Genomic DNA, 57,671 nt, shown 5'->3' on the forward strand with positions numbered 1-57,671 from the left:
CCGGCGAAAATAAGGCGTTGGTTGTGTCGGTTGTGATTCGACCGTCTGGAAACTCGGTTGCAATTGTATTGTAGGTGTGGTCAATCACTGCCACGATATATCCGTTGCTCGCGAGATGTTCAGCTTGCGTCGTGTGGAGGAACCTCGAAGAGCCAAAACCGGGACTTGCAATGATCAATGGGTATGTTTTCTGTTTCGAAGAGACTTTGGCCTCCAAATAAGCATGATTGGATACATACTGAAGGTGCTGAAACGTAAACCCGGGAAGGCCATAATTCCCAGCCATATAACGTAAAATCTCAGTATCAGGAATAAAGGGAGCGTAATGGCCAGTGCCAGCCTGAGCCGGATACCATACCTGAACCATCAATTCCCTTTTACCTTTCGCGGTTTTCCCAAACATCTCCTCGCGGCTTGAATCAATAAAATGGAAAGCTTGCGTGCCAACTTTCAACTCACCGGTTGGCACCGGAAGGTTGAAGACGGGAAACACGTAGAGGAGGCACCCTGTTGCAAATAGCCCTATCCCGATAAAAAGCCTCCCGAGTACCCTTCGCATTCGTGAGACATTCCGAACGACTTTCGGCTTGATGAACATGCCAATAAGCGAAATGATAAACATTAGGATTATGAATCCGTATAGAAATAAAAGCTGAATTCTGTATCCTTCGACAAGCAAATGGACCACTACAAAAATGAAACTCGCTCCGCTTGTCACGAGCAGGATTGATTTTCGAATACGTTGATTATTGACGAACAGGAGCACCAACAAGCAAACACTACAAAAGAAAAGCAGCATTTCTAAAAGCCTCACGCCAACTCCCCCTTAAAAATAATCCTATATGTGGATTAGTCTAAAGGAGCAGCTATGTGACTGCCATTGATTTAAATGACAATTGCCTTACACACTTGTAAGAATCTTCAACTTTATCAGTTATAAGTGCATGGTATTTCTTTTCAGCGTGATCCATTTTACTTACCTTCTTTCAAGAACTGCTCGATCCGAGCTTTAATTGAATCGCGGACCTCAGCGAATGTATCTGTGATTTCTTCCTCTGTACCTGTCGCCTTGGCTGGATCATCGAAGCCCCAGTGCCATCTTTCAGCTTTATCATTACGTACAACTGGACAATTATCTTTGGCATGACCACAAAGCGTGATGATGTAGTCTGCTTGTTTTAAAATCTCAGGATCAATCACATCTGATGTATGACTTGAAATATCGATTCCAGCTTCTTTCATTGTTTGAACAGCACGAGGATTTAAGCCATGGGCTTCTAATCCTGCACTTCTCACCTCATATTTATCACTACCAAGTGCCTTCAAAAATCCATCAGCGATTTGGCTTCTGCAAGAGTTTCCTGTACACAAAAAGTAAACAAGTGGTTTGTTGTTCATGATTATTGATCTCCTTTATCTTTGGCTTGGCTTACTTGTACTTTCGCTTCGCCCATTTTTGAGTTAATTAACGTTTTTATGATCATAGCGATAACAACCAATGCTACTGTGATTACGGCAATCATTAACCAAACATTTATGTTTGTTGAATGAATCAAGTGTAGCCACAAATACAGTCCAGTTAACGTGATAAAGAGCGTTGGGATGGTGAGCACAATCCCGATTTTGAAATAACTTCCCCACGTGATTCTTACATCCTTACGGGACAGTACATTTAGCCACAAAAGTGTGGCGAGCGATCCGATCGGTGTAATTTTTGGACCCAGGTCACTACCGATAATATTGGCATAAATCAGCGATTCCCGGATGACACCTTGCGTACTCGTTCCATCAATAGCAAGCGCATCAATCATCACTGTGGGCATATTGTTCATTACCGAAGATAATATTGCAGCCAGAAAGCCCATACCCAGTGTGGAGATGTAGAGCCCCTGGTGAGCAATAGCTTGAATGACCTTACCAAGTTCATCCGTCAATCCCACATTTCGCAGTCCATAAACGACGACGTACATACCAATGGAGAAAATCACAACTGCCCATGGAGCCCCTTTAATGAGCTTCCACGTTTGAATAGCGTGACTCCGCCTTGCAGCTAATATAAACAAGATGGCAATAACCCCAGCGATAACAGACACCGGAACTTGAATGAACTCGCTCATCAAGTATGCCACCAGTAGCACGGCTAAGATCACCCAAGATATGTTGAACAGTTTCTTGTCCTTGATCGCTTCAGCTGGCTTTTTGAGCTGACTGACTTCGTAGTTCCCTGGAATGCTCTTTCTAAAGAACAAGAACAGGACCAGAATACTCGCTAATATTGAAAAGAAATTCGGAACAATCATACGACTTGCGTACTCCACAAAGCCAATGCCAAAGTAATCAGCAGAAACGATATTGACGAGGTTACTAACGACGAGCGGAAGTGAAGTTGTATCTGCAATAAAACCACTTGCGATGATAAAAGGTAAAATCATCTTTTGATCAAATTTGAGCGCTCGGACCATAGCAAGTACAATGGGCGTTAAGATCAGTGCGGCACCGTCATTTGCAAAGAACGCTGCCACACCTGCTCCAAGCAGCACAACATAAACGAACATCAGCTTGCCATTACCTCTTGCGAGCCTTGCCATGTGCAGTGCAGCCCATTCAAAAAATCCGACTTCATCTAAAATCAGAGAAATTAAGATAATGGCTACGAAAGCAAGCGTGGCGTTCCATATGATTCCTGTGACCGTACCTACATCGGATAGACTGACGACCCCAAAAAGGAGAACAAGGACAGCTCCAGCTGACGCTGACCATCCAATATTAAGCCCCTTAGGCTGCCAAATCACAAAAGTCAATGTAAGCAAAAAGATTAAAATCGCGATAATGGTCATGCTTCCTCCTGAGGACCGCAGCAGTTTTTCAATCCTGCTATTTTATCTTTCATGGATGGCAGATAGGGATACACACACTGAACATATGCTTCTGCATCTGGATTAAGAGAGTAGTACACCCACTGCCCTTTTTTCTTTTCATTAAGGAGACCGGCTGCCTTTAGTTTTCGAAGATGCTGACTGGCGTTTGGTTGTGACATGCCAATAATGTCTGTGATATCACATACACAAAGTTCTTGTTCCTGAAGTAGGGCAATAATTGTCAAACGTGTCTTATCAGCTAATAACTTATACGCCTCAGCCATCTCCTGAATGTTTTGTTCCATATGTACACCCCCTGTAATTATTCTCGTCGGTTTCTTTAATGATAAAAGCATATAATAAGTCACTTATATAAGCAATGACGAATATAAAGAGATCTAGTACTCCAAAAAAAGTCGGCAATATAAATGACCGACCTTGCTCTCGAACTAAAAATTCACATTTTGACTTTATAAAATAATGACCGTCTTTCATCTTAATTATATCTTTCGTTTGATATTCAATGACTCCACCTTGATCTAATAAGTCATTATGCTCATATACCTCTACGTGTCATTGTTTTAAGATTGCATTATTAAGTTGTGCTGCATACGAATTACTCAAGCATAATACATTTAACAACCTGCCCGTTAGTTGAATAAAGCCAGCCGATCAAAATAATCGGCTGGCTTTATGTTCATTATTGAACGATCTTCTCCTTTGCGTAACATCTCTTATAAAATTTTATATTTCCGTACCGCCCGATCCGAGTCATTCACTAGATTACCAGTTTTTTACTCAACTTGGTCACCCCCGCCGAACACCTCCTCGACGAGCCTCTGCGTCGCCTTCTGGAACGGCCCTGCCAGGGACATTGCGGCGTCGTCCACATAGTTGATGGAGGCCGTCAGGGTCTTGCTGCCGTCCGGCGTGCTGTACATTAGTGCCGCGTAGCCCGATATACCACCGTTGTGGGTGATGATGGTGCCACCGCTGTTCGATCCGGCGTCCTGTACGAACACCCCCAAGCCATAGCCGATTTTGGGGTAAGGCTTGCACATCTCGGCCAGCAGAGGGGCCGGAAGGAGCTTGCCACCCATCAGCGCCGAGATAAACGTGTGGAGATCCTTGGTGGTCGAGATCATGTCACCTCCAGTGGAAATCCAGGAGGGGTTCTGGTTGGTGATGTCGACTGTCTTTTGCTCGCCGGCGTTCTCGTACCGGTAGTAGGCGTGCGCGTGCGGTTCAGGGATCTCCGGCTGGGTGCCAGGTACGACCGTACCAGACAGCCCGAGCGGCCCCAGAATCAGTCGCTGCATCTCCTCGGCGAGCGAGCTGCCGGTGACCTTCTCGATCAGCAGCCTGGCAAGCACGTAATTGGTGTTGGAATAGCTCCATCCCGTTCCTGGCTCAAATCGCATCGGCTTGGTCAATGCCAGCTGTACCAGCTCCTCTGGCCGATAGGTCTTGAACCGATTATCTACCCACTCCTGCCCCTGCCAAGGGATGCCCGGCGCGACCGTCCCGTCTTCGTAGTACTCGCCGGTGAAGTTGAACACCCCGCTGGTATGCTGCAGCAGCATCCGCACCGTGATCATCCGGTCAAGCCCGAACTCAGGCAGGTAGTCTACCACTGGGTCCTCCAGCCCGATCCTACCCTCGGCAACCAATTGCAGCACCACGGTCGCGGTGAAGGTCTTGGTATTGCTGCCGATCCGGAAGTGCCCATTGGTAGGTGGCTTCGCGGCGTCGCCCAGCTTGCTCACCCCCGCACTACCGACCCACTCACCCTGCTCATCGTGCACGCGCAGCTGCACCCCTAGGAAACCGGAATCGACTATCTCCTGGATGGCCTTCTGTAGCTCCGGACGATCCTGCCCCGCAGCGAATCTTTTTTCCTTCATATTTTCTGACGAATTAAACTGATTCATCATATTCACATCTCCTTATAATAAGTTTAGTTTCTAACACACATTTGAGCCTTGATCATATATACATACCGACTGATGGTATGTATAGTTTAAAAATAAGCTGCCTTTCGGCAGTTTAGTTTTCTTTGCTGACTTCTCGAGCTGACAAACGGTACAATTCCTCGTAACGCTGAATCATTTGCTCATCGAACAGGTCAAGCCCCAGACCCTTCAATATTTCATCGAAAAGCCTTACCTTACGCAACATCATCTCGGGAGTAGTTTGAATGACCGCGGGGTTTAGCCAAAAGTTGGTAAGAATCATCAGCGCTTCGCTTAGCTCCCTTGGATAGTCGGTTCGGATCGAACCGTCTCGCATACCCTGTTCGATGATGGGCTGGATATAGAGGGGTACGCCTTTTATGAATATGTTCTCGAATTGTGCCGCCAGCAGCTTTGGATTGTGCAGGAGGCTCGGCGCCGCCGATGCCATTTCGTTCTGGGCTGGATTGTCTAGAGATACACGGGAGATCTTCCGGAGCTTCTCCAGGCCGTTCAGCTCCTTGTCATCCCTGATGCCGGACAGCATCTCGTCAGCGCCTTTGAACATATGGTCGGTGACAGCCTGGAAGATTTCTTCCTTTGACTTGTAGTGATGATAAATTGCCCCTTTTGTCAGCCCACCCAGCTCATTAATGATATCCTGAATGGAGGTTTGCTCGTATCCTTTTTGTATGAACAGGTTAAGAGCAACGGTTAGAATCTGGTTGATTGTTTCTTCGGGATATTTATTCCTTGCCACTCGCTTTCTCCTTTCATACATTCAGTTGGTATGTAAAAAATATATTCGATCATCCTTATAATGTCAATACCATAAAATCAAAATCATTTGATTTGGGTGTTCAGGCGCGAGGCACTGTTAGATGGAGGTTGAGATATTTTTATAAAATGCGATTTACAAATCCTCCACATGCGTATTAAAATTGTTTACATCATGTAAAGGTTGACACAATGTAAACAAAGGAGCTCGTTTTATGTTACCAAAGTCGGTTCGCTTCCCACTCTTCATTTTAATGTTAAATCTATTTATAGCTTTATTGGGTCAAGGAATGCTTATTCCAATATTGCCTGATTATTTGAAGCTATTCCATGCAGGCGGAACTGTCGCTGGTTTTCTGGTCGCTGCATTTGGTGCAGCTCAATTCTTATTTTCACCTCTGGGAGGACAATTATCTGATCGATTTGGACGCAAAAAGTTAATCATGGCCGGCATGTTTCTTTCTGTCGTTGCTGATGTCATATTTGCGCTTTCGACTTCATTGCCTCTGCTTTACGTTGCTCGCTTTATTGGTGGAATCAGCTTAGGTTTAATGATCCCATCGAACTTGGCCTATGTGGCCGATATTACAACCCACGAAACGCGAGCTAAGGGTATGGGGTATTTTGGAGCAGCCATGAATTTGGGAATGGTCCTTGGACCCGGTCTTGGTGGTCTCATTGCCGAAATGGGCATTCGTATGCCTTATTTCTGTGCAGCTGGTCTTGGCTTAATCGCTACGCTGCTAACACTCCTATTGCCCGAGACACTTGCGCCTGAAAAAAGAACGCGCTCTTTACGCAATCCGGATGGAAATCACTTTGGAAAAAAAGTTTTGAGTTCCTTTAAAGTTCCCTATTTCAAGTACTTACTTCTGCTTCTCGTTATGACCTTCGGTCTCATGAGTTATGAGACGGTATTTGCCCTTTTCGTAGAGAAAAAATACGGGTTTGATGCTGCTACAATCTCTATCATTATTACCCTAGGGGCCATAATCGGTATAGTTATTCAAGTTTGGTTGCTTGATTGGTTTGTGAAAAGGATGGGTGAGATCAAGTTAATTCGGCTTTCTTTGATTATTGCGCCTATTGCTTTAATGTTAATGCTGATTAAAGTTAACCTTGCTTTTCTTTTGTTTGCTTCTGCGTTATTCTTTGCATTTAATTCTTTTTTGCGGCCTTCGGTCAGCACGCTAATATCCAAAAACGCAGGAGATCGACAAGGGTATGCATCTGGTCTGAATACCACATATTCCAGTCTTGGAACCATATTTGGCCCGCTTATTGCAGGTTCTTTATTTGATACAAACATTAACCTTCCTTATATTTTTGGGGCAGTCATGCTTCTGGCTTCTCTGCCGCTTACCGTGAATGTATTCCGCTCCAAGAAAGGAAAGTTATCTACAAGTGAATGAAAATTGGCATCAGCAATTAAAAAATAAACATCGTGATGATCTGATTTCAGCTGGTAAAGAGCTTTTTTTGAATTATGGACTATTTCAAATGAAGATCAAAGATGTTTGTACCAAAGCCAAACTTAGCAGAGTAACCTTCTACAAACACTTCCAGTCTATGGATGATCTTCTTCTGTCTATTCATATGGAGTTAATAGAGCATTTAACGAATCATGTTAGTCGTGCTGCAGCTGAAATGGAATTCATGAATGGCTATGAACAACTTGCTGCCATGTTGAACGCTTGGATTACTTTTGCCCGGAATTATCCGGACCATATTCGATTTATTCAATTATTTGACATTAACTATGAGTCATATGAATTTAATCAGGAGCTGAAAGAGCGGTATCAACTGTTCACCCAAAACGGAAAAGAACGACATTTTCTTCTTGGCGCATTATCAAGGGGAACTGTTGATGGAAGCATAAGGAGTACTCTACCCCCTCTTCATCTAGCCCAGTTTATCTTTACAGCGATGATGGGTATGCTTCAGAAAAGTGTTTCCAGCTGTTCAAACATCCTCCATGCCTCGGATACGCAGATGCCGGAACAGTTTGTCAGTATGCTTCTCCAATATGTCTATGGTGAGAGAACATCGGAGGAAAGCTGACGAAGTAAACTGACAAAAAAAGAAAGACCGAATGTTGGCTTGAACATTCCGTCTTTCTTTTTTCGCATGGATTGAAGCTTTTTGGGCTTTCGTAGCAGCTGGCTTACACTGCCATTGTCTTCGTTTGTGTTCCTGAGAACGGTACAGGGATGTAGGCCACCCGGGTAACCTGCGTCAGCTTCACTTTGTGTTCACCCTCGGAAAGCCCTCCCTCTTGCTCTACAAAAATGATGCCCTCCTGGCCATATTCCCATTTGTAAGAAGTAACGGTCGCCATTTCGTCCAGGGTAAAATACTGTTCGCCATCGAGTGAAAACCGGATTTGCTCACGCGGAACAGGGTTGTCGTTCACTTCAACTTGGATATCGTGAACCATGGACAACGGAATTCCCCGATAATAGGTAATTCTTGTGCGTATCTCATAACCTACCGTTTTTCCGTCTTTCTTTACATTTTTAAGACTGTTGTCGGTCAATACATAGTTATCAAACATGTTTTTACCCTCCTGCTCACTAAATATATTTACGAAGCATTTCCTGATGCTTTCTGACCTGTGTTACCGCATCAATCTCTGCCCCAGGTAGAGCAAAGCGGCCGCCCTCATATTCACTGGCAATATAACCGTCATATTCCTTTTCTTTCAGATAATCAATGAGTTCCTTATAAGGAATGGAGTATTCCACGCCTTCTTCCGTCATTTCATAGAATTTCCCGTGGAAATGCTTAATGAATGGAAGGTAAGGGTCAAGTACGGAGAAGTCATGGTTCTCATAACCTCCGGCAAACAGAACATATTCCCGATCGACCCAAGAACGGATTTGGCTTTCCAGTTCATCAGGAAGCACACGCTGATGACTGATCGCTTCCACATCTTTTCCCTTTGCAAATTCATTGTCAATGTACTCGGCTACAGCAGGGTTAAGTCCCTGATTCAGGAAAAATGCCGTGGAAACGCGCGGATGTTTGCGGCAGAAGATTCCTGTATCTACGACCAGACCCACATAAGGAGAATTCAGTTTGAACATCAGGTCGGTAAATTTTTTGGTCTCCGGATTGTCGAATGCCATGCCACCATGAACCTCAAGAGCCATGACTACATTCAATTCATCAGCCAACGGGAGAGCGTCTTCAATGATGTCGGTAGGGGTCAAGGATACAAGACGAACAAGCGGAATACCGAGCTTATGAGCAAGGTGCAGCTCTTTCTTGAGCAGAGCCAGATTCTCTTTTTGCGTCAAGCGGCGGTTCTTGTATAGCACGGTGTTGATGTAAATATCGTTGCAAATGGGAGTAATGCCGTTCTCGCGAATGATCCGGTGCCAATTTGCAATGTCCTCCTCCGAAACATCGGGCGCATTCCAGAGCATCTGGTCGCTGATAATTTCGACTCCTTCTACACCGATCGAAGCAAGTTCTTTGATGCAATCTTCAAGCGTCATTTTTCCCCGAGCATATTCATCCTGATAACTATATAAACTTACGGACCGTTTAATACTGGACATGTTTCATCCCTCTTCTCTTCATTAATAGCTTAAATTTGTATCCACTCTCAGTTCCAATTCAATCAGACTCCCTTCACAGGGACGCAATGCATTGTTGATTTCGATCCATCCTTCTCTTACCTCCACATGCTCGACAGAGATACAAGGAACACAGGTCTGCTTCAAGAACAGAATCTCGTCTGGCCTTATATCATTGACAGATCCGAATTTCGTCCATTCTTTGAGGATGCTTCCACGTTCATTACTCAAGATCGTCCGCTTAAGACGATAAATTCCATCTCTGAGCCCTTCCACTCGAAACTTGCGTGCATGGGTATTGGAGAATCTACCTTCAACGGACTCGGTTTTAGACATATCTACTCTCTCAGCTTCGTGAACTCCCTGCGCGAAATGCCGGTAATGATAGCAAAGCAGTTGATAGCGGTCTCCACTTCGTTTTGTCAAAAGAAAGTCATGGCCTCTACCGACCATTTGCCTTCCCATGCGGTTCAAAAATTCAAATGCATAGTAGGCGGGCTTTTTTATTCCGTCCTTGGAAATAAGCCCTGCTCCCCCATATAGCAGCCGCTTGGAGTCGGTGAATTCACTAAAGATATCGGAATAAATCCAGTAACCCATCATGCAATTCTCGGTTATAACCTCCGACATATTTTTGAGGATATAGGAGGCCTTGAAGAGACTGTCGTTCAAGGAATCCCGGTTGGAGACACTGAAACTCCATTCAGATACATGAAGTGGCAGATGCCCTAGGTTACGTTCTGCCAAGGCCGTCCGAATGGATTGAAGGGTGTGCAGCATCCATTGTTCATCGGAGGCATGCACAAATGCTGGAGCTTCTCCCTCGTCACCCGGAGTGAATTCGTATGGATATAAGTACACAGACAGGAAGTCAGGCTGGACCTCTCTTCTCCCCCAGCGGTCCAACAGCATCGGCAGGTAGCGCCCTTCCATATCCATACTAAGGCCGCAGCCCCCCAGCCTGGCAGCTGGAAGCAATTCCTTTATTCCCTTCCAGGTCATTTCGAAACGAACAAAGTATTCGTCAAACCATTGCTCCATCTCTTCAGGACGGTAAACATAGTTGACCATCTGGTCAGTCTCGTCCGTGAGAAAAGCATGTTTGCTGGCATGCCATAACTCAAAGTACCAACTTTCCACCTCTTCACTGCCATATCGATTGATACAGTGAATAAGGAAAGCACGGATCAGACGTTTCCACTCCTCAGCTCCTCTTGAATGTAAAAGGGCAGGAGCTGTGACCATTTTCTGGTTCAGATCCTTTTGAATTAGCTTCGGCTTGTCGCCAAGGTCAATATAGGGTTTAAGATGGTTGCGTATTAAGGCATCTATGACTTTATCCACATTGTTAAAGTTGTAGCTGGCGTCCGGATCGGATGGATCTCGAATCATCATATCTTCACTGAAGATCCCCCAGATGCGTGCATAGGAAAAGCCAAGCTCTCCATGGATAAGCGGAAGCTGCTCCTGCAGATCAGAGTTTAATAAATCCCTTGCATATCCTATATTGATAAGCTCTTTCCAGCTCCGCTTCTGTGGTTCACTTTCCGGTACAGCCCGGATGACAGTAACATCCGAGCTGTCCTGCAGCCGGCTGTCCAGCAAAGTCTCAAGCTCGTATGAAACTTCCAATGATCCAAGATTCTCAGTACCTTTCTGAACAGGACCCTGCTGGGACACCTGCTCATTTTTGCGGTACTGGGAAGGACTCACGAGGTACGTTTCCCTGAACACCCGGTTAAACGCGGCCAAACTGGGAAATCCGCTGTCCATTGCAATTCGTGTGATCGGCTGATCCGTATACAGCAAGTAAGCAAGCGCATGATCCAGACGGGTTTTATTCAAATACTCGGAAAACGTCATGCCCATCATCTTTTTAAAAGATTTGGAGAGATACGGTACGGATAAATAATGCAGCTCGGCGACTTCATTTAAAGTCAGCGGCTGTTTATAATTCGCATGTACATAAGAGCATATCTCCAGGAGGCGTTGATTCGGCTTGCTTGGACTATGCAGCAACTCCAGCTTGTGATCCTCGACCAAATACTCGCTTAACAAGAAGTACAGTAGCTCAAAAGTGGATTGGATTAGCTTAACGGATTTGAATTTGACCGGTTTGACTTGATCATTCAGCATCTCAGTTAAGATCTTTCTTAACCCCTCGTCCGCCTCTCGTTTGTTTCTAGCGGAACAACAGGCAAACCGGGAATCATCAGAGATGCTGAACAGCTTCAACAATTCTTGCGGCACCTGAAATCGGGCAGCCAGAATTTTCCCCGAAGATTCCAAACGGTACTCCTCGCCCGGATGAAATAGTATAAAATCATCCTCTTCGAGCTTCATCCGTTCGTCCTGACAATGGACCGTCAGTTTCCCCTGCAAAAGAAACACAATATGAATGCCCTGGCTAGCAATGGAGTCCGAATCCCTCTCTGAAATCATCGAGATTTGTAACGAAAGCTCAGGTAACACTCGCGATAAAAGGTGATGACCGTTCTCCATTGCTTAGCCTCCTCTCATGGCGAAACGGTTAGACCCACCACATCTCTGCTGCTGATTCACGTATCAAAAGGGGCTTTAGCGTATCCACCGCTTTTGAGAATCCTTCGTTAACCGACATCAGTCCGTCTTCATGTTCAATGCTTACGACATAGTCATACCCAACCAGTCGAAGCGTACTAATGAGATCCGCCCAAGTCTTGGTGTCATGTCCAAAACCTACAGAACGGAAGTTCCATGCCCGGTCCATCAGAGCCGTATACGGCTGCATGTCAGTAACTCCATAGCGGTTCACATTGACGGAATCAATGGCTGTGTCTTTGGCATGGAAATAATGGAGAGCTCCTTCACTTCCCAACATTTTCACTGCCTGGATCGGGTCAATCCCCTGCCACCACATATGGCTTGGATCCAGGTTGGCTCCGATCACTTCCCCAGCGGCTTCACGAAGCCTCAATAATGTGGCCGGCGTATGGACGGAAAATCCTCCATGCATTTCTAAAGCGATTTTTAATCCTTTATCTTGAGCGATCCGCCCTGTTTCCTTCCAATAAGGAATGACTTTGTTCTCCCACTGCCAAGTCAGCAGCTCACCATACTCATTGGGCCAGGGTGCTACCGGCCAGTTAGGGTATTTGGCATCATCAGAGTCTCCAGGACACCCAGAGAAACCAACCACAACGGGAACTTCCAGCCGTTCAGCCAGATCGAGTGTCTTCAAGAATGACTCGTGGTACTCCCGGGCCACCTCTTTCTGGGGATGCAGTGGGTTGCCATGGCAACTTAGCGCACTGATCATCAAACCTCTGGATTCAAACGCTCGCTTGTACGCTTTTAGCTTACCGGCATCCTCCAGCAACTCATCGGGGTTACAGTGATGATTACCGGGAAAGCCGCCAGTACCCAGCTCAACAGCATCCAGTCCTTTGGAAGCGATAATGTCCAGCGCCTCTTCCAGAGGCAGCTGCTGCAGAAGGACGGAAAAAACTCCGAGTTTCATAGCCGCTACACCTCCTTTACTTTTGGATTAAAAGAATACCGGTTCTCCTGTTTCTGCGGACTTGTAGATCGCTTCGAGAATCTGGGTAACAACCAGTGCCTGCTCCGGTTTCACCAGCGGCTCTTTGTCATTTAGAAGAGCATCGACCCACATGCGTGCTTCTACATCGTTGGCTTTCCGGCTTTCTCCGCTAAAGTAAGCTACGCCGCCGCCATCGGAAGGAGCTGTCTCGACCAACTGTCCGTGCTGAGCGGTATTAAACACTACATAACCTTCATCCAAAAATGCCTTACCGCGCATTTCCGCGCCGGCTTTAGTTCCGCAGAGCGTAACTTGAGCTTCCTTACCATCCAGCACATTGAGGGCCCAAGCCGCTTCGAGGTAAATCGTTGCGCCGTTTTCCATTTTGATAAAACCGAATGCGGAGTCCTCTACTTCAAATGTTTCCGGATCCCAAGGCCCGAACATGTTGCCCATCGGATTGTCTTTGAGCTTTTGATAAGAGGAGCCGACCACCATCTTCGGTTTGTAATTGTTCATGTTCCACAGAGTCAGATCCAGCGCATGTGTACCGATATCAATCAACGGGCCGCCGCCCTGCTTCGATTTGTCCGGGAATACGCCCCATGTTGGAACCGCTTTGCGGCGCACGGCGTGTGCTTTGGCAAAGTAGATTTCACCCAGCTCATCGTTTTCACACGCTTCATGCAGCGCCAGGGAATCGACACGGCAGCGGTTTTGGTAACCGATCGTCAGCTTCTTACCGGTACGTTTGGCTGCATCCAGCATTTTTTGCGCTTCTTCCGTATTGATGGCCATTGGTTTCTCACACAGAACGTGTTTTCCAGCTTCCAGCGCATCAACGGTAATATAAGAATGGGAAACGTTCGGAGTCAGTACATGAACGACATCCAGCGATTCGTCTTTAAGAAGCTCTTTGTAATCAGTGTATACGCTTGCATTTTCGACCCCGTATTGCTTCGCCGCTTTTGCTGCGCGCTCTTCAACGATGTCACAGAACGCTACCAGTTCAACTTCGTCGCTCAGAGCTGACAATGCCGGAAAATGTTTTTGATTGGCAATTCCACCGCAACCGATAAATCCGAATCTTAATTTTTTCTTGTTCAATGTAATTTCCTCCTACGAATAAAGATCATATTCATTTACCACTGTTAATCCATTACTATTACTTAATCATTAACTAGTGGTAAACTTATATTCTATATATAACACTCCTTTTTCGGTTTGGCAAGAATATATTTTTATTTTTTGTAAGCGCACTCATTTACAACATAAAAAAGCGACAATCCTGGAATGACCAGTTTTGCCGCTGACTATACTGTTAACCAATCAGGTTCAAGATGAGACCAGAGACTGTGCAGTCTGCACGTTGACAGGAGCGCCAGACGCAGCGCTTTCATAAAAGGCATCGACGATTTCAGCAAAATATAGGCCGTCATCCGCCGGGGCAATCAGCTGCTGCCGTTCATCTTTGATAGAGTTCACGAAATGCCTGAACTCATTCTCAAGCTGCAGATTGGGATTCAGCTTCAGTTTGGGTGTAATATCCAGGCATATATCGGAGCTTTCTCCGAACAGCTTCAACGTACCATTGACCAGACTGGCTCCCCCTTTTGTTCCGAGCAGCTCCACATAAAAGCGGTCCTCTTCGATGTTGGAGGCCCAGCTGAATTCAAAGGAAAGACTCCCCCTGTTTTGCAGTGCCACAAATCCAATAGCCGCATCCTCCACATTAAAGGTCCCGCCTTCAATTCCCTTGTACCCATTCCGGTTCCGCGCCGTCGTATGAACGAAATTTTGATAGGTGCTTCCGGCTACATACGATACCTTCGGGCTCCCCATGAGATAAAGAGCCAGGTCCAAATAATGAGCTCCAAGGTCAATCATCACCCCACCGCCAGAACGGGCTTTGTCGGTAAACCATGTACCTCTGCCTGGAATGCCGGAACGACGGATCCAGCCTGCTTTAGCGCTATAAATATCACCAAGATTGCCCTGATCAATCCATTTTTTCAGAAAGACAGCTTCATTGGTAAATCGGTTATTTAAGCCAATCATCACTCGTTTCCCTGTCCGGTTTCGAGCATCAAGGATGCGACGTGCTTCCTCACTGCTAATGCTGAGCGGCTTCTCACAATGAACATGTGCTCCTTGAGACAGCGCATATTCCGTAATTTCTGCGTGAAGAAAGTTCGGTGTCACGATGCTGACAATATCCGGACGCTCCTTAGCAAACATTTCCTTATAGTCGCTGTACACATTAGGTACATTATATTTTCCAGCCATCTTTGAAGCCTTACTCAAGTCAATGTCGCAGATCGCTGCCACTTCTACATCTTCCAAAGCCAGATATCCGTGAATATGTTTCTTTTCGGCGTTACCGCCTGCTCCAATCAGTGCGTACTTCAATTTGTTTTCCATTCTATTCACCTCTCTATGTTATAGCTCAACCTCTTCAAGCAGAAGCTTCTTGAAATAAGTCGCTGAGTAATCAATACCTTTATCCGCCAGTTCATCTGGAAGAGCTGATTTTCGCGGCTCAATACTTAGCCCGGCATTATATCCGGCAGCACGCAGCGTGGCAATGAAAGATGGCCAATCTGTCTGATCCATACCAGCAGGTGGTTCATCCACTTTTTGACCGTTAACGAGCAGGGAACCCTTCAAGTGTACATGGTAGAACCGATGTCCCCAATCGAGCGCCTCTTGCAAATAATCTCCGCCGAAAAAGCGTGCATGTGACGGATCAAATTTAATGCCCAGTTCTGGCAGGTGTCCATGGATAATCCGCCAAACTTCAGGTGTATTAACGAAATTGACTTTTCGGCAGTTATACGCGGAAATCTGGACATTTCTAGGTCTAGCATAGTCAAGCAGTTCCTTGAAGAAGGCAATCGCGGCTGTGCAGTTCTCGTAGAAAGATAATTCCTCTACATAGTTGCAGCCAGAGACAAAGCTTGGACACCCAAGCGCGCTTGCTGCATCAATCAGTTTGAAGCATCGCTCCAGTTCGTCCTGCAAAATCTCTCCTTTCTCATTAATGCGAAGAGATTTCCACCGTCCGATAGAGCCCACCTCTACACCGTATTGTGTCTTCCATTGGGAAATACTCTCCAGTTGTTCACAAAATTCTTCGACACTGTCACCTTCGTTAATACAGAATTCCAGAAAATGCAGACCTCTGCGCCGAGCATTAGCAAAACTTTCTTCCTGTACAGGAGCAATTATCCCTAGCTTCATGCCAATTAACTTCCTTTCCTACCTACGTCTACTTCGAATGGTTTATTTATAATAAATGATTAACTAAGAGTAACTCTTTAATTGTAATGTACCAGACTTCTATTTTTTTTGCAAGCGCAATAAAAAAAGATGGATCCCGGTAAGAATCCATCTTTTATATTGCGTAAAATTACTTCTTTAAATAGTACAGAACAATCAATTTTGACGTTTTCGCAATTTCTTCATAACCAACCTGATGTTCCTCTTTTAACAGCTTTCCTCTGAAGGCCAAGCGCTGCATTAAACTGATGATCATCTCAACAACAAAGAGACTGGTTTCCTCCAGCTTAATGTCAGATCTTATCGACCCATCCCGGACGCCCTGCTCTATGTAATTATGCAGTACTCGACCCATAGCGCCGTCGCTGACCAATTCACGGTAAGTGGCCTGCAGTTCTTCATTCGGATAATGATCACGGTAGGTATGATCAAAGAAACCAATATATTTCAGGTGGTCAGGGTGAGCCTCCAAAAACAGAATCCAAGCGTCCAGATATCCCTCAACGCTCTCCAGCCCGTTCCTTTTTGCAATAGAATGACTTTCAATAAACTCAGTAAGTTCACCGAGTATTTTTTGCTGTACCGCAAAGATCAGTTCGTCCATGGAGTTAAAGCATTTATAGAAGGTAACTTTACTTAAATTCGCCCGCTCACAGATATCTTTTAGTCCCACATTCGTAAAATTACGCTCGATAAGCGCATGTTGTCCGGCAATTATGAATTCTTCGCGGTTACGGTTCCGTACATCCTGGTGCCATGTAGTCACCATAAACACCCCCTCCCTCATATGCCAGAGTTAACCATTTATCTAAGGTTAATCATTACTTAGGATAATATAGGCTTCTGTAAAAATCAAGCGGTTCCTAGGGGCATCGCCGTGGATGATCCATCTTTAAACAAGCTTGTCCAGCCAGCTAATGAATGGATGCGGTAACTTAGCTTCACTCATATAGATGGAGTCCTGCCGCACCGACCACACCCGCATTATTCCCGAGGATGGCAGGTACAATATCTACGTTCTCTCTAGCATTTTCAAGCGCATATTCACAGTAGTATCCCTCAATTCGGTCCAGCAGATAGCTTCCGGCTTTCGCAACACCCCCACCTACTACAAAGCGTTGAGGATTAACGATGATGGACAGCAGCGCCATGGATTTGCCCAAATATTTTGCAGCCCGATCTACAATCTGGACAGATACTGGATCGCCTGCTTTAGCCTCATCCAGCACATCTTTTGCAGATATTTCACGGATTAAAGCCAGAGAGGTCTTTTCGCCACGAATTACAGCCTCTTTGGCCATGTATATCATGCCGGTAGCGGAAGCAACCGTCTCTAGGCACCCTGTTTTGCCACAGCCACATGCAATTGCCTCGTTCTCAGCGACTACGTTCATATGTCCGATTTCGCCACCCATTCCGTTAAATCCCTGACACAGGTTGTTCTTAACGATAATCCCGCCGCCTACACCAGTACCAAGCGTATAACAAACCACGTTTGAAATTCCTGCACCAGCTCCACTCCAGACTTCCCCTAGCGCAGCTGCATTGGCATCATTATCAATCTTGACTTCTTTACCTAAACGAGCTTCCAAAATCTCTTTTACGGGCACATTCCTCCATCCCAAATTAGGTGAAGCTTTCACAAGTCCTGCTTGAAAATCGAGAAACCCCGGAATTCCCGCGCCAACACCGGCGATCTGATTCCAGCTGTAGCCCTCCCTGGAGACTAACTCCCTCACGTAAAGTTCAATGTTCTGAAGAACACCCTCTGCGCGTTTCTCTGCTTCTGTCGGTCCTTCATATACGGCAAGCAAACGACCGTCCTCGCCACAGATCCCCACCTTTACCGAGGTTCCTCCAAGATCAATTCCAATGTAAAGCTTACGTTCTAATTTCATCACTGTTCCTCCTCATAAAAATTAACCTTTAATTAATCATTTACCTTAAGTAATCATTTTTCATATAAAAAGGCAATGCCATAAGTTTAAAACTCTTACAGCATTGCCTTTGGGTAAAACTGCAACACAACAGCTGATGAGATTTAAAGAGCACTTCTTCTCGCTTCAAGCTCACTTACAACTTTCGGATGAATGGCATCCAATTTATAGAAACTAACTGCAATGATTTGCAGGATGGTACAGACAAGCGGAATAACGAAAAACAACATATTAATGGCTGATGACGCTTCCGGCGTCACATTTGTCGCACTATAACCGGTCAGCGCTAGTGTATATCCAACAACTGCACTTCCCAGAGCCATACCGACTTTTGTAGCGAAACTGTAACCTGCATACAGCGTACCCTCAGCTTTTTTATTAAATTTCCATTCATTGTAATCAACAGAGTTAGCAATCATACTGAATACGGCACCTGAGCTAACACCGCCGAATACATTGGCAAGAAACCATAGAGCGACAAACACGACCATATTGTGTTCAAAAAATGGCATAAAGGCCAATCCAATCAAAAATATAATCTGTGCGATAATGTTTCCTTTTCTTTGCTTGAATTTCTTCAGAAATGTCGGTGTAATCGCAGCAGAACACAATAACGAAACGTATAGTGCTGGCAGCAAAATAGAGATCATAGCTGGATTATGCAGAACATGAAGCGAAAAATAGATCGTAATGGATACCGTAGCACCGGTTCTAATAAACAACAAAAGTGAGAATATGATCGTTGATACCCAAGGGGTATTTCTGAAAGCGCTCTTATAAGTCTGAATAATGGACCCTTTTTCCTTAACCGATGATACAGGATCGACATAACGCTCTTTGCAATTTCTATAAACAATAAGAAACATGATTGCACTAAGGACAGCAAAAATAATGGTTGTATACAGATATCCCTTTTGTTCATTACCACCGCCAAAGTAGCTCACCATGGGAGTCGTTAGAGCGGTTACAATAATGCTGCCGACCGCCATACCCACCATTCGAAAGCTGGACAGCTGGTCTTTCTCTTCCCCACTGCGCGTCATTAACGACATAAGTGAGCCATATGGGATATTGATAAGCGAGTACAACAAACCTGCAATAATATAAGTAACCGAAGCGTAGATGATTTTACCCGTTGTTGAAATGTCAGGACTGGTAAAGGTCAAAATGAGCATGATCGCAAACGGAACAATACCGAATAAAATGTACGGACGTGTCCGTCCGAATTTGGTATTGGTTCGGTCCACAAATCCTCCAATAACCGGGTCAATAATCGAATCCAATATTCGCGCTACCAGAAGTAACGTTCCTGTTGCAGCAACCGGTATCAGAGCGACATCCGTATAAAAGTAGAGAAGAAAGCTTCCGACGATCCCCCACATGAGATTAGAACCTAAATCTCCAAGCCCGTAGCTGATTTTTTCTTTAAAGCTTAATTTGCCATTCTTTTGCTTGATTATCGACCCTACCAGAGGCATTTCGTTTGTTATGTTCGTAGTTTGCATGGATAACTCTCCCTTATTTTAATCACTTCCAGAATGGGTAAAAAAACAGTGTTCCTTCCGTTTCACGACTCCCTTGCTTCATTCTCTTTTTTTCACTTCAGTAATGATTCCGCTTTCATTATAAGATACTGTCTGCTGAATGACTTTTTTATATTTAATCAATTAAGCGCTATAATTTAACCTGTTTCTGCTGGTTTGCCCATGTGATCCAGGTCTTAATTAAATTCAACCCACTCATTTTTAATCTAACGTGATTTTTAAAGGGAACTGCTTGACGAAGAAAATTCGACTAAAGCAGCTATCATAAACTTCAAGACTCTAAGTCGCTTCTTTTTCTGCTCCAAACTCAGCATGACCGTCATTTACCAAACTATATAGGAAGGTCACAACCCACCAGGAGGAAAATTGTTAGCGCTTCCATTTTTTTTAGAAAAAAGGCTTTGTCTCTGGTCTTTTCCCCTCGAAGCAAGATATAAAATTAGGTTGGACTGTTTACCATCAACACCCCACTTCACTCCAGATAATGTATATCGTTTACAAAAAATTAACGGTTAACACATGGTTAATAATGATACAAAAGTACCATACCTTATGCCCCTTGGCAAGAGATTATATTTCCCATTATCTGAGAAAATTTTTCATACATTTGCAGGTCTCTTATCCAAACAAAAAAAGCCGCCAAATTAGCGGCTCCCCATGGAATAGTATTCGTGTCCTTCGACACCTCGGTTAAGCAAATTCCAAAATTGTTCATCCATGACGGGCGGAGGATATGGCATCGAACGGATAATCCACCATTCCAATAACTTGAGTCTTGGTTAGATTCATACGATTTTTATGGTCTTAATAAAATTTTCCCCGTGCTTTTGCGGCTTTCCAGAAATTGATGCGCTTTTCTTCCATCTCGTAGTGCAAATACCGTAGGTTCGGATACCGTTATTTTGCCCTCTTCGATCCAGCGGAACAACTCGGCTGAACGGGTTGCCCGTTCCTCGTGGGAAGTAAGGAAATTCCAAAGATCGCCACCAGTCAAAGTTTTTGACGTATCCATCAACATCCTTGGGTCAACTGGAGCAGGGTCTCCCCCTGCCATTCCATAAAATACAACCGTCCCCCGAGTGCGAGTGACTGCAAAACTATCCTCGAGCGTGGAGCCTACTGAGTCATAGACAACATCCACACCTTTTCCGTTTGTCTCCTCCATGACTTTTCTCTTCCAATCATCCGAGTACAAAAAAACCTGATTCCCTCCAGAGTTCTTAACTGCCGACGCCTTCTCCATCGAGGAGGTTAAACCAATGACCCTCCCACCGAAGAGCTTTGCCATTTGAACAAGCAACTGTCCAACGCCCCCTGCTGCGGCATGAACTAGAATGACATCATTCTCCTTAACCGCATAACTATCTTTTGTTAAATAGTGGGCAGTCAACCCTTGCAGTAAAACAGAAGCCGCCTTTTCAAATGAAATGGTCTCCGGAAGAGGAATTGCCTTTTCTATAGGAACAGCCACTTTTTCTGCGTTAGCATGGGGGACATCTGCAAATGCAACAGGGTCGCCAACGCTGATTCCTTGGACATTAGCTCCCGTTTTTTCAACGACTCCTGCCCCTTCATAACCTAAAATAAACGGGGAATTCCCAGTAAGATGATAGTTCCCTTTCCTTCTATAAATATCTGCAAAATTCAATCCGATGGCTTTCATCCTTACTAATATTTCGTCAGGCCCGATAACTGGATCCGAAATTTCAAGATATTCTAGTACTTCCGGTCCTCCGAATTTATTAAATACAAGTGCTTTCAAATGAGTGGCCTCCTCTTATATATTTTTCAAGGCTCTGAAAAAAACGGGCTTCTTTTATTTACTCCAAAACTTGCCTCGCTTATGATACGGTTCACCCCGCTGTCTGTAACAGCAAGTTTATTACGAAATCTAGGGAGCACAATGTGCTCCCTCGGACAGAAGTTCTGTTATTCCAATTCCAAAATTGATTCACCGCTAATAATAGTACCCTTATTATTTCCTTCACAAATCTCTTTCATTGTGCCTGGCTTGTCAAAATTAAACACATGCATGGGCAGATTGTAGTCTCTTGCTAAAATGAAAGCGGATTGGTCCATTACCTTTAAGTTGTGTTTTAAGACATCGTTGTAATGAAGCGAGCGGAATTTCCTTGCATCCTTATCCAATTTAGGGTCTGCATTAAGAACACCATCAACACCTTGCTTTGCAACAAATAAAGCGTCACAATGAACCTCGATGGCTCTTTGTACTGAAGGATAGTCTGTTGTAACGTAAGGTTGACCGTTCCCCCCTGCAAAAATTACAAGATAGCCTTTTTCTAGATGGTGGATTGCTCTTAGACGGATGTATGGTTCTGCAACTGAAGTAATAGGTATTGCCGTCATTACTCGTACTTCCTTTTGGGTCTTGGCTTTAAGAACTCCACGAAGCATTAAACTATTTACTACAGTCGCAAGTGTCCCAATGTTATCAGCTTCTGCCCTTTCGATCCCCCAGCTTTCCGCCATATTCCCTCTGAAAATGTTACCCCCACCTATAACTAACGATACTTCAACGCCTAAGTTTACCACTGACATAATTTCATCCGCAATATGATCTAACCTTTCTGGCTCAAAACCAAATTCGGAGTTTCCTGCTACTGCTCCACCACTTAGCTTAACGAGAACCCTTTTGTACCTTGACAATGATTACACCCCCATAAAATAAAAAACACTAAAGCAATAAATGCTTTAGTGTTCTAATGGAATGGAAATATGAAATTACACAAGTCGACTGAATGTAAGCCTTCCGTTTCCATCTCATACTCCCACCCCTTCATATTTTTTCCATCAAGTGATTTTACATTACGTGAATGTAAATTGCAATGATGAGAATGGAAATGTTTCTGGAGTTGATCTTTGACCCACCTGTTTACCTGCTGATGATGCTGTCGATTGACCTGTTCTTTAAATGAAACTATACTATTTAGCAAAGAAGGTGAGTAGATTGAAACAAATAAGTAGTCGTTTTTCGATGGCAGTCCATATTCTTTCCATGATCTCGCTGGACCCCCTATATAGTACAGGCGATCGAATTGCCCGTAGCATCAATAGTAACCCTGTCGTAATTCGAAGGATTATGGCCCAGCTCAAAAAAGCAGGTTATATTGAAACAAAACCAGGAGTTGCGGGGGCTTCTCTCCTGATCTCTCCTGAAAAATTAACCTTACTGAATATATTCCAAGCCGTCGAATCTGTGGATGGAAATCAGCTTTTCAAAATTCACAAGGATACGGACCCCAATTGTTCTGTAGGAATGAACATTGAATCCATTCTATTACCCCAATTCTCTAATGCACAGAAGGCTATGGAGCAAGAACTAGCTTCTGTTACCCTAGCTCAGATTGTAGAGCAACTACGGATAAAGGCAAATGCAAAATAAAGCTACTCCTCTGATGGAGTAGCTTTATTTTGCATTTTTTTGATTTTGCACCAAGTCAAACAGAAGCTTGCGCAGGCTCAACATATTCAATAAAACTACCATCAGGATGTTCAACAAAAACGCTTGGACCAATGGGACCATGCTGATCTCTTACGATAAGGGTATTTTGTTTTTTTAATTCTGCCTTCAATTCGCTCATGGAATCAACATATACCACAGCACGGAGTGATCTAGCAGGCTCCAAGGCCTCTGCACTTCCAGATACAATGACGTAAGGATATACTGTGGCTAAAGATAAGCCAGCCTCGGGAATATTCCACGTGCGATCCATAGATCGGTTAGCAAGAGATTCATAATATGTAACTGTTAATTCCAGTTGCTCGGTAAAAACGGGTATAAAATGATTTATGATTTTCATGTTAACCTCCAGTTTTCATTTATTAAATATAACCATTATGGTTATAACTAATTTAGTTATATATAAATATTTTGACCATGTCAAGCTTTCAAAAAGGATCGACCTCAACTAAAATACTCGTTTCAGAACAAAAGCAGCCGATCACGTAGATCAGCTGCTTTCTTGGTAATATTGACTTATCGTATCCCGTTACCTCAGCGGTGAGGAATCTTAGAGCATAAAATGCCTCCAATTCCCTTCGGAAACCACTTCTACTGCTCCATCGATCACCTTGATGGCGGTCTGATCATCGATTGCATATGCCGGCCCTTGAATCTCTGCGGCCCAGCTCTCAGCAGCAGCCATGGTGTTATCTGGCAGCATGACGTGATCAAGATGCGGAAAAATTGCAAAATCAACCAGTCCCAACGTTTCATCGCCACCGGTAGGTGAAGTCCACCCCACAAAGTATTCCCCGATCTTAGGTGCCATCACCATACTGCCGGCGCTCATTCCCACATAAACGGCCTTCAGTGAAGGCAAGAGTTCTGCCAGTCCGGATTGCCGCATCCAATGGTATAGGAAGAGAGCATCGCCACCCGACACCAGCAAGACGTCTGTTTCCCGGACCAGGGGCTCCCAGTGGTCTCTACTGATGCTTGGCAGTGCGGTGAGCTCCAGCACACCTACTGACTTCCAGCCGAGGTCAACCATGGGGTTCTCGGATTTCCCGCTGATAAACTCCCAGGTTTTCACGCCAGGGCCAACCCAGGGATGTCCGTACATCGCCGTGGGAATGCACATGGCATTGGAGTCAGCAATCGGCTTGTCCAACATGCGAGCTAACGCATCGTGGATACTTTGGTTATTAACGCCTGCAGATGTCAGTAATAATTTCATACCCTCACTCCTAGTCATTTGACCTTCATAAATTCCCCTATTGTCTATTGTTCGATAAAATGGCTATCCTATCCTGCCCGTTAGTTGAACAAAGGCAGCCGATCACCATGGCCGGCTGCCTTCTTGATTTATTGAGCTATCGTTTCCCGTTAGCGTAATAAACTAATTACCGAATTAATCACAACTTGAGGATTGTGAATTTGTATAGAATGCCAGCTGTCTTCCACGATAATATGTTGAGTTTTTTTAGACAGAATTAAAAGCTCCTTTTGTCCATGTTTCCATTCTTCACTTTGTTTGCCTGCAGTTAATACTAGTATAGGGATATCCGATCTCAGTGGCTGTGATTGATGTAACTGTTCAGCACTTTTAATGGTACAGAGGAATTCTAAATATGCTGCCTTATATGCATTATTTCTATATCCTAATGCAGCTGCTTTTTTCTGAATATCGAGAGGCAGTCTTTTAGAACCAATATGCTGTTTTATCATTCGAGGAACCGCAATAGGTGATAATAGATAACCAAGCCTAAGACGTTTTTGATTATTTAGTCGTTCTATTCTTCTTTTTTCACTTGAAGTGGATTCTAAATATCTCTTTTCATGAGTTGAATCGACAAGAATAATACCCATTACTTCATCAGGAAACTCGGATGCAAACAATCGCATTATCATTCCACCATACGAATGCCCAACAAGTAAATACGGCGGTTTTAGCTCTAATCTACTTAATAACTCTCTAAGATCAAGGATATAATTTTCACATGTGGGTTTATCAATCGTTTGTGTACTCCACCCAAATCCCGCGCGGTCGTATGAAATAACCTTTGTATGTTTGGATAGTTCAGGTTGTACTAGCGACCAATCTAATGCACAGCCCCCCATTCCTGATTCTAATATAACAGTAGGTCCATCTTTATCTTGTCCAGCTACAATAGCATGTAAGCTATGGCTACCGATATTAATCAATTTCCCCATTCGCTTGTATTTATGTATTGCATATTTTGAAAGAAGAGTTTGAACGAATGCTAGTGGGAAACCAATAACTGAAATAGTTGTTCGAAGAACCCTTTCTGTTGCATTTATTTTGGTCAAACTTTTACACCTCTCTCTAATGTTTTATCAAATGATAAAGGTGATTTTCACTTTAAAAAAGAGAAACTTTTCAATTTGATTTTTCTTATTTAAGATCTAATTAAAAAAACTTCTCTTGAGCTAAACTAAAGCAGCTGATCGCATTGATCAGCTGCTTTCTTGGTATAATTCAGCTAACGTTTCCCGTTAGTTGAACAAATAATTAACTTGTCATTTGGCTCAAAAAGATTCATGATGTTTCAAGTTTGAGATTTTGGTGCATCCCTTATAGAATTGATTGTCCGTACAAGAAAGGATAAAAACAGTTAAAAATCAGTCGTTAGTAGCATTATTTAAAGGCAGCTGTTGAGAAGCCAGGGTAGCTAGAATCGAAGATATGACTGGTCTACCACCGACACTTATAACAGAAGGTATTCCAACAGAGCTCCATGTGTATCCAGGTCTTACTCACGCACAAAAACCCGGAGCGTATGTCGTTAACCAAATGAAAGAAATGTACGGAGTTTATATTCAATGGAGGGATCTTATTTTACTTATTGCTTAAGAATATAAATAAATCCGTAAAAAAACACTGTCAGTTGTCGACAGTGTTTTTCTATTCATCATTGTGCGCCTAGGCCACCATCAATTATGAATTCTGAACCACTTGAGTAGGACGATTGGTCGGAAGCTAAATAGGTAACGAGATTTGTTACCTCTTCAGGTTTACCTGCTCTACGAATTGGTAAAGTTTGCTCCAACTCAGGTGAAACTAAATCTCTAGTCATATCAGTTACGATAAAACCAGGATGCACAGAATTCACTCGGATATTATAATCACCAAGTTCTAATGCGGCAGCTTTAGTCATTCCACGAACTGCAAATTTTGAAGCTGTATAAGCCACTTTTTTTATAAGCTCCAACCATACCTGCTAGTGAAGAAATGTTTATAATGGAGCCGCCCCCAGCTTTTTTCATAGATTCAACGACTGCGCGCATTCCTAAAAATACAGAGTGTTGATTCACAGCAATAACTTTTTGATAAGTAGTAAAATCTGCTCCCTCAAGATTAACCTCAGGTACATCAATACCAGCATTGTTTACCAATATATTTATATTACCAAAAGCTTCAATCGAAGCTTTCACAACATCTTTCCAGTCATCCTCATTTGTCACATCATGCTTAATAAAACGTACAGAATCACCTAATTCCTGTGCAAGTGCTTGACCTTCGTTTTCTAAAATATCTGTAAAGATAACTTTTGCACCTTCATCAACAAATCGACGAACGTGAGATGCCCCCATACCTTTAGCAGCGCCAGTAATAATAGCTACTTTACCATCTAATAATCCCATATCTATTTCCTCCTCAGTAATAACATTTATTTATTAAAGTAGACAACAGTGTGTCTTTAAATTATCCTATTATATGAAAACGGTTTCCTCAATCATCAAACTTAGAAGGAATGTCGGATAACATACATTTATGATATAAGTGTCGGAAAAATAATGATAATTTATGGAGGAAAGTCAGTTGAACAGGGTAGTTGATCCTCGTGTGACTCGTACCAGAAGGTTACTTATGGACGCATTGGCGAATTTAATTATTTTGGAGGGGCATGAAGCTATTACGGTTCGTGAAATTGTACGGAAAGCGGAGGTCAACCGTTCAACGTTTTACCTTCATTTTCTTGATAAACAGGATATGTTCACTCAATTCCAAAATGATAAATTGAATGAGCTGAAAGAATCATTGAAACAGCCGAAATATTCCTATGAATCAGCTATAAATGAATTCATAAAATTAAATAAGCCAATTAAATCACATGTCGTCATGTTTGAACATATACAAAAACAATCTTCTCTTTACAAAAAATTGTTAACTGAAAGTGAATTTCGTGGGCGTTTTGTGAAAGAGATTATTACTGAGATACTTCATTTTAGGGTCAGTATTTGGGAAGCAATCTATATGGCAAATGGGGCAGTTGGAATTATTCTTTATTGGTTAGAAAATGGTATGCAGGAAACAGTAATGGAAATGAGTTTATGGCTTACAAAAGTTAATTTGTTTCCTTTAGGGAAATTTGATAACTAATTCTTGTGACTGGACAACACCATTAATTTGGGTTTAAAGCATTCGTACAAAGCTGTTGGTGAAAATCTTTATAAAAGGACTGAATAACTTGGAAAATCTGTTGCAGAGTCTAATCTATAAAGTAGAACAACTTCCTTTGTCTGAGGGTGGGAATACGAAACAAACCTGCCCGATAGCTGAATGAGAAGAAGCAGTTGCCGCGACGGCAAACTGCTCTTATTTAGTCTTACTCACCTATCATACCGTCCATATCAGCATCGTGCATATATGGATATAACCAATGATCACTCGTTATTGGCATACTATAACCTGCTTCTTTAGCTTCTTTAATCGTCACCTGTCCATTACCGTTTGTATCAACACTAGAAATGTCAGCGTTTTTATTTGAACTAGTTGAGTCAGAAGGATCACTGTCTGTTAATCCGAGTGATGCATTTACTTTCAGGGTTCACATTGTCAAATGTATCAAAGATCTTGTTACCCCATCAGCAATGATACGTACTAATTGCCCATATTCATTAGTAAATGCCCAATATTCACGGTCTCCGTATCCAATGTCAACAACAACATTAGGTTCACGATGCCCAGACAAATCACCACCATCGACTTATCCTAAAACAATTCGTTAGTTGATGTTTCCTCTCCTACTGGTTCTTCAATAACCGCTTTGACAGCTGCTTTTTTTTCACTATTCTTATTTGTTGTATCTGTGGTTATTTCTTGTGAATCTGTTTCTACATCTGTATGGGATGTATCTTCTACGTTGGTACAACCAACCATAAAGATGATCGTTAAAATTAAGTTAAATAGTTCATTTTCTTTTTCATTTTAGGACTCTCCTATAATTTCATACTGTTCATTCTAAAAACGACGACTATTGAATTACCCTGCCCCCGTTAGCGCAGCGAAGGCAACCGATCTTAGTCGTCGGCTGCCTTCGGGTCATCAGTAAGCTATAGTTTCCCGTTAGCTTAAAGAATAATTATGATTGGTTGAATCTTCTCTTTAAGAGACGGTTTTTGATTGTTATTCAAAATCAGCGTTGAGCGTGATTTCTTTCCATTCTTCTATGTCTGACAGCAAACCTGTGAATTTATGTGTTGCTGCTTGATATGCAGCTTTACCAAGAAGTAAACGAAGTGGTGGGCTTGGTGTCTCAACTACCTTGATTACAGCTGCTGCTGCTTTTACTGGATCGCCAGACTCTTGTCCACCATTTTGCTGCACACCTTGCAGCATCTGTCCTACAAACGAATCCTTCAATTCAGGGATTTGAGTATCCGTCTTAACGGACGATCTGCCGCCCCAATCCGTACGGAAGCCGCTTGGTTCAATTAATGTTACTGCAATGTTAAAAGGCGTCAGTTCTTTCGCCAAGCTTTCTGATATCCCTTCAACTGCATATTTGGTTGCATGATAGTAACCGAGTGTTGGAAATGAAGTTAAACCACCGATAGAGGAGAAATTAATGATATGACCGGACTTCTGAGCTCTCATATGCGGGAGAACAACATTGGTCATATGCATAAGCCCCCAGAAGTTAATTTCGAACATTCGGCGTGTCTCTTCTTCTAGGCTTTCTTCCACTGAACTAAAGTATCCAATCCCAGCATTGTTCACTAGAACATCGATACGCCCGAACTTGTCAATGGTCTGCTGAACTGCATCTTTAATTTGATCATCGTTAGTTACATCCAATGGCAACGCAAGCGTATTCTCTTCATGTCCTGATACTATATCTTGAATCTGCTCGACTCTACGTGCAGTCACGACAACCTTATAACCAGCTTCAATTGCTTGTACCGCTATTTGGCGGCCAAATCCAGTAGAGCAGCCCGTAATAAACCAAACTTTTTTTTCTAGAGACATTCTAATCACTCCTTTTAGATGATATCTCTACCTTACATCTTCAAGTATACTTTAAGTCAAATAAGCAAATCACCGGAGCTTTCTCTTTTCTTATATAGCAACACGTCATAAACAGCTATCTTACGAATAATTTTTTCAAGATGATACTGTTTTTTAGCCAAGCTGATCTCTACATTTTTTTTGTGTTCAGTTAAAAAACCTCGTCTGACATCCAACGTGTCATCCCCTTGTAGGATAAGCTCTGTATACGATTTTATTTCTTCTATCGTCATTCCTGTGTCTTTTAATGCCACCACGAGTTCAAGCCACTCGAGTACTTTCTCATTATATTCTCTTCGTCCATTCACGTTTCTTTTCACTTCGGGAAGAATCCCCACTTGTTCATAATAGCGAAGCGTAGATGCTGGTATTCCGGTTATTTTTACAAGCTCGTTGATACTATACATTGGAGGAAACTCCTTTTTTGTTAAAGTTGGCTTTAAGATATTACATATGAGGTAGTTAGTCAATATCTTATATAAGTTATTATTGACGAATTTCATTATCATGATAAACATAACGCTAACCTGCCCGTTAGTTGAACAAAAGCAGCTGATCACTTTGGTCAGCTGCTTTGTTGGTTTTATTGCGTTGCCTAATCCCCTTCCCTTCTTCTGAAATATCACAAAACAAGTGTAAAAATGATTGGAAGTGTAACAAGGCTTGCAAGTGTACTTATCAACGTGGCACCCGAGACAAATTCAGGTTCCGTGCCATATTGAAGGGCATACATGGTCGTATTCGCTGCAGTCGGCATGGCCGCCATAATAATCATGATCTGTTTGACCATTGGATCCACTGGAAGTACTAAGGTGAAGAGATATGCAATAAACGGGGAGATCATAAGCTTAACCAGTAAAGAATAGCCCAGTCTTGCTTCCTTCATGTTCTTGAGAGATATATTCGCAAGCTGCATGCCCAGCACAATCATAATCGTAGGAATAGCGGCATCCGCGACCAAGCTCACCGCCTCTAACACAGCACTGCTCAGCGGAATGTGTAACAATTGAAACAAGGCCCCCATAATCCCTCCGTATACAATGGGCATCCGCTTAACTGCTCGTAATGCAGAGCCGATCCCATCTCCTTCCGGACTTCCTTTGGCAGCATAATATACACCTACTGTACACATCACTATCTGCTGAATGACCATCAAAACGATAGCTGCATCCAGCCCGGCCGCGCCGAATAACAACAGCACGACAGGAGTTCCATAATTCCCGTTGTTCATGAAGGAAGATGCCAGAATAAGGCCGCACGTTTCTTTCATTGAATACTTTTGAACATATGCGAGCAGATAAACAACCAGGATTAAGAAAAAGCACAAGGCAAACGTATAAATCGTAAGATACAAATAATCCATATTAAAATCTGTCGTATAGAACGTGCGGAATACCAGTATCGGAGACATTAGATATAACGCCATTTTTGATATATTTTTCGTTTCAAAGCCTATTTTCTTCTGTCCTACATAACCGATCGCAAAGATTCCGAATATAGGCAGGAGTATCGATAGAAATTGCATTTCATTCACCTACATTTAAGTTAATTGCATAGAAAAAAAACCTAGAAACAAAAGTTGCCTCTAGGCTGGGTATCTATCATTTACAGATTGAAGACGATGATCCGTTCCTCTGTCATTTCTTCGATTGCATATTTAGGGCCTTCTTTACCCGTACCACTTTTTTTGACTCCGCCATATGGCATATGATCTACACGGTATGCTGAAGCATCATTCACAATAAGACCGCCTACTTCAATTTCACGCGCTGCCTTCATGGCGAAGTTCAGGTCATTGGTGAACAAACCTGCCTGCAGACCATAATCGGAATCATTCACACGTGCAATGACTTCGTCTTCACTAGAGTAAGCAGCCACAGCAACAACAGGTCCAAAGACTTCTTGTCTGCACACTTTCATATCATCGACAACGTTGCTCAGAATGGTAGGATAATAAACGGCACCTTCACGTTTGCCACCAATCTCAATATGTGCTCCTTGGTCTACGGCTTCCTTCACCCAAGCTTCTACCCGTTCCGCTTCACTGAGGCGAATCATGGGGCCAACATCCGTCTTTTCATCCACCGGGTTACCTACCACGATGTTCTTCGTATTCTCAATCAATTTGGCAATAAAAGATTCATAGATATGTTCATGCACGTAGATCCGCTGTACTGAGATACAGACCTGACCTGCATTATTAAAACTCTTCTGTGAGATCAGCGCTGCAGCTTTGTCCAGATCAGCATCCTGATGAACGACAGTGGCGGAGTTATTCCCTAGTTCAAGTGCCACTTTGCGGAGTCCTGCCTTGGATCGTATCAACTCTCCAACACGAGGGCTTCCTGTAAAAGTAAACATGTTGACATCTTCATTTTGCAGCAACCAATCGCCTATTTGTGCTCCATCGCCTGTCAGTACATGCAAACGTCCATCGGGTAGACCCGCTTCTTGCAATAATTCTGCCAGCATCAGGGCACATATCGGGGTTACTTCTGCTGGTTTTAATACCACGCTGTTACCCGCTGCAAGCGCAGGGCCAATCTTATGGCATACGAGATTCATCGGTACATTAAATGGAGTAATGGCTGCGATCACACCCACAGGGACTTTGACGGTAAAAGCCAATCGATTCTCAGAACCAGGGGCGGCTTCTACCGGAACACCTTCGCCCTGAATTCGTTTCGCTTCTTCAGCAGATACCTGCAGCGTTTGTGCTGCACGCTCAACTTCACCGCGGGATTCTCGGATGGGTTTGCCCACTTCTGCGGCCAAAACCTGAGCAAATTGCTCTTTTCTTGCAAGCAGCAATTCAGCTGCTTTCATCAATACCTTATAGCGCTCATAAGGAGCAAACGGCTCTTTCAATGCTTCTTTGGCAAATTTCACGGCCTGATCAACATGAGCCTGTGTCGCTACAGCGACTTCAGCAGCAGGTTCTTGGGTGTATTTATTTTGCACCGTCATCGTTTCTGCAGTGGTTACCCACTCGCTGTTCATGTATAGTCCGTATGTTTTCACTTCTACTTCGTTCACCATTCAGATCACTCCTCCGAGCATTATCGTGTAAGCTCAATATCATAATGATATTTGTCGCTGCGGAATTTCGTCGTTGTAAATTCAAGTGGCTTATCGTCGTAACCAAAACTTAGTCTTTGCATTTCCAGCAAAGCTTCACCACCACGAATACCCAGTAAGTCGGCTTCATATAAGGTCGCATTAATGGCGGATACCTTATCCTTAGCTCGTTTTAGATTAACTCCGTTATTTTCAAGAATCTCATAAAATTTGGCATCATTTAAATCAACCTTCTCCAAGATCCTTCCTATCGAAGCTGGCCAGCACGAACGCTCAAGGGCGATTGGAGTCTCATCCGTAAAACGAATCCGTTCAATAACGAGGATCTCTTCCCCTTCCTCCAGCTCAAGCATTGAAGTTTCATAATATAGATGACTCATAAAACTGACTCGTAACAATCTGGAATTGGATGTCAATCCTCGTTCGGTCGCTTCTTCAGCCAGACCTTTTAATCTGCCCAAACTTCCTCCGAAAAGAGGCTGTGCTTTGACAACGGTTCCTCTACCTTGCGTTTTCTCCAGCAAACCATCTTGTACAAGCATATTGATCGCCTGGCGAAGTGTTGTACGGCTCACATCAAACTCTTGCATTAACTCCTGCTCTGTCGGTATCAGGTTACCTGGTGTCCAGATCTTATCCTGAATTCTTTGGATAAGAACTTCTTTTACTTGTAAGTACAGAGCAGCCTGCTTATTAGGAACGTTCTTCAACAATATCAAACTCCTTTTGCTTTCTTGGGATCTTTTAATTCCCGGATCCAACACCAGTTAGCAAATAAGAGGCCCTTTTCTCTCTAGTTCGCGGTGCAGCGTATAGTTTGGTCTCAATACGCAGCATGCGACCTAATTCAACCAGTTCATCTGCAACATCTCCATATACGAGAGCGAAGTGAGGTTCATAACCCGCATGCATCATCTCATAGAGCGTGTCCGTTACATCTGTTTGTAGAGCGACTTCAACTGAAGTACCTGAAAAGGGCTGCTCCACATCTAGTGCCTCTCCTCTAAGAACTAAAAGGCGATATCCTTCTGGAGTATGACTTACTCTAAAGATAGTCACTTCTCCTGCTTTTAATCCAAAATCCATGGCAAAACCTATTTTTCGATTCGGATGTACACCAGCTGTAGCCCCTGTAGCCGGGTTAGCGAGAGAATAGGCACCAGCACCACAGTGCCAGAACACAACCGAATTGGAATCTTCATTCACATGAACAAGATCACCCAAGTACGGTGCTTTGCCTCCAGAAAGTTCTCTTAAAATAAACATGGATATGGAACCGTGAATATCCGACTCACATGAGGTTACCAACCCATCCTCCGTAAATTGAGAGAGTGTGGAGCAAGGTGCTGCTCCTAGTTCATTAAAGAAATCAGGCCAACAGCGCATCGCAAGGGCACTAATTTCCTCATGTTCAATTTGCTTTTTGATATACGTGGAGAACTGTGCAAACTTCTTGACCGTCTCATCCTTGCGGTTGAGTCCAATCACTTGCTGTTCTGCTCGATCAATTTCAGGAGTCCATTCCTCTTCGGGAAGATGCACGCATTCATTAAATGCCTGCTGCAGATCAAACTTCTGCAAAGATACGCCAAGCGTCTTTTTAAGTTCAGGTTCACTCGCATCCGAGAAAAAGAAACCTGGGGGATAGTCACCAACAACGCCTATTTTCATTTTGCTCAAGGCTTTTATGACCTTCATGACGTTTATTTCTTTGACCAAACGGGTCTGAAGAGCTTCCTCATCCGGATTTCCAAGCACAAACGCAAAAGGATGGTTATGATTACGCAGCACGTTACTTGTGCTATTTCCTCCCGTGAGTGAGTTTAAGCGCAAGCGGCCTCCTACACTCGGTTCACGGACCGACCATACAATCACAGGTTCACGGAAATAATCCAAGATTTGGACCATGAATTCTCCATCGGCAAACGTGACACTCTGATAAAGGATGGTATCGATCTCCTGATCTTTCACCGATTCTAAAAAGTCCTTCAAATATTCTGGCGAGGTCAGGATCTGCTTCGGGGCGATTACCCCGTCACCATATGCCTTCGTCAGCCAATCTAAACTTTCTCTATAGTAAGTTTCCGCTATTTCCATATCGAATGTTAATCGTCCAATAGGTACATATAAAATAGTGGTTTGTGTCATGGAATTACCTATGCCTCCCTAATATAACCACCTCGAGCATTGATAACTATCATAATATCATACATCGTTACCTTTGCACGAGGTCATTACTTGTCGAAGTGGAAAAAAGTTAGATTATAATTGTCCTACTGTTTTAAAGAGATCCTTCCACATGGAATCCTTGCGATAGAAAACAGGAGGTTGTCCTATAGGAGCAGCAACAGTTACCGACCCACCTCTGTATTCTTTCCCAGTCCATAGATGAATCCACTCATCTTCTGGAAGATAAAGTTCCCATTCGTTCTGTGCTTCTTGATGAACTGGAGCGACAAGCATATCCTTACCGAACAAATATTGATATTGGATATCATACGTCTTCGGATCGTTCTCATAATGCATGAATAATGGGCGTTGTACAGGTATCCCGCGTTCTGCATTTTCTTTGACAAGAGACTTCGTATACGGAGCAAGGGTTACAAAAATATTCGACATTCTTGCAAAGTGCTCAAGCGTTTCTTCATCTCCGTCATATTGGAAACAATCATCGGGGCGATTGGCTTCATGCGTACGCATCATCGGTGTAAAAGCGCCCATATCGGCCCATCTCATCAGTAATTCCTTGGAACGTTTATTGCCATGCAGACTGGTGTATCCCCCAATATCACTGTGATGCAGTCCACATCCAATCATGCCTGAGGATAATGCTGCCGGAATGACCGAAGCAAGACCATCGTCAAGCGACCAATCCACACTCTGATCTCCGCCCCACAGCATCGTGGAATATTTCTGAACGCCGGTATAGCCTGCGCGCATGAAATAAACAATTTCACCGAGTTTACCCGCTTCAGATACGGCATCGTAATTGGTTTTCGCCCACATCGTTGGCCAGGCATTATGCATGAGTTTCGGATCACTACCGTCACTGAGCACCACATCTGTCGGCAAATACTCTCCGAAGTCAGCCATCCACCCGTCAAGTCCAAAATCAATCATATTGTCTTTGATCACTTGCTTGTACCATTCGGTTGCCTGTTCGTTTGTGAAGTCTACAACCCCACAATAAAACTCTCCAAAATCAACGAGGTACGTTCCGCCTTCTTGATTCCGTGCGAGATACCCCTTTTGTTCCGCTTCTTTGTATAATTCACCCTCAACAGCAACATAAGGATTGATATACCCGAGGAAACGGACTCCCTTGCTTTTCCACTCCGGAATTTTCGTATCGAGCTCTGGATATTCCTGTGGATTCCATGCCCAATTCCACATTAATCGTTTACCGAAAGAAGTAATTCGCTTGCCTTGCCAGTCCTGGCACCATACGCCTGCCACTTTAATTCCTTTTTCTTCGGCTTTAGCCAGTTTCTCTTCTACAACATGGGTACCGCCTTGGATGCCAAGAATAACTCCGTTATATACCCAGTCTGGCAGTTCGGGCTGTCTGCCAAATAGCGCTGTGATCTTCTCGACCAAACCAAGATAAGTCTCGGCAGTTTCAAACAGCATGTACTGCGGGACTTCCCATACCTGAAGCTCATGAAAAGAATCATTACGGAAGTCAAAATCAGCGTAAGCTGTTGTTTCCGTGTGACAGTAGTACTTTTGGGTAGAAACGTACGTAGGCTGAGGGAAATTCGTATTGTAATAGTCCCCGCCTGCTTTGTCTTTAACATCCGCTTGCCAGGTGATATAACTATTTTTATTCCGGCCTACTCCAGGCTCGGACGTCCACAGCGGGAAATTTTTGCCTCTCATATTGAAGTGAGATAATTGTTCACCGCAACCATACACTTTCTCCGTCGGATCTGCAGCTATACGAACCCAGAAACGATTGGTTTTGGTGTCATGCTTCGTATACTCAAGCTTCAATCGATCATTCTCGACCTTGACCTGAAGGGAAAGAACGCGCTCGCCCTGTTCATGTCCACGAAAATCGATACGATATTCCCCATTCTCTTCCTGAACTTGGGTATAACGCAGAGCCACACGCTCGGAGACATAGTCCTTGATGTTAAAATTCCCCCGATACATATCAATGCTTTCTTCTCCGTACCCTACGTAAAATGCAGGCTGCTTGATCGTATGCTGCAGGAGCAGGACTCCGTTAAAATGGACTTCAAAGCCTTGATTGGGCACGGAAACTTCCAACCCTTTTGACATGCTGATACTTGACATCACACTCTCTCCTTCCCATTTGAAAACGTTTACGAATTTAGGTATATATACGAATGTTCTCGCCTTCAATGCCCACATGAGCCCCTCGGCGAACGAGCACTTCCCGCTCAGGATGGACAAGCAGCCATTTATTTTTCATAAACAGGAGTTGATCTTCATCTCTATGCTTTTCGCACGTATGATGTAAGGGCTCATTCGTGCCTGCCGGTAAAATGACAACGGTTTTGAACCCTTCCTCTTCGACCTTACATGGACCAAAATGCAGCGTAGTACCATATAATTCAATAGCCATGCCTTGAGGGACATAGAATGCAACAGCTTGAGCTGAATCGTATGTTTTGTTTTTGATATCTTGAACCTTCCCGAGTAAAAGGACCATATCGGTTACAGCAACATTGATCTCACTGCTTTTGTGATATTCCAGCCCATTCAGCGTCGAATTCGCGCCATTACAATAACCGATTTGGATAGATATTTCTCCGTAGAAGGAGGATTCAAGCTGTGTTTTGATTGTTGAAAGCTCCATCTCGGGAACTGACGCCACGTACTCATTCTGATCTTGGGGAATCTGCAGGCTGTTCATATATGGCAGTAATTCATCAAACGAATAACCTTCAATGATATTGCCGTATTCCAGGAAAGCTGTATCCTGAACATGATAAAAAGAAAGATGTTTGTTCTTTTGCCGAAGCCGTTCATATACAGTCAAGATCACTCTCTCCCCTTTACGATGGTGGTAAAAGCTGCCTCCAGCGCCGCACATACATGACTTGGACTAGGAGGCACTTATAAAGGAATGTCTATACCTATGTTAGTGCACTTATTCTTCAGTCTTGGTTTGATCCCAAGCATTGCGGAATTTATCCAATCCATAGGTTGTGAACGCATGATGGAAGCTTTCTCTGAATACGTCGAAGCCACACGTTACGATATCTGCACCGGCTTTGGCTGCATCGACAATTTGTTTACCGTTACGAAGAGCTGCCACAATGATTTCGGTATCAAACTTATAAGTCTTGTAGATGTCCGCGATATCTTGGATGTATTGTGTAGTGTCATCACCGCTATTTTCCTTCCAACCAACAAATGGTGATACGAAACTTGCTCCGACTCTTGCAGGTTGAAGCGCTTGCGAGGCTGAGAATACAAGGGTTACATTCGTGTTAATCCCCTCTTTTTCAAGTTCTTTTGCCGCAATGAGACCGGATTCAATACATGGGATTTTAACAACAAAGTTGTCGGACATTTTGGCAAGTTTTCTGCCTTCCTCTACCATGGTTTTTGCATCATCGAGGTGAGGATTGATTTCCACCGAAATCGGGAAGTTATTAACTCCTCTGAATTCCGAAGCGAATTCATCCAGCAATGTAGTTAAAGGTTTGCCGCTATTCATAACGTGGCGGGGGTTGGTTGTCACCCCATCAATAGCCCAATTCTCATATGCATAACGGATCTCATCCAGAATAGCACTGTCCAAAAAATATTTCATATCCAATTCCTCCTAAAATTAATGTCAAATACATAGTTATCTTTTTTAATAGATAGTAACCTTTATATCATCATAAGGAAATGCCACTCATTTTTCAAGGGGTGTGTTAAAAATAGATATCTTGGTCCTTAATATTCGTTCTGACCTTTAGATCGACGCCTCATTTCTCCGCTCATTCAGATCCAACACAATCTGTTTATACTTATCTTCAGACAGTTTATAGAACCAGGCCATAACGATAATCGTAGCAAGAGCCAGCACACCTGGGTAAATAAACATCAGTCCACGAATACCCGCAATGGCTTCACTGCTCTGTACCACGTTAGGCACATAACCTACGATTCCAAGGACTACCCCGGGAATAAATCCTGCAAGCGCTTGCGAGAGTTTACGGCAAAATGTAAAGAACGAATACACAACACCCTCCGAACGAGTACCTGTCTTCCACTCTCCGTACTCAACAGCATCGGATACGAGCGCCCAGTTAAGGCTGTTCACGAAAGAGCTTCCAAAGAAAGCAAAGCAAGCCATAATGATAAAGATCGTCGCATTATTCGCAAAGAAAAAGGCGAGTCCATCTCCAGCTGCCCAAATTGCACAGCCTAGAATATAAGTATTTTTTTTACCGATTTTTTTAACGAGACTTGGTACAAGGGCAACACCGATAAATACACATCCGATACTGAAAAAGCCCATATACGGAATAATAGAAACATCTTGAAGAACGTACTGTGCATAATAGATTTGAACAGCGAGCTTCACGTTAAAAGCAGAAAACGTAAATAGATTCACCAGGCAAAGAATCAAAAGCGGTGCGTTTTTAAATAATCCTTTGTAGCTATCGATCAAATTAATCTTCTTCTCTTGGTTAGGCTTCTCATAAACAAATCGTTCTTTCACGTTGGCATAACAGTACAGTTGGAACAGTACTCCGAGAATGGAAAAGACAACAACTCCAACCAGATATCCTGTGGACTGGCTATCAAACATCAGGACAATCGGCATAAAACCAACCGTAGTAATTAAGAGACCCAAATTCGAACCTGCTTGGCGGAAGGAAGCCAGCTGCGCTCTCTCTACCGGATCTTTGGTCATTGCGGGTACCATGGAACCGTATGGTATGTTAGAAATACTATATACCGTACCGAATAACATATAGGTCGCGTAAGCCCAGATCATTTTCCCCGTTAAGGTGAAATCCGGATTCATGAAGCTTACGACAGTGACTAGAGCAAGCGGAATCGCAGTGTACAGAATAAATGGTCTGAATTTACCTCGAGGTCCGATTTTTTTTCGATTATCCACCCATGTTCCGACCGTGATATCCGCGAAAGCGTCCCAGATCTTGGTAATCAAGAAGATAAGTCCAGCTGTTGCAGACGGTAGACCCAGGGCATCCGTGTAGAATTTAAGAAGATAAATCTGCCCTAAATCGAACATGAAGTTGTTACCGACATCCCCCATACCGTATGCGATCTTTTCCTTGAGCGTTAATTTCTTCGGCTTTGTCTCGATCGGCGCACTTGTTACCGTCTGACCTGAAGTAGCAAGATCTGTTTTCATGGAAATTCTCCCTTTCTGTTCATACAATGAATGCGCTACCAATTACCATTAAAAAAAATCGCTTTCATAATTGATCGTTTTAGCGTTCCCATCCCCTTTCAAAAAGTGAATTGGTTTTAGGTTTGTTTGGATTATAACATAGTTATCTTTAAAGGAAAAGTAGTTACCTTTATTTGCAACTAATTTTTATTTCTCAGATGTTATTGAGATGACAGGAGTATACAGCATCCTGCGGGTTAGGTAAACCAAAGCAACCAATTCTCTATATTGGCGGCCCCTCAGCTCTAGTTTCCTCACAGAAACCTCCATACCACTCTATAATTTCTTTGCCTGTGTAAAAGTTTCCTTAAAATCAGAAGTAAAAAGGATACTATCAATGAGATCGATAGTATCCTTTTTAAGATGAGTTCATTGATCAATGAACTAGTGTTGACGATTAATCGTTACTCTCTTGAGGAAGAAGGACAGGACCAGCCCGATAAGCGCAATAATCATTCCAAAAATGAAAGCATTATGCACGCCGGCAGTCATGGCAGCTGGTATAAGCGAGATGTCACTTGGATTTTCGGCATTTTTCATAAACTTCTCCGACCCATTGCTCATCACACTAACCGCGACAGCTGTGCCGATCGCTCCGAACACTTGTTGGAATGTATTCATAATCGCCGTACCATGTGGGTACAGCTGTGGTGGAAGCTGATTGAGTCCATTCGTCTGTGCTGGCATCATAATCATCGAAACACCGATCATCATTAGGATATGAACAGCGATGATGAAGGTAACCGTCGAACTCAGACTTACCGTGGAAAACATCCATAGTGCAATTGATACCAGAACAAGACCAGGTAAGACGATCCACTTCGGTCCGTATTTGTCAAACAATTTCCCCATAAACGGAGCTAGAATTCCGTTTAATGCGCTCGCTGGCAATAGAATCAAACCCGCACTAAGCGTAGAGAAAGCTAATGCGGTTTGCAAGTACATTGGAAGTACAAGCATTGAGGATAGAATGACCATGAAGCACAGGCCGACCAATAGTGATCCAATGGCAAACATCGGGTATTTAAAAGCACGCAAATCAAGTAGAGGTGTTGTCATTTTCAACTGACGGATCGTGAATATAATCAGCGCGACAAGACCGATGGCCAACGAAACGAGTACGGTTGGGCTTGTCCAACCCCCTTCCCCTTCACCAGCACTACTAAAACCAAAAACAATTCCTCCGAATCCAACCGTCGATAACAACATAGAGAGCAAATCAATTCGGGGCTTACTTGTCGTAGAAACATTTTTCATTTTAAAGATCCCGATCAGAAGTGCTACGGCAAGGAATATGAGCGAAATCCAGAAGATATAATGCCAGCTCAATGCTTCTACAAGCAAGCCAGCAATGGTAGGTCCAATCGCAGGAGCAAACATGATAACAAGACCAACAAGACCCATTGCAGCCCCACGTTTTTCAATAGGGAAAATAATTAAGATCGTGTTAAACATAAGTGGCAGCATTAAAGCCGTACCGACCGCTTGAACAATACGTGAAACCATTAAGACTCCAAAACTTGGAGCTAAGGCTCCAATTAAGGCCCCAGTCATTGAAAAAATAAGTGAGGTAATGAAAAGCTGTCTAGTCGTGAAGCGTTGATTCAATAAGCCTGATAAAGGAACGAGAACCCCCATGGTTAACAAATACCCTGTAGTCAACCATTGAATTGTAGATGATCCAACATTAAATATTTGCATTAAGTCAGTCATCGCAACATTTAAGGCTGTTTCCCCAAATAAACCAATAAAACCACTGATTAAAAAGGCGAGAACCATTGGAAATATTTTATAATCCTTTTTTGTTGTTTCAAAATCCGTACCTGCTGTTGCTGCTGAAGCTTGCATCGTTCCACTCCTCTATTTCTCTTTATTTAATATATAGACCGCCCTATATAATTCGGACAGACAATGGTTACGAATCATTGTCTTGGTTCTATCCTCTTCCCACTATTTCTGGAAAATCGCAGGAACATGACCGGCTGCTCGGCGCATTGCTCTTGAACTGCGCTCGACTACCGACATAATAATAGCACCCTCAATTAAACATACAGAAACCTCGGCCATTTCAATTGCCCGATCCTCGGAAATCCCCGTTTCCACGAGTTTGTTGGATAAGGTATCCTTCCACTCCGCAAATGCGGCTTGACAAGCATCACGGAGCGAATCACTCACCGATGATGTCTCCGCAGCAGCCAAGAATCCGAATGGAACGAATTTATCCGTTCCAAATTGATCTATCACATCAGCCATATTAAGTACAAAAGCCTGCATAAAATCTTCTGGCTTGGGAAATTTCATTACTTGTTCCTGAAGTTTGCTTTGTAATCTCGATTGAGTTAATTTAACACATGCAATGGCTAACGCTTCTTTGCTTGGAAAGTAATAATATAACGATCCCTTTGGTGATCCACTAGCTTCAATAATTTGATTTAAGGTGGTACCATGATAACCTTGCTTAGCAAATAATTGAGCGGCTACATCCAAAATAACGTCCCTCGTATTAGACTTCTTGGCATCCATTTATTTTACTCACTCCAATACATCAACTGGTTTAAGTATTTAATATATTCGAAGAGGTTTCCAATAATCAATACCACAAATCTCATGTTAATGTCTTAATCAATAAACCGACCGGCCGGTCTATTTATGATATCACCTGATTTTTAAATACACAACTTTTTATTTTTTTCAATTCATAACTCTTTCTTTCCCGATCTTTCCCAGTAAAATTAAACAACCCTGCCCCGTTAGGTGAACAAAAAGCAGCCGATCCCAATGAATCGACTGCTTTCTTAGTTGTATAGAGTTAACGTTTCCCGTTAGTTCAATGATGATCATTTCTACTTAGGATAGGTCACAGTACATGTCATGCACGATCTAAAGGAAGCCATTTCAACACGTCTTGAATCGTTTTATCCCAGAAGGCCCAATCGTGTACACCTGGCTCTTCAGCGTAAGTATAATCCAGTGAAGAACGCTCAAACGCTTCCTTCAGATCAATATTTAGATCGTACAGGAAATCATTCGTACCGCAAGCTTGGTAAAACGCGGGTTTTGGTCCAGACGTGCGATCATTGGACTGAATCAGATGATAAAGATCGTTATCTGTTCCTGCATGTGGCCCGTCTCCGAATGCGAGACGCAGAAACGGAGGAAACTCACCGTCCGGCCCCAGGCTCCAAAACGGGAAATTACCCGTGGAAAGTCCCGCCGCCGCAGCGAACATATCAGGTTTGCTTAGCGCCCATTTGAATGCGCCGTAACCTCCCATTGATAACCCAGCAACGTAATTTTCCTCGCGAGCGTCTGATAGCGGAAACAAGGACCGGGCAATTTGGGGTAGTTCTTCCATCAGGAAGGTGCCGTACTTTCCTCCATACGCCATATCCGTGTAAAAGCTTAATTGGACTTGAGGCATCACGACAGCAAGGCCCAGCTCGGAAACATAGCGTTCGATCGATGTACGTCTCATCCAAATCGTATCGTCGTCAGAGCCGCCATGGAGCAGCCAGAGGACGGGATGCCGTTCCCGGATAGCGACGCCTTTCATCCCGATTTGCCCCTTGGTTGCCTGAGGTACAATAACGGTCATTGACGTGCTGAGTCCTAACGTTTCCGAGAAATAATTGCATCGAATCATTGCCATTGCACATTCTCCTCACATTCATATTATTTAAACAACCACATTCCTTTTCCGTTCGGTCAATGCAGACTGTTATCATTGCCTCTCAGCCTTATATATATTTGATTTCATTTTAAAGGAAGCGCTTTCATAATTATATACAACAAATCAGACAAATTTTCATTTCACAATTCGAGTTTTTAGAAATATAGGCACATTTAAAAACATTAAAACTCACGTTTCAAAGTAGTTAAGGGTATTTTTCGCTAGGAAGAAAATCGATGATCATCCTACTCTCTAGTGAACAAAAGCAGCTGATTCCATTAATCAGCTGCTTTCATAATATGATTATACTATCGTTTCCCGTTAGTTCAATAGGTGTCCTGTGCGAAATGAGCTTCGACTTCCGCGCTCGCAGGCGGCAGTTCCATTCCTTTTTTCCACACGAGTACGGGGTCCTTTTCGCTTCCGAAGTACAGCGCCTCGATGGCTTTACCGTTACCTTGGTTCGCTTGGTAAGCATTGTTTTCCACTTCGCCGAACGTGTAGTACATATTGAACAGTCCCACTTCGGTAATCGGTTTCTTCTTCAAAATGGGACGTACCGGGGTGACGTAAAATCTTCCGGATTCGTCTGTTTCGAATTTGGTTCGGTTCAGATCATACCCGTCCGTAATCTTTACGTGGTAGACGATCCGGCCGTCCGACAGCCGGGACACGTCTGAGATTTGGATGACGTCGGAAGGGACAGGTCTGATGTTCCATTGGAACAAACCAATGTACCCAAGCAGCAAGACAGCGCAGAAAGAAACAGCAATAACGGCCCCTTTCAGAAACGCTCTCAGCTTCGCACGGCTCCAAAACGCGGAGAGAGACTGCAGAGCCGTCCCTTCGAGGCGGTTCGCCTCCTGCATCGACGGGGGCAGCGGCAGCGCGACTTTGATGTTCGCGAGCGCCAGCCGGCAGCTATCGCATGCCGCGAGATGTTCTTCTATGAATTGTCGGCTTGCCTCGCTGCACACATCGTCCACGTAGAGCGGCAATAAATCCTTAATGATTTCGCATTTGGCCGTGCTCATGTTTGTTCCTCCTCAAGCTTAGCGATTAATTGCTGTTTGGCGCGATGGAAGGTCACTCTTGCCCAGCTCTCGGTTTTCCCGAATAGCAGACTGATTTGAGCGAACGGTAACTCCCCGAACACCCGTAAGGTGAACACTTCCTTGTATGGTTCGCCGAGCTGGTGCAAAGCCTGATGGATGCGGAACGCCTGTTCCTTGTCCGCAAGCGTTGCTTCGAACGTTTCGCCGGAATGCACTGAATAGTCTAGATCGTTTGTAGGCGTCTGCTTCTTCTGCTTGTCCAAATAGGAAAAGTAACTGTTTTTGGCGATTTGGCAGAGCCAGACGCTCATTTTGCACTCGCCTCGGAACGAATCGATTTTCTTCATTGCTTTGAAGAAGGTATCTTGCGTAATCTCCTCGGCGACGGCGGCATCTTGGCTGAGCGATAACACAAAGGTGTATACGGGCTGAAAGTATTCAGCGTACATTTGCTCAAAATCGGTGGGCACATTCTCACGTCCTTACGACTATATGACTACGGAGGCCGAATTTCGTTACAGCCTGGACAGAAAATTTTTAATTTTCGTGTGACAATAGGTGATGGGAATTATTCAAAACATCATATCATTTCATTGGAGCTTAAGGACCATGAAAAAGAAAATGACAGTCCAGAACGTGAAAATAAAGTTCTGAACTGTCAGGTTTGTTGAACTATCGTTTCCCGTTAGCTTAACAAACCCTATAATAATTTAGACATAAAATACTGGTCAAAAGGTTTGTCATTTATCAATAGTGAGTTTCTTTTTATTCCTTCTATCTCGTTTATGATTTCTAAGAATTGACCCAATTCCTTGGATGGATGTAATGGATATATTAAACCATATGGAACTGCGAAATCTAAATCACTAGGGATCGTCACCAAGGATGGATGAATATCTGCCCACGCCTCCAACGTTAACATAACTGTATTACTTTCCTCACAGCGATTAAACACATCAAGATCATAGAGACGCGGAACATCTTTTATTTGTATTTGAGGATGTTCCGTTTTCAGGAAATCACGTAGGTCATGAATGACGGCACTATTCCCACCATTCACTACAGCCAATCTTTCCCCATACAACTCTTTGACAGAAAGTGTTTTTCTTAAAGCCAGCTTATGTTGCCGAGATACGGCAAAGCAAACGCGGTAACTCCCCAGTTCAAGTACACGGTAGTAATCTTTCAAATTATCTGTAAGAAATGGCCCCGCAATGATATCGAGTGATTGGCCAATCATGCGGTAAGTGGTTGGGAGTGTATGTGCGTCATCTTCGAAATGAACGATGTTTATACCGAATTGAGGGTATCGGTCGCTAATCCCATTCCACAAATCAATTAAAACCTTACAGGGATTAAGCATAGAAGTACCCACCCGAACAACATGCCGATCGACCCGTGCAGAGTGATGCATGCGAATAAGAGATTCTTGAAAATACTGCAGCATATGTTCCGCATCTTTGATAAAAGCTGTTCCTGCCTTTGTGAGGCTAACACCGTGGTTGGTACGGATAAAAAGTGGGACTCCGGTTTGCTTTTCCAACAAATTCATTTGTTTCATCACAGCGGTTGAAGAGATAAAAAGCTTTTCGGCTGCCTTAGAAAAACTTCCGGACTCCGCCACTTGAACAAACGTCTTTAATTGCTCAATCATTCAGGCAGGCTCCTCCCTTTTGCATAAACCATAAGTTAATACCATGCTAACTTATTTGAAATTCCGTATCAACCTGCTAAACCGTAACATTATAGAAGAACGAAAGAGAAAACAGAAGCTTTAAAAATACTACACATAAGAACTGTATTGGAGGATAATACTATGGAAAACAAAGTCTGGTTCATTACAGGAGCCTCTCGCGGATTAGGGCGCATTTGGGCGGAGGCTGCACTCTCTCGCGGGGATAAGGTTGCCGCGACTGCTCGAACACCCGAAAACATCGCCGAACTTAAGGAACGTTTTGGAGACGCTGTTCTCCCCCTAGCACTCGACGTAACAGATTCCCAGCAGGTCGAGCATGTCGTTCAGCAGGCTCATGAGCACTTCGGCAGGCTGGACGTCGTCCTAAACAACGCCGGTTACACCCTGGTTGGTACGACTGAAGAGGCTGACGAATCCGACGTCCGCGAACTATTTGACACCAATTACTTTGGTACGCTTCGTGTGATCCAAGCTGTCCTGCCTCTGCTTCGACTACAGGGCAGCGGGCACATTCTCGGTGTCTCAAGTGCCATGGGGATTGTTGCGGCGCCGCTCATTGGCTTCTATTGCGCGTCCAAATGGGCAGTCGAAGCATTGCACGATAGCCTGGCTCAGGAGGTTAAAAGCTTCGGCATTAAGGTCACGTTGCTCGAGCCGGGCGCCTTTGCAACTGACTTTGGAAGCCCCCTTTCCATGAAGACATCACAGGGATTGGAGGTCTACGCTGAACTTCGAGATAGGGTGTCCCTTCGTTTATCGACAGAGGAACGAGGCGATCCGAATGCGACGGCCGATGCGATTCTTCGAATTATTGACGCCGAGGATCCACCTCTGCGCTTTGCTGTCGGCGCTGGTGTCTTGCCTTTGGTACGCGGAGTCTATGCAGATCGTTTAGCCACTTGGGAGACATGGGAAACTGTTTCGAACGGAGCACAAGGAACACCGAAAAGCCATCGTTAGATTTGGAATTAGCAAAAGGTAAAGAGACAAGGGGCAGCTGCCGACAAGGCAGTCTGCCCCTTGTTTCTTTACGTTACTTCCAAGTGAGCCTATACGTAGACTTCAATTCAATTAACCTGCCCGTTAGTTGAAAAAAGCAGCCGATTTCATAAATCAGCTGCTGATTTCTATTACTCTTCAATATTAGAGGGTTCTATCTTGTGCCACTTCTGCAAAAGTAACACTGGAGGGATATACACAGGCATGATCCACTGGTACATTAACGCTTTGGTTAAATCCCCCAACCAGAATCGCCCCTGGTCATCCAACTGCATTTTGTAAGCACCACTTGCCATAGAATAACCTTTGCTTATCAGTTCGCGAGCTTCATCGTAGCTAAATTCTTCTTCCTTATTCTGCTCAATTTGTTCCAAGACAGATTCATATGCTATTCGTTGTTTCAGCTCTTCTCCCTCTGTCTTCTCGAGATCATATACTACTGAAAAATCCAATCCTTTCAGCTTATTTTTCTCCACCCAGTCTTTAAACTTATCTGTAATAAATACTTCCACGGCAGCTGTTTCCTTAATTTTAAAAATATATGTATTTTCAGGTATTTTAGCTTTATCAAACACCAAATTTTCGAAACTCATCCACGATCCATCTTTAAATCTACGAATATCTGTACGATGATAATCCACACAATCCAGTACATTCGTAACATTTATCATAAATATATTTTTATCTTCATTACATAATGGCAGAAACTCTACTTTGTTTAGCAGTATGTGATCTTTCTCCATCATAAGCTTAACTCGCTCTGAAACAACGGGTTGACCAATAACATAATGAGGGAAATCGCTATAAACTCTTTTATAAAGAGTCTCTACATCAATTTTTGTCCAACCTTCTAATTTTGATCCACCTTCAAATGAACTATTTATTGGATGAGATTCCTCTTCCACCGCTGCCAACAATTTAACCTTAGGATGTTTAATTAGCTTAAAAACCTTCAAATCGTCCTCTCCTTACCTAGATAATACAACACAAACAATTATTGAGTTAAACTAACCTGCCCGTTAGCTTAACGAGGTCACAGTCTAATATAATTTTTCCGTTCGCTACTGCCCTAAAATGTATAACTTTATATCTTTTTTTGTCTGTCTGCTAAGTACAGCTCTTTAGAGACAGACTCCAATCATATTTATAAAGCCTATAGTAATTTTTTTACTATTGTTGTATAGAAAGAAAGAGGCCTAGTATGCAGACAGACTACTATCTTTGATGAATTTTCTAAGAATCGGTTTTTACAAAGTAATTGCCGTAATAAAGAATCTGTTTTTTATCAGAGTGCCTTTTAGGGATGGTACATTAAAGACCTAATTCCTCATACGTAGAAGCAATTCGGGTAGATGATGCACCTTTTAAAGTGCCCGTCGATGTGAAGTTAACATAAAATGTGCTTGCGAAAGGCATCTTACCCCATAGGTTATCAGATTCTCCAGGGGCAATAGTAATACTTCCCCATACTTTTCCCTGAGGAGAGTGTTGTGTGATAGTAACTATCATTTTTGTTGTTCCTGAATTTTTCATTTTCACTTTAAGCCAAGGTATATCATCTGAAATTACAAGCATTTTTGAATCACTTGTTCTACTCCCATCAAAATTTATGGACCATGGCTTATCAGAAGCGTAAGGAACCCCTGTTTCATTTCCAGGTTGCTTGATCAACACTGGTGATGGTGTTGATAAATATACTTCTTTAGCAAATGCGGAAGATGCCACACCAAAGATACTTGCAGCAGTAATTGAAGTAGCAAAAATACGTTTGATTGCTTTATTCATCTGAATACCTCCAAAATTATAACCGGAAAAATAACTTCATCCCGCCCACCTCTACTTTTGATTTTTTGGGATTTGCAGGAGCCGGTTGTTCGTTTTCTTCTGCCGAGTGGTGCTTTTGAAACCATTATAACGTATCTACCTGCGGCTCAATTCTTGCCGTTAACCTATTTTTACCTCTGTAATTCTCAAATAGAGAACGCTAAAAGTTGCTGTTAAGTTATGAGGATCTAATAAAAGAATTTCACTCCATAAAGGTATACAAAAAAGGATCGTTAGCATTTCTGCAGCGATCCCTATCATCATCCCCTAGATGTAAACCGCAGTTGATCACATTAATTCTTTTTTAAAGCTAACGTTTCCCGTTAGTTTAACGAGGAATAGAGCAGTTGCCAATTGCAAACTGCTCTATCTGTTTTAACTATATTCAAAGAGGAAGCTTTCTGAAACAATCACAACTCATGTATTTTTCTTACCGCAAACCATAGCTCAACAAAATTAAGCCCGTCTTTAGCTCCTGTAATTTCAAATTCCAACCCATCGACCTGTTCGTATCCAGCAGTAGGAAGCCATTCGGAGAAGAACCGTTTATATAATGTCTCAATTGTTTCATCAAATTTATCCCATGTGAACGGATCAGAGGAAAAAATCGCCCAGGTTTGAGCTGGTATGGTTATACTCGTGTAACCCTCAGTTTTACTTGAATCCCCTTTGAATGCGGACAGCATATAAGGAAAATGATCCTCATCTGTTTTTTTGTAGCTACAAACAGCATGTATTTTATGATAGTTCTGATTTAAAAAGGTTGGTAGGTCTCCAGCATTGTCCGCCAGCCTTTCAACCTCGCCGTTAGCATGGCATTGCTTCCAAAATTCTGCTGGAGTATCTGCTCCGTTTTGTTGAAATACTTTTTCAATACCGAACACTTGAAAGGATTCTTTTGTCTCAATACGATAGTTCATAGCCTTTTCCCCTTTAATTGAAATAAGGAAGGAAAGTCGAGGAAAGGCTTTGAGGGAGGTCCCTTCTTCTCGGGCCATTGCTGGATTAACACCATGTAATAATTGAAAAGCCCTTGCGAATGAAACTGGAGACTCATAACCATACTTTATCGCAATATCAACTACTCTCAGATCACTATTCTGCAATTCAATTGCAGCGAGAGTAAGCCTTCTTCTCCTTATATATTCCGCAAGAGACACATCTGTAATGAATGAGAACATTCTCTGGAACTGATGTGAAGAACAACAAGCACATTTAGCAACTTCCTTCAATTCGATCTTTCCAGTTAGATTCAATTCAATGTAAACCAATGCTCGATTCATCCTCATCAGCCAATCCATCTGATCCCTCCTCATAACAGAAGTATAGTTTCACTACATTTTCATATCGCAACAATTTGTGCACAATTAAGTTTCCTTGGAGAATTCAAGTCGATTTTAAAAATTAATTATATAGCACAAAGATGTACTTATTACAGGTAATCCTGAACGTTAAGATAATCTTTTATACTAATCTGCCCGTTAATTGAACAAAAGCAGCTGATCACTTTGACCGGCTGCTTTATTAGTTTTATTACGCTAACGTTTCCCGTTAGTTTTAAAGGTTAATCCTTACCTATCGTTCAATCCCAGTGCTTTTCCATAGCTTCTTCACATCGAGAAAAGCCACTTCTTGAATAAAAATTTACGCTGTCGCTACTTGGCCAAAGTATAAGAAACTCCACCTCATTCTCTTTTGACCATTTTTCCATAGCTTTATGAATTTTTGAACCAATACCTTGGTTCCTGAAAACAGGGCGAGTATAAACATTTGTAACGTAGCCGTAATAAGGATCTGGAGATTTCCCTGGCCGCGGAACTTTATGTATTAATTGAAGATACATATGTGAGACAAGCATCCCTTCAATTTCTGCAATCCAAATATACCAATCTCCGCTTTTAATTGCTTTCACTAAGAACTCAGTACAAACCTGATTAAATTCCTCAAATGTAACCGCAGTATCCATACGTTCCTCTTCTGAAAAGTCCCAACGCATTTGAACAAGCTGCGGTATATCCTCCAATGTGGCCAAACGAACTAGCGTCATACATTCACCCCTTAGTTGTAAATATCTTCAAACTTTATTTTATCATGCCTTTCTGCTAACCTGCCCGTTAGTTGAACAAAAGCAGCTGATCAAAGAGCAGGCTGTGGTTGCCTACTCAAAAATATGTGTAATCTACCCTTTAGTTCAACGAATATCGAATAACCTTGTTTATTACTAAACCTATGAATAAGGAACAACCTCTCTAATTACTCACTTTTTCAGAACTCGTGCTGAAGCGAAAGACTAGCTTTTCTCCATCTTCAGGATGATGACCAAGTTCTTCGGAGTATTTCCCGTTGGTACATGTGTAAAGTGTTCTACGCCAGAAACGTTTCGCACGTTCGTTTCGTTCGGTGGGATTTGTTTGCAATTCCCATTGCCCTGGCATCTTTCCGATAATTTGTCGCACCGCTTCTTCTCCAACACCCTTTCCTCGATAATTACGTAATAGGAAGAACTCATTCATGTAATAATCGATATAGTGAGGACATGGTATGAAAGGGGACGTAGCCACAAAAGCAAGCCCCGCAGGTATATCATCCACTGTGATAAGATAAGGGAATAATATGTTCGGGTGTTCCCACCAAATATCAAACACGCGATTCTGTTCAATCAAAGTTCGGGTATCATCATTCTCAAACACCCCATAACGATTGACTTTGTGTTCCCATACTTCAGACAAATCATGCAGATAAAGAGGATAAATATTATTGATAATGAACTTCTCCTCCATACCGCATAGTCTAGCGGTAACATTTAACTTATTTAATTCATGATTAACGCAATCCATTTTGCAACTCCTCCGATTCCGATACTCTCAATCAACGATAGTACTGATACCATAATTCTTTCCTAGCATCAGTATAAGGTGAATATCGCATCCTTTATAGGCAGAGTATTTATATATTCATTTTTTACATAACAAAAGGCCCGTGTTGGTTTTATCCAACACGAGCCTTTTGTTATGCCTGCGTTTTATAAACAATCTTCTTCATGCTGCCATGGGATAGACAGTAAGAATTCGCGAGTTGATCCACATTCATACCCTACCTGAAAAGCTTCCGAGTTATACCCAATGATCCTGAGGTGATTTTAATATTATGCCCTTGTTAAATTTAACTGACCTGCCCGTTAGCTTAATGAACGTGGCTCAACTGTAATCTTCAATTAACGAGAGCTTTCCTTCCCTCATCTTAAACGTTGAGTTACCTTTTAACTCCAGCTTATCCCCACTCTTTAATCCATTTGGTAAATCGACAGCTAAGATACCCTCGTAATGGATTTCAACCTCTACGTTGTCAACCCTTATAACATTGTAATCGGTAATTGTCTGGCGACGTCTAGAGAACATCGTTGCCGACTGTTCTGCCAACTCCCTAAATGCTTGTATTCCTCTGGTTTCTATTGTCGTTTCTCCATTGGAAATATTTCTGAATATTATGTCCTTATGCAAAAGTTCAACCATTCTTTCAATTTCATATGAATTGTATGCTTCAAGATAATTTTCGATTATATCCCTTATTTCCTTGCTATCCATAACAGGACTCCTCTCTTGACATAAAGGTGACACCCAAGACAACTAATTTTCGATGTCATACTACCATATATTTAATATATACTGCCTGTTAGCTTAAAGAAAAAGAGCAGTTGCCAAAAGACAAACTGTTCCTGCAATATTCATTCTTTCCTAGAGCTTGCAGTCAACAAGGATACAATAACGTATGTAAATATTTGTATTAAAAATACAATGGCTACAAATTCAATAACCATGTTGTTCCTTGCAACAAGATCATGCATGATATCCATAACAATTTGCCAAGGCCTGGACAACATATCCCACGAATTCCACCGATTAAATCTCCCAATGTATACGCCCAAACTACTCAACATTAAAATAACGCCTATAACCATCATGTTAATGTACTTACTAAATAACTTGTTTAACACACCATGTATTTGAATGATTGAGCACGTCGAGAGAAGTAAGCCTAGTATGGCTACAGCGAACGTTAGGGTGAGGTTATACCAAAAATCAATATTGCTCCAAAATTGTGTTCCTTCTTGAGCATTGAAATATCTGAATGAATGCAGGATTTCAGTAAAAAGGTATGCCGAATTAGGCAAAAAAAATAGCCAACCCGCACTCATCGGCACCATCCAGATCAGACTCATTTTCGTTAATTTCTTATTGAATATGTATCTAATGCATGATGAGATGATATATGGTATCCATGCCAGGAACATATCCCAGGCTAAGAATTGGTACATATTCGTATCTGATTTGATACGTAAATACATCGCAACACCTAAACAACATAACGTAACCACTAACAGGGTTAAAATAAATCGAAAATCTTGAACAGGATGTTTGTTATCATTCATTTCGTTGCTTCCCATTCCCTTTCCCTGGGGATTTACAAATGCATTGTTGTATTCTTTAACATTTGAATATCCAGATTATAACATGTATTTATTAAACCATCCTGCCATCAGCTTAATGAACTAGCTAGCGAACTAGATTAAATATACAATTAATCAGCATTCGGATCATGTTCTAGTCCTTTACGTTTATCCGTACAAGTTCTTATCCGATTTAAAATGTTGACCTTTCTTTGGAAGCATATCAAAAAGCCTTAATTATCAGTGTTAGATTCCATGCTAACATGAACTTTAACACTGGAAACCAAGGGGAGGGATTATCGTGTATTTATCGCCTCGTTATTTGTCCTAAATCATATTAGTGTTGATTTGTATCCAAAGTGGGTTAGAAGACTTATAGATTGTAGAATCTCAACCAAAACGCTCTGTACTTTGCTTGATGAGCAGCCAACCCAAAAAATAGTGTACATGGGAGGTTCATTATGAAAAGAATAATACTGTTCATCTTAATTAGTTTGCTTGTACTTCCCGGCTGTTCTGACCGGGACGAGAAAGAGAATTATCCAATTTATGAAGGTACTGTAGTATTTAAAACAGACGAAAATGACAAGTACAAATTTCTTGTTCTTCAAAATATACGTAAGGAAGATTTGAAGCATGGTACTCTTGAGGATTTTATAGAACTAGCACAAGACCAGGAAGCTTCGTATTATTTTGTAGATAAAGAAAACTATGAATCAATTGAAGTAGGGGAAAGAGTAAAAATCACTGCTGACTTTAACCAACAAGAATCCTCGCCACCTATTAGAACAGTTGTGAGTATTGAAAAAATCAGTTAGAGGACCACACTTCACGTGTAGTCCTCTTTCATAATTCAACGGTTATTGCACTTTGTTTTCCAAAGTCCATTTTTGATACTCATCTTCAGGGTTGACTTGATCCATCACCAGCTTGGTTCCATCTTCCGATATACGGAGTGCATTACCGTTGTGCACACTTGTGATGGTTACCGTCCCATCATCTTTTTTTGAAAAGTTCCAGCGTTGATTGGGATACCCGAGATATGGATAGAGTTGAATACGATTCTGACCGACATCCCAATCCAATGACACCCCGCTGACGGTACGGATGGAGTAAGAACCGGAATCATCACCGGTAGGCACAAGTATCCAAGTATAACTTGATTCTTCACCATCCTTTTCGGTACCAACTCTCACAACCTCGCCTGCTTGGGATTGCATCGCTTGTAGGGCAACAGGAAGTTCTGCATTGCGAATGATCACGGTCTCCAGAACTGCTTTTTTCATGTCAAATGCATTCACATGCTGGAAAGACGCACTGCCTCCAAACGTATGAACACCGAAGTGTCCCTCGGCAAACGTGCCATCCTGAACATCCATGATCCGTTCACCGTCCAGATCCACCTGAATACGAGTTCCCTTCGCCTGAATCTGGATATGGTAAGTCTGATCACCCCGAATGAATTTTGGAATGCGGGCAAGTACCTGCCGATTCTCGAACTTTCCGTCCACTTTATAAAACAGGCGAATCGCCTTCAGGTTGGGATCAACATTCAGATAATAACCACTTCGTCCATCCTCGCTTGCCCGAAACAGAATGGAACCTGCTCCTCCATCAGCATCCAGCTGCAAGTCAGCCTCATATCGGAAGTCTCCCGCAGTCTCTTGCGCGATATACTGTGAATCACTGCGGTCACTGCCCTGTATGCCATGGTCCGAAACAAACCACTGCGCAGACGGTCGATCCTTTTGCCAGCCGGATAAATTCGTGTGGAATACGCCATCCGTTACCGTAATCGGGATTTTGGCAGAAGCTTTGCCGTTAGCCATGGAAGCTGTCACCCAAGCTTCCCCCTTGCCTACAGCACGAATCGCAGCATGTGTTTTGCCAGAATCAACGATTTTCACCACTTTAGGGTTACTCACGGTCCATTTCAGCGGTTGGGCACCTTTTCCTGGTCCGCCCTCAGTCGAGGCGTAGAGGGTTTCGGTATGACCCACATTCGTTACTCTTCTCTGCGTATCTGCAATAATCTTCGGAGCGGAGGACATCCCTTTTCTCCAGATATTATCCAAGGTATATACATTCATGGAGACCACTTTCACATCTCCGCCCAGGCTGTAGAACGCCATCGACCTTCCAGCCGGATCCGGAAAGATTACATCCGAGAAAACCATTCTGCCATCATTACCAAACACTTCGACAGAAGCTTCATCGACAAATATTCGCAGCTTGATCCTCCCGTTTTCAGGTTGTAGCGCAGCTTCGTGAACTTTGGTAAATAAGCCCGAGAAACCCACGTCTCCCGAAGCGGTGCGATCCACGAACATCGTCTCTTTCTCCGTCTTGTAGCCCACGGACGTTTTTTGTCCTTCCCTTTGACGCAGGTGAAAGCCAAACTCAGTAACGGGACTGTCTACCGGAATTTCCACTTCTGCTTCAATCTCGTATGCACCTGCACTCAGACCTTTGAGCACATTCTGCGATCGTGGCCCGACCACCACCTGCTCTGTACTGTACAGGTTTTGCCGGAGTGTCTCCAGTTCGATAACAGGCTTTTGTACCAGACGTACACCCTCATCTGTTGTTCGGAGAGAAACTTCTCTCGGAATGGTCAATTGCCCTTTCCAAGGGTTCGTCGGGAAATCAAATGGATAATCCCAGTTCGTCATCCACGCAAGCATCACTTTCCGCTGATCCGGCATATTCGCAAATGACATCGACGCATAGAATTCCTTGCCGAAGTCCGTCTTCAGCACTTTCCCGGCCGGATGGTCGTTCAGGAATTTCCCCTCCGCTGTCAGCTCGCCTACAAAGTATTCCGCATCCGATCCTTGCGTCTTCGTATTGGCTCCGGTACTGATCATAAGCACCCACTTACGCTCATTCGTCCCCTCTACAGGCAGCTGAATCAGGTCGGGACACTCCCATACCCCTCCGCGAATGTATTCCCCATATCCGAAGTTATCGGTTAATGTCCAATCAAGCAGATTCGTTGAGGTAAAAAAACGGATATGATCCCCGCCAGATACCACCATAATCCAGCGGTTGTGCTCTTCATCCCGAACGACCTTCGGATCCCTAAAGTCCCAACTCCCCGGGTCTTCGCCATTTTGGCCAGGGTTCTCGATCACAATCGGATGGTCTTCAGCGTATTGCCAATTCCGGCCTTGATCCGTACTGTATGCGAGACCGATACGCTGATTGCCACCAGGCTCACCCGGATGATACGACGTATAGTATGCAATCAGACCTTTGCCACCGGAATCCGAGAACAGGCCGGATGCGTTGTTCAGATCCGCAATCGCTGATCCCGACCATACATGACCCAGATCATTCCATGGCAACGCAATGGGTAAACGCTTCCATTTTACAAGATCCGTACTGACTGCATGGGCCCATGTCCCTCCGTCCTGGTGAAACAAATGATACTCCCCCTCATAATAAACCAATCCGTTCGGATCACTTGCGGACCCTCGAATCGGAGAGTAATGATATTGGGGACGGTATTTTTCCGTATAATACATCGAATTTTCCGTGATGTACGTATCTTGAAAATAGGCGACACCCTGTTCGACTTCAAGTCCGGCATATCCCTCGGCATAACTAGAATCTGTGACCTCCACAGCCGGTGCTGCATATCCATCCACATACACCTGAATCAGGCGACCGGAGGCAACCACTTCGATATGGTGCTTTGCTGCCGGTTGACTTGGGTATGTACGATCCGAATTCGCAAGAATCGTTCCATCCGCCTTTTGCAGCTGTACCCGGACCTCTTCCCCTTTTCTACTAAGAGCTGCTTTGTATCCCTTTGTCCCGTCTGTATTCGACCTGAATAGTAGAGCTGCGAAGCTCGTATCGGCCAAAGATATATCTCCCTCAAATACAAAATCCCCTGCTGTTTTCTCGTATATGATCCGCGTTTCCTCTTGCGCATTTCCTTTGCCCCGATATCCCTGTAGATCCGGCTGCCAATCTCCTTCACGGTGAACGGGGTTACCCAGATTTCCACCCATGGTACTGATCTTCACATTTTGGAATAAGCCTGATCCGTCCCACACATGGAGCCCTAGCTTCCCTGATACATACGCACTGTCTTTCACATCAATCACCGGGTCGTACCCGCCATCCCAATACACCTGCAGCCTCTCACCAACCGCTTTTACTTTCAAATGATAAATTCCGCCAGTCTCCACGGTTACCGAGTACTCTTCCAATAATGTACCTGACCTGCCACTGGCATCTCTTAGTCGGATCAGACCAGCCTGAGGAACCACTTGCAGCA

At 43.2% G+C, this 57,671-nt stretch carries 51 protein-coding genes and 2 pseudogenes (2 of these 53 cut by a window edge); 6 read left to right on the top strand and 47 right to left on the bottom strand.

All coding sequences use genetic code 11. The features are described 5' to 3' along the window. The 6 genes from ABIC22_RS02335 to ABIC22_RS02360 form a co-directional block, all read right to left on the bottom strand. Positions 1-814: the 5' portion of an alpha/beta hydrolase family protein gene (locus ABIC22_RS02335; RefSeq protein WP_354477859.1), read on the bottom strand. Its footprint begins 695 nt before the window's first position; the window shows 814 of its 1,509 coding nt (coding positions 1-814); the start codon lies at positions 812-814; its stop codon lies beyond the left edge, outside the window. 158 nt (positions 815-972) lie between these two features. Continuing rightward, positions 973-1,398 (bottom strand): arsenate reductase (thioredoxin), encoded by a 426-nt coding sequence (gene arsC / locus ABIC22_RS02340; RefSeq protein ID WP_174818725.1) that lies wholly within the window; start codon positions 1,396-1,398, stop codon positions 973-975. 2 nt (positions 1,399-1,400) lie between these two features. After that, positions 1,401-2,837 (bottom strand): arsenic transporter, encoded by a 1,437-nt coding sequence (locus tag ABIC22_RS02345; protein ID WP_127539642.1) that lies wholly within the window; start codon positions 2,835-2,837, stop codon positions 1,401-1,403. Then, positions 2,834-3,163: an ArsR/SmtB family transcription factor gene (locus ABIC22_RS02350; protein ID WP_127539643.1), complete on the bottom strand. Its 330-nt coding sequence runs from the start codon at positions 3,161-3,163 to the stop codon at positions 2,834-2,836. The genes ABIC22_RS02345 and ABIC22_RS02350 overlap by 4 nt, the downstream gene beginning before the upstream one ends. Before the next feature lie 489 nt (positions 3,164-3,652). Beyond that, positions 3,653-4,792 carry a serine hydrolase domain-containing protein gene (locus ABIC22_RS02355; protein ID WP_354477864.1) on the bottom strand — a complete coding sequence of 380 codons (1,140 nt, stop codon included), beginning with the start codon at positions 4,790-4,792 and terminating at the stop codon, positions 3,653-3,655. Positions 4,793-4,904: 112 nt separating this feature from the next. Continuing rightward, positions 4,905-5,570, bottom strand: a complete 666-nt coding sequence (locus tag ABIC22_RS02360; protein WP_354477867.1) for a TetR/AcrR family transcriptional regulator — start codon at positions 5,568-5,570, stop codon at positions 4,905-4,907. Positions 5,571-5,802: 232 nt separating this feature from the next. Here ABIC22_RS02360 and ABIC22_RS02365 point away from each other — a divergent pair, with 232 nt between their 5' ends. Next, complete coding sequence (locus ABIC22_RS02365; protein WP_354477870.1) at positions 5,803-6,999, top strand: MFS transporter; 1,197 nt, start codon at positions 5,803-5,805, stop codon at positions 6,997-6,999. Beyond that, the gene (locus tag ABIC22_RS02370; protein ID WP_354477873.1) at positions 6,992-7,648 is read left to right on the top strand and encodes a TetR/AcrR family transcriptional regulator; all 657 of its coding nucleotides are present in this window, start codon (positions 6,992-6,994) and stop codon (positions 7,646-7,648) included. The genes ABIC22_RS02365 and ABIC22_RS02370 overlap by 8 nt, the downstream gene beginning before the upstream one ends. A 103-nt stretch (positions 7,649-7,751) precedes the next feature. Here the strand turns inward: ABIC22_RS02370 and ABIC22_RS02375 are convergent, their stop codons facing one another. The 13 genes and pseudogenes from ABIC22_RS02375 to pyrH form a co-directional block, all read right to left on the bottom strand. Then, positions 7,752-8,141 carry a C-glycoside deglycosidase beta subunit domain-containing protein gene (locus tag ABIC22_RS02375; RefSeq protein WP_354477876.1) on the bottom strand — a complete coding sequence of 130 codons (390 nt, stop codon included), beginning with the start codon at positions 8,139-8,141 and terminating at the stop codon, positions 7,752-7,754. 19 nt (positions 8,142-8,160) lie between these two features. Then, positions 8,161-9,150: a sugar phosphate isomerase/epimerase family protein gene (locus ABIC22_RS02380; protein ID WP_354477879.1), complete on the bottom strand. Its 990-nt coding sequence runs from the start codon at positions 9,148-9,150 to the stop codon at positions 8,161-8,163. 21 nt (positions 9,151-9,171) lie between these two features. Next, positions 9,172-11,670, bottom strand: a complete 2,499-nt coding sequence (locus ABIC22_RS02385) for a GH39 family glycosyl hydrolase (RefSeq protein ID WP_354477882.1) — start codon at positions 11,668-11,670, stop codon at positions 9,172-9,174. A gap of 28 nt (positions 11,671-11,698) precedes the next feature. Continuing rightward, complete coding sequence (locus ABIC22_RS02390) at positions 11,699-12,667, bottom strand: sugar phosphate isomerase/epimerase family protein (protein WP_354477885.1); 969 nt, start codon at positions 12,665-12,667, stop codon at positions 11,699-11,701. Between the two features lie 27 nt (positions 12,668-12,694). Then, positions 12,695-13,795, bottom strand: a complete 1,101-nt coding sequence (locus ABIC22_RS02395) for a Gfo/Idh/MocA family protein (RefSeq protein ID WP_127539651.1) — start codon at positions 13,793-13,795, stop codon at positions 12,695-12,697. A gap of 228 nt (positions 13,796-14,023) precedes the next feature. Further along, positions 14,024-15,109: a Gfo/Idh/MocA family protein gene (locus tag ABIC22_RS02400; RefSeq protein WP_354477888.1), complete on the bottom strand. Its 1,086-nt coding sequence runs from the start codon at positions 15,107-15,109 to the stop codon at positions 14,024-14,026. A gap of 18 nt (positions 15,110-15,127) precedes the next feature. Beyond that, a complete protein-coding gene (locus ABIC22_RS02405; RefSeq protein WP_354477891.1) occupies positions 15,128-15,928 on the bottom strand; it encodes a sugar phosphate isomerase/epimerase family protein in 801 nt (266 codons plus the stop codon). Positions 15,929-16,097: 169 nt separating this feature from the next. Then, positions 16,098-16,736 (bottom strand): TetR/AcrR family transcriptional regulator, encoded by a 639-nt coding sequence (locus ABIC22_RS02410; protein WP_164764326.1) that lies wholly within the window; start codon positions 16,734-16,736, stop codon positions 16,098-16,100. 172 nt (positions 16,737-16,908) lie between these two features. Then, complete coding sequence (locus tag ABIC22_RS02415) at positions 16,909-17,865, bottom strand: ROK family glucokinase (RefSeq protein WP_354477895.1); 957 nt, start codon at positions 17,863-17,865, stop codon at positions 16,909-16,911. 143 nt (positions 17,866-18,008) lie between these two features. Further along, positions 18,009-19,409, bottom strand: coding sequence for an MFS transporter (locus tag ABIC22_RS02420; RefSeq protein ID WP_354477898.1), 1,401 nt, complete (start codon positions 19,407-19,409; stop codon positions 18,009-18,011). Positions 19,410-20,092: 683 nt separating this feature from the next. After that, a pseudogene (locus ABIC22_RS02425) lies at positions 20,093-20,215 on the bottom strand (TetR/AcrR family transcriptional regulator); the annotation flags it as partial. Between the two features lie 29 nt (positions 20,216-20,244). After that, positions 20,245-21,210, bottom strand: coding sequence for a quinone oxidoreductase family protein (locus ABIC22_RS02430; RefSeq protein WP_354477901.1), 966 nt, complete (start codon positions 21,208-21,210; stop codon positions 20,245-20,247). A 167-nt stretch (positions 21,211-21,377) separates the two neighbouring features. After that, a complete protein-coding gene (pyrH, locus tag ABIC22_RS02435) occupies positions 21,378-22,115 on the bottom strand; it encodes a UMP kinase (RefSeq protein ID WP_221807032.1) in 738 nt (245 codons plus the stop codon). Positions 22,116-22,416: 301 nt separating this feature from the next. Here pyrH and ABIC22_RS02440 point away from each other — a divergent pair, with 301 nt between their 5' ends. Beyond that, positions 22,417-22,851 carry an Rrf2 family transcriptional regulator gene (locus tag ABIC22_RS02440; protein ID WP_483312524.1) on the top strand — a complete coding sequence of 145 codons (435 nt, stop codon included), beginning with the start codon at positions 22,417-22,419 and terminating at the stop codon, positions 22,849-22,851. 55 nt (positions 22,852-22,906) lie between these two features. Here ABIC22_RS02440 and ABIC22_RS02445 read toward each other — a convergent pair whose 3' ends face one another. The 4 genes and pseudogenes from ABIC22_RS02445 to ABIC22_RS02460 form a co-directional block, all read right to left on the bottom strand. Next, on the bottom strand, positions 22,907-23,269 hold the full coding sequence (locus ABIC22_RS02445) for a VOC family protein (protein WP_354477905.1): 363 nt from the start codon (positions 23,267-23,269) through the stop codon (positions 22,907-22,909). 210 nt (positions 23,270-23,479) lie between these two features. Next, on the bottom strand, positions 23,480-24,148 hold the full coding sequence (locus tag ABIC22_RS02450) for a Type 1 glutamine amidotransferase-like domain-containing protein (RefSeq protein ID WP_354477908.1): 669 nt from the start codon (positions 24,146-24,148) through the stop codon (positions 23,480-23,482). Positions 24,149-24,297: 149 nt separating this feature from the next. Continuing rightward, a complete protein-coding gene (locus tag ABIC22_RS02455; protein WP_354477911.1) occupies positions 24,298-25,242 on the bottom strand; it encodes an alpha/beta fold hydrolase in 945 nt (314 codons plus the stop codon). Positions 25,243-25,844: 602 nt separating this feature from the next. After that, positions 25,845-26,577 (bottom strand): annotated as a pseudogene (locus ABIC22_RS02460) (glucose 1-dehydrogenase). A 178-nt stretch (positions 26,578-26,755) separates the two neighbouring features. On the opposite strand from ABIC22_RS02460, the gene ABIC22_RS02465 reads away from it, so the two are divergent. Further along, positions 26,756-27,316, top strand: a complete 561-nt coding sequence (locus ABIC22_RS02465) for a TetR/AcrR family transcriptional regulator (protein ID WP_354477914.1) — start codon at positions 26,756-26,758, stop codon at positions 27,314-27,316. 1,026 nt (positions 27,317-28,342) lie between these two features. Here ABIC22_RS02465 and ABIC22_RS02475 read toward each other — a convergent pair. The 16 genes from ABIC22_RS02475 to ABIC22_RS02550 form a co-directional block, all read right to left on the bottom strand. After that, on the bottom strand, positions 28,343-29,185 hold the full coding sequence (locus tag ABIC22_RS02475; RefSeq protein ID WP_354477917.1) for an oxidoreductase: 843 nt from the start codon (positions 29,183-29,185) through the stop codon (positions 28,343-28,345). Between the two features lie 56 nt (positions 29,186-29,241). After that, positions 29,242-29,631 carry a MerR family transcriptional regulator gene (locus ABIC22_RS02480; protein WP_354477920.1) on the bottom strand — a complete coding sequence of 130 codons (390 nt, stop codon included), beginning with the start codon at positions 29,629-29,631 and terminating at the stop codon, positions 29,242-29,244. A 215-nt stretch (positions 29,632-29,846) separates the two neighbouring features. Beyond that, positions 29,847-30,749: an AEC family transporter gene (locus ABIC22_RS02485; protein WP_127539667.1), complete on the bottom strand. Its 903-nt coding sequence runs from the start codon at positions 30,747-30,749 to the stop codon at positions 29,847-29,849. An 80-nt stretch (positions 30,750-30,829) separates the two neighbouring features. Further along, positions 30,830-32,263, bottom strand: coding sequence for an aldehyde dehydrogenase family protein (locus ABIC22_RS02490; protein ID WP_354477923.1), 1,434 nt, complete (start codon positions 32,261-32,263; stop codon positions 30,830-30,832). Positions 32,264-32,283: 20 nt separating this feature from the next. Then, entirely contained in the window at positions 32,284-33,012 is a 729-nt protein-coding gene (locus ABIC22_RS02495; RefSeq protein WP_354477926.1) for a GntR family transcriptional regulator, read from the bottom strand. A gap of 34 nt (positions 33,013-33,046) precedes the next feature. Beyond that, positions 33,047-34,450, bottom strand: a complete 1,404-nt coding sequence (sftI, locus tag ABIC22_RS02500; protein ID WP_354477929.1) for a sulfoquinovose isomerase — start codon at positions 34,448-34,450, stop codon at positions 33,047-33,049. A 114-nt stretch (positions 34,451-34,564) separates the two neighbouring features. Next, positions 34,565-36,601, bottom strand: a complete 2,037-nt coding sequence (locus ABIC22_RS02505) for an alpha-glucosidase (RefSeq protein WP_354477932.1) — start codon at positions 36,599-36,601, stop codon at positions 34,565-34,567. A 37-nt stretch (positions 36,602-36,638) separates the two neighbouring features. Beyond that, the gene (locus ABIC22_RS02510) at positions 36,639-37,310 is read right to left on the bottom strand and encodes a DUF4867 family protein (RefSeq protein WP_354477935.1); all 672 of its coding nucleotides are present in this window, start codon (positions 37,308-37,310) and stop codon (positions 36,639-36,641) included. 111 nt (positions 37,311-37,421) lie between these two features. Beyond that, positions 37,422-38,090 carry a transaldolase family protein gene (locus tag ABIC22_RS02515; protein WP_354477938.1) on the bottom strand — a complete coding sequence of 223 codons (669 nt, stop codon included), beginning with the start codon at positions 38,088-38,090 and terminating at the stop codon, positions 37,422-37,424. Between the two features lie 147 nt (positions 38,091-38,237). Next, positions 38,238-39,653 carry an MFS transporter gene (locus ABIC22_RS02520; protein ID WP_354477941.1) on the bottom strand — a complete coding sequence of 472 codons (1,416 nt, stop codon included), beginning with the start codon at positions 39,651-39,653 and terminating at the stop codon, positions 38,238-38,240. A 423-nt stretch (positions 39,654-40,076) separates the two neighbouring features. Beyond that, positions 40,077-41,540, bottom strand: a complete 1,464-nt coding sequence (locus ABIC22_RS02525) for an MDR family MFS transporter (protein ID WP_354477944.1) — start codon at positions 41,538-41,540, stop codon at positions 40,077-40,079. Between the two features lie 102 nt (positions 41,541-41,642). Next, a complete protein-coding gene (locus ABIC22_RS02530) occupies positions 41,643-42,215 on the bottom strand; it encodes a TetR/AcrR family transcriptional regulator (protein WP_354477947.1) in 573 nt (190 codons plus the stop codon). Positions 42,216-42,561: 346 nt separating this feature from the next. Next, on the bottom strand, positions 42,562-43,341 hold the full coding sequence (locus ABIC22_RS02535; protein WP_354477950.1) for an alpha/beta hydrolase: 780 nt from the start codon (positions 43,339-43,341) through the stop codon (positions 42,562-42,564). 347 nt (positions 43,342-43,688) lie between these two features. Further along, positions 43,689-44,396 (bottom strand): zf-HC2 domain-containing protein, encoded by a 708-nt coding sequence (locus tag ABIC22_RS02540; RefSeq protein WP_354477953.1) that lies wholly within the window; start codon positions 44,394-44,396, stop codon positions 43,689-43,691. Then, positions 44,393-44,887: an RNA polymerase sigma factor gene (locus ABIC22_RS02545; RefSeq protein ID WP_354477956.1), complete on the bottom strand. Its 495-nt coding sequence runs from the start codon at positions 44,885-44,887 to the stop codon at positions 44,393-44,395. The genes ABIC22_RS02540 and ABIC22_RS02545 overlap by 4 nt, the downstream gene beginning before the upstream one ends. Before the next feature lie 230 nt (positions 44,888-45,117). After that, the gene (locus tag ABIC22_RS02550; RefSeq protein WP_354477959.1) at positions 45,118-46,071 is read right to left on the bottom strand and encodes a LysR family transcriptional regulator; all 954 of its coding nucleotides are present in this window, start codon (positions 46,069-46,071) and stop codon (positions 45,118-45,120) included. A 162-nt stretch (positions 46,072-46,233) separates the two neighbouring features. Here ABIC22_RS02550 and ABIC22_RS02555 point away from each other — a divergent pair, with 162 nt between their 5' ends. Next, complete coding sequence (locus tag ABIC22_RS02555; protein ID WP_354477962.1) at positions 46,234-47,073, top strand: SDR family NAD(P)-dependent oxidoreductase; 840 nt, start codon at positions 46,234-46,236, stop codon at positions 47,071-47,073. 170 nt (positions 47,074-47,243) lie between these two features. Here ABIC22_RS02555 and ABIC22_RS02560 read toward each other — a convergent pair whose 3' ends face one another. The 7 genes from ABIC22_RS02560 to ABIC22_RS02590 form a co-directional block, all read right to left on the bottom strand. Then, on the bottom strand, positions 47,244-48,068 hold the full coding sequence (locus ABIC22_RS02560) for an imm11 family protein (protein WP_354477965.1): 825 nt from the start codon (positions 48,066-48,068) through the stop codon (positions 47,244-47,246). Positions 48,069-48,423: 355 nt separating this feature from the next. Then, entirely contained in the window at positions 48,424-48,897 is a 474-nt protein-coding gene (locus tag ABIC22_RS02565; protein WP_127538281.1) for a hypothetical protein, read from the bottom strand. Positions 48,898-49,346: 449 nt separating this feature from the next. Beyond that, a complete protein-coding gene (locus tag ABIC22_RS02570) occupies positions 49,347-50,237 on the bottom strand; it encodes an AraC family transcriptional regulator (protein WP_354477968.1) in 891 nt (296 codons plus the stop codon). A 281-nt stretch (positions 50,238-50,518) separates the two neighbouring features. Next, a complete protein-coding gene (locus ABIC22_RS02575) occupies positions 50,519-50,983 on the bottom strand; it encodes a GNAT family N-acetyltransferase (protein WP_127538279.1) in 465 nt (154 codons plus the stop codon). Between the two features lie 202 nt (positions 50,984-51,185). Beyond that, positions 51,186-51,773: a GNAT family N-acetyltransferase gene (locus tag ABIC22_RS02580; RefSeq protein WP_127538278.1), complete on the bottom strand. Its 588-nt coding sequence runs from the start codon at positions 51,771-51,773 to the stop codon at positions 51,186-51,188. 360 nt (positions 51,774-52,133) lie between these two features. Further along, positions 52,134-52,520, bottom strand: a complete 387-nt coding sequence (locus ABIC22_RS02585) for a nuclear transport factor 2 family protein (protein ID WP_127538277.1) — start codon at positions 52,518-52,520, stop codon at positions 52,134-52,136. Positions 52,521-52,660: 140 nt separating this feature from the next. Next, complete coding sequence (locus ABIC22_RS02590) at positions 52,661-53,380, bottom strand: DUF1361 domain-containing protein (RefSeq protein WP_354477973.1); 720 nt, start codon at positions 53,378-53,380, stop codon at positions 52,661-52,663. 464 nt (positions 53,381-53,844) lie between these two features. On the opposite strand from ABIC22_RS02590, the gene ABIC22_RS02595 reads away from it, so the two are divergent. After that, on the top strand, positions 53,845-54,201 hold the full coding sequence (locus ABIC22_RS02595; RefSeq protein WP_354477976.1) for a DUF3221 domain-containing protein: 357 nt from the start codon (positions 53,845-53,847) through the stop codon (positions 54,199-54,201). A 42-nt stretch (positions 54,202-54,243) separates the two neighbouring features. Here ABIC22_RS02595 and ABIC22_RS02600 read toward each other — a convergent pair whose 3' ends face one another. Then, positions 54,244-57,671: the 3' portion of a GH32 C-terminal domain-containing protein gene (locus ABIC22_RS02600; RefSeq protein WP_354477979.1), read on the bottom strand. It continues 412 nt past the right edge of the window; only the last 3,428 of its 3,840 coding nucleotides appear in the window; the start codon falls outside the window, past its right edge; its stop codon occupies positions 54,244-54,246.

The organism is Paenibacillus sp. PvP094, assembly GCF_040546835.1.
Taxonomy (GTDB): domain Bacteria; phylum Bacillota; class Bacilli; order Paenibacillales; family Paenibacillaceae; genus Paenibacillus; species Paenibacillus illinoisensis.

Coding starts and splice junctions, on each gene's coding strand:
- ABIC22_RS02505 (WP_354477932.1), bottom strand. CDS start 36,601: ATGTCAAGTATCAGCATGTCAAAAGGGTTGGAAGTTTCCGTGCCCAAT.
- ABIC22_RS02375 (WP_354477876.1), bottom strand. CDS start 8,141: ATGTTTGATAACTATGTATTGACCGACAACAGTCTTAAAAATGTAAAG.
- ABIC22_RS02525 (WP_354477944.1), bottom strand. CDS start 41,540: ATGCAAGCTTCAGCAGCAACAGCAGGTACGGATTTTGAAACAACAAAA.
- ABIC22_RS02515 (WP_354477938.1), bottom strand. CDS start 38,090: ATGAAATATTTTTTGGACAGTGCTATTCTGGATGAGATCCGTTATGCA.
- ABIC22_RS02365 (WP_354477870.1), top strand. CDS start 5,803: ATGTTACCAAAGTCGGTTCGCTTCCCACTCTTCATTTTAATGTTAAAT.
- ABIC22_RS02350 (WP_127539643.1), bottom strand. CDS start 3,163: ATGGAACAAAACATTCAGGAGATGGCTGAGGCGTATAAGTTATTAGCT.
- ABIC22_RS02475 (WP_354477917.1), bottom strand. CDS start 29,185: ATGTCTCTAGAAAAAAAAGTTTGGTTTATTACGGGCTGCTCTACTGGA.
- ABIC22_RS02355 (WP_354477864.1), bottom strand. CDS start 4,792: ATGATGAATCAGTTTAATTCGTCAGAAAATATGAAGGAAAAAAGATTC.
- ABIC22_RS02400 (WP_354477888.1), bottom strand. CDS start 15,109: ATGGAAAACAAATTGAAGTACGCACTGATTGGAGCAGGCGGTAACGCC.
- ABIC22_RS02490 (WP_354477923.1), bottom strand. CDS start 32,263: ATGGTGAACGAAGTAGAAGTGAAAACATACGGACTATACATGAACAGC.
- ABIC22_RS02550 (WP_354477959.1), bottom strand. CDS start 46,071: ATGATTGAGCAATTAAAGACGTTTGTTCAAGTGGCGGAGTCCGGAAGT.
- ABIC22_RS02580 (WP_127538278.1), bottom strand. CDS start 51,773: ATGGATTGCGTTAATCATGAATTAAATAAGTTAAATGTTACCGCTAGA.
- ABIC22_RS02570 (WP_354477968.1), bottom strand. CDS start 50,237: ATGGATTGGCTGATGAGGATGAATCGAGCATTGGTTTACATTGAATTG.
- ABIC22_RS02380 (WP_354477879.1), bottom strand. CDS start 9,150: ATGTCCAGTATTAAACGGTCCGTAAGTTTATATAGTTATCAGGATGAA.
- ABIC22_RS02595 (WP_354477976.1), top strand. CDS start 53,845: ATGAAAAGAATAATACTGTTCATCTTAATTAGTTTGCTTGTACTTCCC.
- ABIC22_RS02540 (WP_354477953.1), bottom strand. CDS start 44,396: ATGAGCACGGCCAAATGCGAAATCATTAAGGATTTATTGCCGCTCTAC.
- ABIC22_RS02535 (WP_354477950.1), bottom strand. CDS start 43,341: ATGGCAATGATTCGATGCAATTATTTCTCGGAAACGTTAGGACTCAGC.
- ABIC22_RS02420 (WP_354477898.1), bottom strand. CDS start 19,409: ATGCAAACTACGAACATAACAAACGAAATGCCTCTGGTAGGGTCGATA.
- ABIC22_RS02405 (WP_354477891.1), bottom strand. CDS start 15,928: ATGAAGCTAGGGATAATTGCTCCTGTACAGGAAGAAAGTTTTGCTAAT.
- ABIC22_RS02390 (WP_354477885.1), bottom strand. CDS start 12,667: ATGAAACTCGGAGTTTTTTCCGTCCTTCTGCAGCAGCTGCCTCTGGAA.
- ABIC22_RS02485 (WP_127539667.1), bottom strand. CDS start 30,749: ATGCAATTTCTATCGATACTCCTGCCTATATTCGGAATCTTTGCGATC.
- arsC (WP_174818725.1), bottom strand. CDS start 1,398: ATGAACAACAAACCACTTGTTTACTTTTTGTGTACAGGAAACTCTTGC.
- ABIC22_RS02450 (WP_354477908.1), bottom strand. CDS start 24,148: ATGAAATTATTACTGACATCTGCAGGCGTTAATAACCAAAGTATCCAC.
- ABIC22_RS02555 (WP_354477962.1), top strand. CDS start 46,234: ATGGAAAACAAAGTCTGGTTCATTACAGGAGCCTCTCGCGGATTAGGG.
- ABIC22_RS02445 (WP_354477905.1), bottom strand. CDS start 23,269: ATGAAAATCATAAATCATTTTATACCCGTTTTTACCGAGCAACTGGAA.
- ABIC22_RS02585 (WP_127538277.1), bottom strand. CDS start 52,520: ATGGATAGCAAGGAAATAAGGGATATAATCGAAAATTATCTTGAAGCA.
- ABIC22_RS02590 (WP_354477973.1), bottom strand. CDS start 53,380: ATGGGAAGCAACGAAATGAATGATAACAAACATCCTGTTCAAGATTTT.
- ABIC22_RS02520 (WP_354477941.1), bottom strand. CDS start 39,653: ATGAAAACAGATCTTGCTACTTCAGGTCAGACGGTAACAAGTGCGCCG.
- ABIC22_RS02575 (WP_127538279.1), bottom strand. CDS start 50,983: ATGACGCTAGTTCGTTTGGCCACATTGGAGGATATACCGCAGCTTGTT.
- ABIC22_RS02480 (WP_354477920.1), bottom strand. CDS start 29,631: ATGTATAGTATCAACGAGCTTGTAAAAATAACCGGAATACCAGCATCT.
- ABIC22_RS02530 (WP_354477947.1), bottom strand. CDS start 42,215: ATGGATGCCAAGAAGTCTAATACGAGGGACGTTATTTTGGATGTAGCC.
- sftI (WP_354477929.1), bottom strand. CDS start 34,450: ATGACACAAACCACTATTTTATATGTACCTATTGGACGATTAACATTC.
- ABIC22_RS02415 (WP_354477895.1), bottom strand. CDS start 17,865: ATGAAATTAGAACGTAAGCTTTACATTGGAATTGATCTTGGAGGAACC.
- ABIC22_RS02385 (WP_354477882.1), bottom strand. CDS start 11,670: ATGGAGAACGGTCATCACCTTTTATCGCGAGTGTTACCTGAGCTTTCG.
- ABIC22_RS02565 (WP_127538281.1), bottom strand. CDS start 48,897: ATGAATAAAGCAATCAAACGTATTTTTGCTACTTCAATTACTGCTGCA.
- ABIC22_RS02410 (WP_164764326.1), bottom strand. CDS start 16,736: ATGGTGACTACATGGCACCAGGATGTACGGAACCGTAACCGCGAAGAA.
- ABIC22_RS02345 (WP_127539642.1), bottom strand. CDS start 2,837: ATGACCATTATCGCGATTTTAATCTTTTTGCTTACATTGACTTTTGTG.